Source organism: Marinococcus sp. LNHM4E3-1 (genome assembly GCF_056034405.1).
Map to the genome: position 1 here is coordinate 228,584 of NZ_JBQLID010000003.1, position 57,515 is coordinate 286,098.

Annotated in this window: 55 protein-coding genes and 1 pseudogene (2 of these 56 running past the window's edge); 35 read left to right on the forward strand and 21 right to left on the reverse strand. The window is 50.3% G+C overall.

The window, feature by feature from the left end:
- Window positions 1-479, reverse strand: partial view of an ABC transporter ATP-binding protein gene (locus tag ACTRXI_RS04845; RefSeq protein ID WP_474261332.1) — the 5' portion only. 295 nt of this gene lie to the left of the window's left edge; only the first 479 of its 774 coding nucleotides appear in the window; it begins with the start codon at window positions 477-479; its stop codon lies off the left edge, out of view.
- Between the two features lie 121 nt (window positions 480-600).
- On the opposite strand from ACTRXI_RS04845, the gene ACTRXI_RS04850 reads away from it, so the two are divergent.
- Both ACTRXI_RS04850 and ACTRXI_RS04855 read left to right on the forward strand, forming a co-directional pair.
- Complete coding sequence (locus ACTRXI_RS04850; RefSeq protein WP_474261333.1) at window positions 601-843, forward strand: hypothetical protein; 243 nt, start codon at window positions 601-603, stop codon at window positions 841-843.
- Between the two features lie 18 nt (window positions 844-861).
- On the forward strand, window positions 862-1,050 hold the full coding sequence (locus ACTRXI_RS04855; RefSeq protein ID WP_322525456.1) for a hypothetical protein: 189 nt from the start codon (window positions 862-864) through the stop codon (window positions 1,048-1,050).
- 33 nt (window positions 1,051-1,083) lie between these two features.
- Here the strand turns inward: ACTRXI_RS04855 and ACTRXI_RS04860 are convergent, their stop codons facing one another.
- Window positions 1,084-2,283, reverse strand: a complete 1,200-nt coding sequence (locus ACTRXI_RS04860) for a DUF418 domain-containing protein (RefSeq protein WP_474261334.1) — start codon at window positions 2,281-2,283, stop codon at window positions 1,084-1,086.
- A 228-nt stretch (window positions 2,284-2,511) separates the two neighbouring features.
- Between ACTRXI_RS04860 and ACTRXI_RS04865 the strand changes: the two genes are divergently transcribed.
- Together ACTRXI_RS04865 and ACTRXI_RS04870 are read left to right on the forward strand one after the other, a co-directional pair.
- The gene (locus ACTRXI_RS04865; protein WP_474261335.1) at window positions 2,512-2,841 is read left to right on the forward strand and encodes a hypothetical protein; all 330 of its coding nucleotides are present in this window, start codon (window positions 2,512-2,514) and stop codon (window positions 2,839-2,841) included.
- A gap of 469 nt (window positions 2,842-3,310) precedes the next feature.
- Window positions 3,311-4,030, forward strand: coding sequence for a Na-translocating system protein MpsC family protein (locus ACTRXI_RS04870; RefSeq protein ID WP_474261336.1), 720 nt, complete (start codon window positions 3,311-3,313; stop codon window positions 4,028-4,030).
- A gap of 260 nt (window positions 4,031-4,290) precedes the next feature.
- On the opposite strand, the gene ACTRXI_RS04875 is transcribed toward ACTRXI_RS04870, so the two are convergent.
- Together ACTRXI_RS04875 and ACTRXI_RS04880 are read right to left on the reverse strand one after the other, a co-directional pair.
- Complete coding sequence (locus ACTRXI_RS04875; RefSeq protein ID WP_474261337.1) at window positions 4,291-6,006, reverse strand: bifunctional metallophosphatase/5'-nucleotidase; 1,716 nt, start codon at window positions 6,004-6,006, stop codon at window positions 4,291-4,293.
- A 209-nt stretch (window positions 6,007-6,215) separates the two neighbouring features.
- On the reverse strand, window positions 6,216-7,424 hold the full coding sequence (locus ACTRXI_RS04880) for a multidrug effflux MFS transporter (RefSeq protein ID WP_474261338.1): 1,209 nt from the start codon (window positions 7,422-7,424) through the stop codon (window positions 6,216-6,218).
- Window positions 7,425-7,629: 205 nt separating this feature from the next.
- On the opposite strand from ACTRXI_RS04880, the gene ACTRXI_RS04885 reads away from it, so the two are divergent.
- Window positions 7,630-8,328 (forward strand): TVP38/TMEM64 family protein, encoded by a 699-nt coding sequence (locus ACTRXI_RS04885; protein WP_474261339.1) that lies wholly within the window; start codon window positions 7,630-7,632, stop codon window positions 8,326-8,328.
- Window positions 8,329-8,363: 35 nt separating this feature from the next.
- On the forward strand, window positions 8,364-9,155 hold the full coding sequence (locus ACTRXI_RS04890; RefSeq protein ID WP_474261340.1) for an SDR family oxidoreductase: 792 nt from the start codon (window positions 8,364-8,366) through the stop codon (window positions 9,153-9,155).
- 3 nt (window positions 9,156-9,158) lie between these two features.
- On the opposite strand, the gene ACTRXI_RS04895 is transcribed toward ACTRXI_RS04890, so the two are convergent.
- Complete coding sequence (locus tag ACTRXI_RS04895; protein ID WP_474261341.1) at window positions 9,159-10,388, reverse strand: NADH:flavin oxidoreductase/NADH oxidase family protein; 1,230 nt, start codon at window positions 10,386-10,388, stop codon at window positions 9,159-9,161.
- Window positions 10,389-10,466: 78 nt separating this feature from the next.
- A complete protein-coding gene (locus tag ACTRXI_RS04900) occupies window positions 10,467-11,486 on the reverse strand; it encodes a zinc-dependent alcohol dehydrogenase family protein (RefSeq protein WP_474261342.1) in 1,020 nt (339 codons plus the stop codon).
- 191 nt (window positions 11,487-11,677) lie between these two features.
- Here ACTRXI_RS04900 and ACTRXI_RS04905 point away from each other — a divergent pair, with 191 nt between their 5' ends.
- The gene (locus ACTRXI_RS04905; protein WP_474261343.1) at window positions 11,678-11,989 is read left to right on the forward strand and encodes a hypothetical protein; all 312 of its coding nucleotides are present in this window, start codon (window positions 11,678-11,680) and stop codon (window positions 11,987-11,989) included.
- Between the two features lie 18 nt (window positions 11,990-12,007).
- Window positions 12,008-12,823 carry a sugar-phosphatase gene (yidA, locus tag ACTRXI_RS04910; RefSeq protein WP_474261344.1) on the forward strand — a complete coding sequence of 272 codons (816 nt, stop codon included), beginning with the start codon at window positions 12,008-12,010 and terminating at the stop codon, window positions 12,821-12,823.
- A 62-nt stretch (window positions 12,824-12,885) separates the two neighbouring features.
- Here the strand turns inward: yidA and ACTRXI_RS04915 are convergent, their stop codons facing one another.
- Both ACTRXI_RS04915 and ACTRXI_RS04920 read right to left on the reverse strand, forming a co-directional pair.
- Entirely contained in the window at window positions 12,886-13,851 is a 966-nt protein-coding gene (locus tag ACTRXI_RS04915; protein WP_474261345.1) for a Gfo/Idh/MocA family protein, read from the reverse strand.
- A gap of 98 nt (window positions 13,852-13,949) precedes the next feature.
- Entirely contained in the window at window positions 13,950-14,987 is a 1,038-nt protein-coding gene (locus ACTRXI_RS04920; RefSeq protein ID WP_474261346.1) for a potassium channel family protein, read from the reverse strand.
- Window positions 14,988-15,131: 144 nt separating this feature from the next.
- Between ACTRXI_RS04920 and ACTRXI_RS04925 the strand changes: the two genes are divergently transcribed.
- Genes ACTRXI_RS04925 through ACTRXI_RS04935 form a run of 3 tightly spaced genes read left to right on the forward strand, consistent with a single transcriptional unit; the run spans window position 15,132 to window position 18,859 of the window.
- Window positions 15,132-16,310, forward strand: a complete 1,179-nt coding sequence (locus ACTRXI_RS04925; protein WP_474261347.1) for a galactokinase — start codon at window positions 15,132-15,134, stop codon at window positions 16,308-16,310.
- Window positions 16,311-16,327: 17 nt separating this feature from the next.
- On the forward strand, window positions 16,328-17,836 hold the full coding sequence (locus ACTRXI_RS04930; RefSeq protein WP_474261348.1) for a UDP-glucose--hexose-1-phosphate uridylyltransferase: 1,509 nt from the start codon (window positions 16,328-16,330) through the stop codon (window positions 17,834-17,836).
- Between the two features lie 15 nt (window positions 17,837-17,851).
- The gene (locus ACTRXI_RS04935; RefSeq protein WP_474261349.1) at window positions 17,852-18,859 is read left to right on the forward strand and encodes a LacI family DNA-binding transcriptional regulator; all 1,008 of its coding nucleotides are present in this window, start codon (window positions 17,852-17,854) and stop codon (window positions 18,857-18,859) included.
- 12 nt (window positions 18,860-18,871) lie between these two features.
- Here ACTRXI_RS04935 and ACTRXI_RS04940 read toward each other — a convergent pair whose 3' ends face one another.
- Entirely contained in the window at window positions 18,872-19,264 is a 393-nt protein-coding gene (locus tag ACTRXI_RS04940; RefSeq protein WP_474261350.1) for an ion channel, read from the reverse strand.
- A gap of 137 nt (window positions 19,265-19,401) precedes the next feature.
- On the opposite strand from ACTRXI_RS04940, the gene ACTRXI_RS04945 reads away from it, so the two are divergent.
- Window positions 19,402-19,971 (forward strand): DJ-1/PfpI family protein, encoded by a 570-nt coding sequence (locus tag ACTRXI_RS04945; RefSeq protein WP_322525474.1) that lies wholly within the window; start codon window positions 19,402-19,404, stop codon window positions 19,969-19,971.
- A 99-nt stretch (window positions 19,972-20,070) separates the two neighbouring features.
- Window positions 20,071-20,868, forward strand: coding sequence for a sulfite exporter TauE/SafE family protein (locus ACTRXI_RS04950; protein ID WP_474261351.1), 798 nt, complete (start codon window positions 20,071-20,073; stop codon window positions 20,866-20,868).
- Window positions 20,869-20,910: 42 nt separating this feature from the next.
- On the opposite strand, the gene ACTRXI_RS04955 is transcribed toward ACTRXI_RS04950, so the two are convergent.
- The 6 genes and pseudogenes from ACTRXI_RS04955 to ACTRXI_RS04980 form a co-directional block, all read right to left on the reverse strand.
- Window positions 20,911-22,917, reverse strand: a complete 2,007-nt coding sequence (locus ACTRXI_RS04955) for a methyl-accepting chemotaxis protein (RefSeq protein WP_474261352.1) — start codon at window positions 22,915-22,917, stop codon at window positions 20,911-20,913.
- A 136-nt stretch (window positions 22,918-23,053) separates the two neighbouring features.
- Entirely contained in the window at window positions 23,054-23,842 is a 789-nt protein-coding gene (locus ACTRXI_RS04960) for an ABC transporter permease (RefSeq protein WP_474261353.1), read from the reverse strand.
- A 4-nt stretch (window positions 23,843-23,846) separates the two neighbouring features.
- Window positions 23,847-24,557 (reverse strand): annotated as a pseudogene (locus tag ACTRXI_RS04965) (ABC transporter ATP-binding protein).
- Window positions 24,558-24,580: 23 nt separating this feature from the next.
- Complete coding sequence (locus ACTRXI_RS04970) at window positions 24,581-25,672, reverse strand: copper resistance D family protein (RefSeq protein ID WP_474261354.1); 1,092 nt, start codon at window positions 25,670-25,672, stop codon at window positions 24,581-24,583.
- Window positions 25,669-26,229 carry a copper resistance CopC family protein gene (locus tag ACTRXI_RS04975; protein ID WP_474261355.1) on the reverse strand — a complete coding sequence of 187 codons (561 nt, stop codon included), beginning with the start codon at window positions 26,227-26,229 and terminating at the stop codon, window positions 25,669-25,671. The genes ACTRXI_RS04970 and ACTRXI_RS04975 overlap by 4 nt, the downstream gene beginning before the upstream one ends.
- A 164-nt stretch (window positions 26,230-26,393) precedes the next feature.
- The gene (locus ACTRXI_RS04980) at window positions 26,394-28,325 is read right to left on the reverse strand and encodes a BglG family transcription antiterminator (protein ID WP_474261356.1); all 1,932 of its coding nucleotides are present in this window, start codon (window positions 28,323-28,325) and stop codon (window positions 26,394-26,396) included.
- A gap of 230 nt (window positions 28,326-28,555) precedes the next feature.
- Between ACTRXI_RS04980 and ACTRXI_RS04985 the strand changes: the two genes are divergently transcribed.
- The 8 genes from ACTRXI_RS04985 (at window position 28,556) to aroA (ending at window position 35,668) form a co-directional block, all read left to right on the forward strand.
- A complete protein-coding gene (locus ACTRXI_RS04985; protein ID WP_474261357.1) occupies window positions 28,556-28,867 on the forward strand; it encodes a lactose/cellobiose PTS transporter subunit IIB in 312 nt (103 codons plus the stop codon).
- A gap of 11 nt (window positions 28,868-28,878) precedes the next feature.
- Window positions 28,879-30,198 carry a PTS cellobiose transporter subunit IIC gene (gene celB, locus ACTRXI_RS04990; protein WP_474261358.1) on the forward strand — a complete coding sequence of 440 codons (1,320 nt, stop codon included), beginning with the start codon at window positions 28,879-28,881 and terminating at the stop codon, window positions 30,196-30,198.
- Between the two features lie 21 nt (window positions 30,199-30,219).
- A complete protein-coding gene (locus ACTRXI_RS04995) occupies window positions 30,220-30,525 on the forward strand; it encodes a PTS lactose/cellobiose transporter subunit IIA (RefSeq protein WP_079474600.1) in 306 nt (101 codons plus the stop codon).
- Between the two features lie 95 nt (window positions 30,526-30,620).
- On the forward strand, window positions 30,621-32,015 hold the full coding sequence (locus tag ACTRXI_RS05000; protein ID WP_474261359.1) for a glycoside hydrolase family 1 protein: 1,395 nt from the start codon (window positions 30,621-30,623) through the stop codon (window positions 32,013-32,015).
- A gap of 72 nt (window positions 32,016-32,087) precedes the next feature.
- Window positions 32,088-33,416, forward strand: a complete 1,329-nt coding sequence (locus ACTRXI_RS05005) for a 6-phospho-beta-glucosidase (protein WP_474261360.1) — start codon at window positions 32,088-32,090, stop codon at window positions 33,414-33,416.
- Between the two features lie 120 nt (window positions 33,417-33,536).
- On the forward strand, window positions 33,537-33,878 hold the full coding sequence (locus tag ACTRXI_RS05010) for a YolD-like family protein (protein ID WP_474261361.1): 342 nt from the start codon (window positions 33,537-33,539) through the stop codon (window positions 33,876-33,878).
- A 68-nt stretch (window positions 33,879-33,946) separates the two neighbouring features.
- Window positions 33,947-34,243, forward strand: coding sequence for a hypothetical protein (locus ACTRXI_RS05015; RefSeq protein WP_474261362.1), 297 nt, complete (start codon window positions 33,947-33,949; stop codon window positions 34,241-34,243).
- A 78-nt stretch (window positions 34,244-34,321) separates the two neighbouring features.
- On the forward strand, window positions 34,322-35,668 hold the full coding sequence (aroA, locus tag ACTRXI_RS05020) for a 3-phosphoshikimate 1-carboxyvinyltransferase (RefSeq protein ID WP_474261363.1): 1,347 nt from the start codon (window positions 34,322-34,324) through the stop codon (window positions 35,666-35,668).
- Window positions 35,669-35,713: 45 nt separating this feature from the next.
- On the opposite strand, the gene ACTRXI_RS05025 is transcribed toward aroA, so the two are convergent.
- Complete coding sequence (locus tag ACTRXI_RS05025; RefSeq protein ID WP_474261364.1) at window positions 35,714-36,043, reverse strand: four-helix bundle copper-binding protein; 330 nt, start codon at window positions 36,041-36,043, stop codon at window positions 35,714-35,716.
- 111 nt (window positions 36,044-36,154) lie between these two features.
- On the reverse strand, window positions 36,155-37,246 hold the full coding sequence (locus tag ACTRXI_RS05030) for a nitric oxide synthase oxygenase (protein ID WP_474261365.1): 1,092 nt from the start codon (window positions 37,244-37,246) through the stop codon (window positions 36,155-36,157).
- Between the two features lie 193 nt (window positions 37,247-37,439).
- On the opposite strand from ACTRXI_RS05030, the gene ACTRXI_RS05035 reads away from it, so the two are divergent.
- Entirely contained in the window at window positions 37,440-38,414 is a 975-nt protein-coding gene (locus ACTRXI_RS05035) for an NAD(P)H-quinone oxidoreductase (RefSeq protein ID WP_474261366.1), read from the forward strand.
- 37 nt (window positions 38,415-38,451) lie between these two features.
- Here ACTRXI_RS05035 and uvsE read toward each other — a convergent pair whose 3' ends face one another.
- Window positions 38,452-39,411 (reverse strand): UV DNA damage repair endonuclease UvsE, encoded by a 960-nt coding sequence (gene uvsE, locus ACTRXI_RS05040; RefSeq protein ID WP_474261397.1) that lies wholly within the window; start codon window positions 39,409-39,411, stop codon window positions 38,452-38,454.
- Window positions 39,412-39,580: 169 nt separating this feature from the next.
- Here uvsE and ACTRXI_RS05045 point away from each other — a divergent pair, with 169 nt between their 5' ends.
- From ACTRXI_RS05045 to allB, 10 genes are all read left to right on the forward strand, one after another.
- On the forward strand, window positions 39,581-40,480 hold the full coding sequence (locus ACTRXI_RS05045; protein WP_474261367.1) for an ABC transporter ATP-binding protein: 900 nt from the start codon (window positions 39,581-39,583) through the stop codon (window positions 40,478-40,480).
- On the forward strand, window positions 40,477-42,081 hold the full coding sequence (locus tag ACTRXI_RS05050) for an ABC transporter permease (protein ID WP_474261368.1): 1,605 nt from the start codon (window positions 40,477-40,479) through the stop codon (window positions 42,079-42,081). Before ACTRXI_RS05045 ends, ACTRXI_RS05050 begins: the two co-directional genes overlap by 4 nt.
- Window positions 42,082-42,108: 27 nt before the next feature.
- Window positions 42,109-42,717, forward strand: a complete 609-nt coding sequence (locus ACTRXI_RS05055; protein ID WP_474261369.1) for a TetR/AcrR family transcriptional regulator — start codon at window positions 42,109-42,111, stop codon at window positions 42,715-42,717.
- Between the two features lie 146 nt (window positions 42,718-42,863).
- Window positions 42,864-44,483, forward strand: a complete 1,620-nt coding sequence (locus ACTRXI_RS05060; protein WP_474261370.1) for a PucR family transcriptional regulator — start codon at window positions 42,864-42,866, stop codon at window positions 44,481-44,483.
- A 157-nt stretch (window positions 44,484-44,640) separates the two neighbouring features.
- Window positions 44,641-45,951, forward strand: coding sequence for a nucleobase:cation symporter-2 family protein (locus tag ACTRXI_RS05065; RefSeq protein WP_474261371.1), 1,311 nt, complete (start codon window positions 44,641-44,643; stop codon window positions 45,949-45,951).
- A gap of 14 nt (window positions 45,952-45,965) precedes the next feature.
- Entirely contained in the window at window positions 45,966-47,546 is a 1,581-nt protein-coding gene (gene pucL / locus ACTRXI_RS05070; protein ID WP_474261372.1) for a factor-independent urate hydroxylase, read from the forward strand.
- A complete protein-coding gene (gene uraH / locus ACTRXI_RS05075) occupies window positions 47,547-47,897 on the forward strand; it encodes a hydroxyisourate hydrolase (RefSeq protein ID WP_474261373.1) in 351 nt (116 codons plus the stop codon).
- A gap of 27 nt (window positions 47,898-47,924) precedes the next feature.
- A complete protein-coding gene (gene allC, locus ACTRXI_RS05080; RefSeq protein ID WP_474261374.1) occupies window positions 47,925-49,166 on the forward strand; it encodes an allantoate deiminase in 1,242 nt (413 codons plus the stop codon).
- A gap of 14 nt (window positions 49,167-49,180) precedes the next feature.
- Window positions 49,181-50,434, forward strand: a complete 1,254-nt coding sequence (locus ACTRXI_RS05085; RefSeq protein ID WP_474261375.1) for a pyridoxal-phosphate-dependent aminotransferase family protein — start codon at window positions 49,181-49,183, stop codon at window positions 50,432-50,434.
- A 14-nt stretch (window positions 50,435-50,448) separates the two neighbouring features.
- Window positions 50,449-51,783 (forward strand): allantoinase AllB, encoded by a 1,335-nt coding sequence (gene allB, locus ACTRXI_RS05090; RefSeq protein ID WP_474261376.1) that lies wholly within the window; start codon window positions 50,449-50,451, stop codon window positions 51,781-51,783.
- 20 nt (window positions 51,784-51,803) lie between these two features.
- On the opposite strand, the gene ACTRXI_RS05095 is transcribed toward allB, so the two are convergent.
- The 3 genes from ACTRXI_RS05095 to iolG form a co-directional block, all read right to left on the reverse strand.
- On the reverse strand, window positions 51,804-51,956 hold the full coding sequence (locus ACTRXI_RS05095; protein WP_474261377.1) for a hypothetical protein: 153 nt from the start codon (window positions 51,954-51,956) through the stop codon (window positions 51,804-51,806).
- Between the two features lie 107 nt (window positions 51,957-52,063).
- Window positions 52,064-52,861 (reverse strand): 5-deoxy-glucuronate isomerase, encoded by a 798-nt coding sequence (iolB, locus tag ACTRXI_RS05100; RefSeq protein ID WP_474261378.1) that lies wholly within the window; start codon window positions 52,859-52,861, stop codon window positions 52,064-52,066.
- Between the two features lie 15 nt (window positions 52,862-52,876).
- A complete protein-coding gene (iolG, locus tag ACTRXI_RS05105) occupies window positions 52,877-53,902 on the reverse strand; it encodes an inositol 2-dehydrogenase (RefSeq protein ID WP_474261380.1) in 1,026 nt (341 codons plus the stop codon).
- Between the two features lie 258 nt (window positions 53,903-54,160).
- On the opposite strand from iolG, the gene iolC reads away from it, so the two are divergent.
- From iolC to iolD, 3 genes are all read left to right on the forward strand, one after another.
- Window positions 54,161-55,162, forward strand: a complete 1,002-nt coding sequence (iolC, locus tag ACTRXI_RS05110) for a 5-dehydro-2-deoxygluconokinase (RefSeq protein WP_474261381.1) — start codon at window positions 54,161-54,163, stop codon at window positions 55,160-55,162.
- An 87-nt stretch (window positions 55,163-55,249) separates the two neighbouring features.
- Window positions 55,250-56,701: a CoA-acylating methylmalonate-semialdehyde dehydrogenase gene (locus ACTRXI_RS05115; protein ID WP_474261382.1), complete on the forward strand. Its 1,452-nt coding sequence runs from the start codon at window positions 55,250-55,252 to the stop codon at window positions 56,699-56,701.
- Window positions 56,702-56,817: 116 nt separating this feature from the next.
- Window positions 56,818-57,515, forward strand: partial view of a 3D-(3,5/4)-trihydroxycyclohexane-1,2-dione acylhydrolase (decyclizing) gene (gene iolD / locus ACTRXI_RS05120; RefSeq protein ID WP_474261383.1) — the start only. It continues 1,222 nt past the right edge of the window; the window shows 698 of its 1,920 coding nt (coding positions 1-698); it begins with the start codon at window positions 56,818-56,820; the stop codon falls past the right edge of the window.

The following is a 57,515-nucleotide window of genomic DNA, read 5'->3' on the forward strand; positions in this document are numbered from 1 at the left end:
AAAATAACAGACGGCTGATGAATCAGGGCTCCGGTTAAAGCTATTTTCTGCTTCATGCCATGTGAATATGTCTCCATTAACCTGCCGGCGCTTTCTGTTAAATCAAACCGGTGCAGGAGCCTCTCTGCATGTTCTATCCATATGTTTTTGTCGAGTTTAAATACAGAAGCAATAAACTGAAGAAATTCCCATCCTGTGAGCTTTGGATAGATATCTGGTTTATCGGGCAGATAAGCAAGCTGCTGCTTTGCTTCGAGCGCCTGACTTATAATCGATTTACCATGAATGTATCCATCCCCGCTGCTCGGTTCAAGCAGTCCGGCGAGCATCCGCATCGTCGTTGTTTTACCGGCCCCATTTGGTCCGAGAAAGCCGAATATTTCATGAGCGTGGACCTCGAAACTCAATGGGTGTACAGCAGTGGCCCCCTTAAATTGTTTTGTCAGCTGGCTTACTTCTACTGCGGGATAATCATGCATGTCGGGCCCTCCTTTGTATGATATGCTGTGGGAAAGATGAAAAGACATGTTCATCATAAATGATATAGAAAATAATGGAAATGATAAAAGAGCGTACCGTGTAAGGAGGCAGAGGGCTGAAATGACCTACGAAGAACTGGCGGATAGACTGGACCGCACGTCTGACGGTGAAATGATTGGTTTTTTGATGGTACCAAAAGCGCACCGGAAGCAACAGAAAAAAGTGAACAGCTATTTAAAGGAACGCTACGCTGCATCTGATTCCGCTTCCCTAAAAGATATCGTGGAGCAATTTTGTGAAGAAAACCTGGAACCGGGGGAAAGCCGGGAAATTGAATTTTATCCAACGGAAAAATTAACATAGCTAAACGGGGGAGAAACGTTGAAACCAAAAAAAGTGATGAATCTGGCCACGCTTATTAACGGCATCGGCGTATTTTTATTTATTTTAGCCAGTGTCCCGAACTGGATTCCCGCGATTTTATGCTTGTTTGGGTGCACGCTGCTCGTGTTTCGCAAACAGGCAGCAGACTGGTGGAATAAAAATATTACTAAAGAACCGGAGCAATGAAGGCAGCTGCGCTTGAGCGGCTGCCTTTTGGATTCACGCCGTACGAGCGTAGGTCCATTTGCGCCACAGATATTCCATTGGCCCCTGGGAAAATTTCTTCACATACCAATGGCTGCCGGCGAGCTGGAAAATATAAATGATTAACGCTGCAATAAACCCGCCAGTAACAGAAACCTCCCCGAACAGCCCCAGACCGTAGCCATGAAACAAGAGAACAGCAATAATAGTCTGCAGCAGGTAGTTTGTTAAAGCGAGTCTCCCCATGGAGGCGAATGGAAGCAGAAGCCGGCGCAGTCCTGGTTTTTTTACGGCCAGCACAAACGACGACACGTAAAACAGCATCATCACTGGTCCGGCGATATAATTCAAACCATCTCCGAGCCCGGTGCTGATACCGCCGGGAAGGGCTGTCCATTCCTGTTTAAGTGCTGTAACGGCGGCATTCAGGGCAAGGCCGAGCCACAGGCTGTGTACCCAGAGGCGCTTCCATGACTTTATATGAAACGCGGCTTCTGTAAACATGCTCCGGCGTCCAAAATAAAAGCCGAGGAGAAACAATCCAAGAATGAAGGGCACAGAAAACGGAAGCTGAAGCAGAACGAATACGACTTCATTGCTCAGCCGGTAGGATAAAATATCGACGTAGGAGCCGTTTCTCATTACAGAAATCCCCGAAGCAACTGACTGCTCGGCGGAGGCCCCGGGGTTCATTGAGGCAGTCCCCGCGGAGGCTGCAGTTAACAGGAGCGTCATAAAGACTCCCGCAGCAAGGATAAGCCCGAGAGCCCATGCTAAAACTGCTTTACTGCTTCTATAAATAAACATAAGCAGAAAGAAGCCAGTCGCCGCGTATAAGTGAAGAATATCGCCTGACCATAAAAATATGAGATGGATCATGCCGATAAACAGTAAAAAAAGAAGCCGGCGCTGAAAAATACGGTCAGCGGAAAGGTTTTTTTCTACCAGACGCTTGTGGAACATATAAAATCCGAGCCCGAATAAAAAAGAAAACAGGGGATAAAATTTTCCAATCACAAAAAAGTCCAGCAGCGTATTAATAGCTTGATCGGCTGCTGTAGTCTCCGTCAGACTGGTATTTATCATATCTGCGTACTGGCTGAAGCCTAGAGCTTTAAAGGCGGCCATATTTGCCAGTATAATGCCGAGCAGGGCAAAGCCTCTCAGCATGTCGATCGTATGTATACGTTCTTTTAGAGATACCGCCTGGGCCATCTGATTTCCTCCTTCTTAGAAACTGGATCCAGTATACCAAACCTACGTACAGAGAAAGAAAAGGTTGCGGTAATTCTTTAAAGAAAGATTACACGGGAAAAAATGAGGGTAGTAAAGAAGTATGGTAAATATGTTATTTCTCTACAGCTCTGTATAACGTTAAATGTACAGGGCTTTTTATTCATAAATAACTATCAATCAAAGTAAATACAGAAAAGGAGAGATACATTGAGAACAATAGAAATTAATATTCAGGAAGATGAAATGCACGGCACGATTGATGAAACACACAAGTTCACGTTCAGAAAAATGGAAAACCGGTCCAAAAAAACATTTCCCTTTGGTTTATTTAAAGGACACGCAAAGGAACATTCAAATGCCGCTTACCTTGAGATTTATCAGGAAGAAAACCGGATGCTTTACTGGGAGCTTGAAGATTTTCAGGATAAGGACTCTCTTGTTTTTACCCGGGAAGGGCTGCTTGAGGAAGGAGAATGGAAGCCGGAAGAACTTACGCTTGAAGGGCTTCGCGTAGAATTTTACGAACCGGAATTATAAAGCTTTGTACATAACAGGAAGCAGCTTCTAAAGCTATACCTCCGCGTTCTTGTTATAGTAGTGGTTTGATGCTTGGTTTTTTGGTTGGACTGCTGATCGGAGCTGTTTTTTCCGCCGTGATTTTTTTCATAAAACCCAGCCGGCTGCTCGCCAGTGAACGCTGGAGCCGTTTCGATGTACGAAGTATGAAATGAATACGGAAAAAGGACCGGTGCTTGAAAAAAGTGTCCGGTTTTTTATGTGGGTTTATTTAATAAAATTGCGGGTTAAACGCAGATTATCGAAATTAAATGATTGAATGAAGCGCATGGGCGGGAAAGAGATAATAGAATATCATTTATTAAGGTGGTATTTTGTAGGCACAATGGCCGGCCTTCCCGGGGAGGTAGGCCTTTATTTTGCAATTCATACATAGATCTTTTTTGAGATCTTTAAATTTAGCCGATATATATTAAGAGGAGGAGAGGGCATGGCGGAAAATTACTCAAGTGAAGACCTACAGGAGCAACAGAAGCAGTTGGGAAGCTACCTTGGAAAGTTATTAAGGGATCACTTTGGGAAGGGCCCTGAATCGGTCTACGTCAGCATTGATCCTCATTGCATCGTAATGCATATCCGTAAATTTCTGTCTCCGATGGAGCAGGTTATCATGGGGCAGAGAAACCAGGAAGCTGTCGAAGAGCTCCGGGAGACAATGATGGAGCAGATCCTTCCTGAAGTGAAGCATTACCTGTCAAGGATCGCAGATATAGACGGCTGGGAGTTTTATTTTGACTGGAATATCGAAAACCGGTCGGGCATGATTACTGCCTTGAATTCTCAGGAGTTAAAGATCGAAAAAGAAAAAAAGCGACCGGAATACGAAGAAGATATCAAAAGAAAAGTGAACGACGTCAGTGCCAAAACAGAAAAAATTCCCGATGATATTGCGATGTACCAGATCAATGAACGAACATTAATAGCTGCCAGGACAGGTATTCTAATTCTAATTGAAAAAGAATTAATTAATCTGGGTCATGGAGCAAATCTGAAAACGGCGAAGCGTCACCTGGAAAAACAGCTGTTAAATGAAATACGCTTTGATCGTCTGTTTGGGGCGAAGGTACATGATATTTTCGTGGACTGGGATTTTGATAACGACACAAGCGTTGTTGTATTTGTTACGGATCCTGTGTCGGAGGCGAAGTAACTGTATGGTATATGTAAAAGGCCATGCTGGAATAATCCGGCATGGCTTTTTTGTATATCTTCCGGTCTGGCCGGCACGTAGGACGCAGCAGAAGTACTACTCTCTTTTAGGAACGGAACTAAAGATACATAACTCATAATAATGCCCTCTCATCGGGGTGTATTAGCGTTTCCTGTTATGAAAAGGCATGATCAGAAGAAAAAGTAAACCAATGAAAAAATCAGGACCGGATTTCCCCGGCCCTGAAGAGTGTTACATTATTAATCTGCTTGAGCCTGATCTATGCATTCCTTTGCCGGCTCTGCTGCAGCAGGAACTTCCACATCTTTGCCGTTTTTATACTTTTGAAGTATAGAAATCAGCTGACCGCGGTTAAAGTCAGAGTCATTTTTGTTTGGATTGCCGTTTGGTACCAGTTCATGGACTTCATCGATAATACATTCTTTTGTGACGTTTTCAACGGGAGCTTCCGGTTCTTCAGCGGCCGGTGCCCCGGCTTCAAGGCTGATCCGCCCCTCTGTTTCATAATCCACAGCGCCTTCCGTTTCCATTAAGAATTCAGCATAGGTGATCATGCTGTTAGTCACAAGCCCGGCATCCGGCTGGATAATTTCCCCTTCGAAATTATAGCCGTCCCCGCCGTCCGCGAGGAAGTTTGGCAGCGCGACCGAGTAGGTTTCCGTGCTTTCGACTGGCTCTCCGTCAATAGTTAGTTCGGCTCCGTTAAATGCCCCGTCTTCGGTGGTATAAATGGTATAGTTCAGCCCGGACGTCTGAAGATCCACCTGCTCATTTCGGTTGTAGGACTGCTCGATTACATTTTCAAGAGCTTCTCCGGTCATATTCATTTCAACGATATTATTTCCAAATGGTTCAATGGAATAAATATCTCTTGCAGTAATATCTCCAGGGTCGATGCCAGCCCGCAGGCCTCCGTTGTTATAAACGGCAACGTCTGTATCTGTGGTGTAGCGCATGGAGTCGGTCCAGAAGTTACCAAGCGGGGCGTCTTCCTCATAGCGGCTGTCTCTCGACAGACCGGTATTTGTTTCCCCAATCACTTCTCCGAGCAGTTCATCCGCTTCTGCTATATAATCATCTGCTTTCGCCTGAACGTCTTCATTCACCGCTTCTATGTTCTCGATGTCATGCAGCTGTCCTTCAGTGTTTGTTACTTCTCCGGTTTCATCGTCAAGGGTAAAGGTCATTTCTCCGATAAAGTCGAGGCTGGAGCCTGCCTGGGCAATAGGTGTGCCATTCACAACTGCCGGCTCTTCAAGGACAGTATGCGTATGGCCGCCAATAATGGCATCAAAAAAATCTACGTCCTCTGCCAGCTGCTCATCTTCACTGTAGCCTATATGAGTAAGGCCGAGAAAAAGGTCTGCGTCTTCTCCAAGGCTTTCGTATGACTCCGCCACCCCTGCGTAATCATTGTCAAAGCTGAGGCCCTCGATGCCATCAGGCGCTGTGGCAGGCGGCGCCTGAGTCAGCCCAAGAAGAGCGATATCGACGCCGTTAACGTTAATTTCATCATACGCAGCGGGTTCTTCAATAGGAATCGAGCTGTCTTCGATTGATGTATTGGCACTAATCCACGTGAAATCACTTTCTTCCTCATTTTGGGCGAAGACTTCCTGGCCATAATCGAATTCGTGGTTGCCAATCGTCATAGCTTCAAGTCCGACATCATTCATTAAGTCGACCATGGGAGCCCCGTCCTGTAAATCGACTACCGGGTCTCCGCTGAAAATATCCCCGGGGCTGACAAAGACCAAGTGATCAGATTCTGTTTTTTTCTCATCAATGTAACCGGCAAGCTTTCCCATATCTTCAATGGAAGAATGAATGTCATTGGCATGAATGACTGTTACCTCTGTTTCCCCCTCTGCTGCACCGGCATGAACTGCGGGCAGTGCGAAAAAAGCGGCAGAAGCGCTGGCAGCAATCCCCCATCGTAAATATGAATGGTTCATGTAATTCCCCCTATATGTATAAAAGATCTTATTAAAATGTAAGAAAATTTTGATCTTTTGCCAATAAGCAGGAATTACTGCTTGTAAACAATGAGAAAAAGAGAGAGCATGTACCCATGGCGCTGACAGACTTATACGACAGTATTTGACAAAACTCATAACCATGCCCTCTATTTTTTTACATCCAAAGTCGTGATTCTTTTAGATTATTAAGCCGGCTTTTCTGTCGGTCCGCCTCGCTTAGCCATGAATACGTATGTTACGAGAGCCAGTGCACTCATCAAAAAGATGGTGAGCCCCATCGGAACGGCTGTCTCTTCACCGGCAATCCCGACCATAGGAGCCGTTACGGCACCGAGTACAAACGGCAGAAGACCTAAAAGCGCAGAAGCACTGCCGGCGATATGACTCTGGGTTTCCATCGCAAGGGAAAACGAAGAAGTAGCGACAAAGCCGATAGAAGTAACAAAAAACAGGATAGGCAGCACAATTCCCCAGAGCGGTCCTTCAAAAATAACGACTACAAGCAGGGCCAGTCCGGCCGCAAACGCCATTACAAGTCCAGTTTCAAGAAATGTTTTTTCAGGAATAACAGAAGCAAAACGGCCGACCATAAACGTTCCCAGCAGAAGGCCGAGTCCGTTTAAGCCAAACAGAATACTAAATACCTGTGGGGATACGCCGTATATATTTTGATAAATAAACGGAGTGCCGGCTACGTAAGCGAAAATCCCACCGATCATAAATCCCTGGGAGAGAGCGTATCCCGAAAATTGCCGGTCTTTAAGAAGAGAAATAAAATTGCTGAAGGTAGCACCGAGGTTGCTTGGCACCCGGTCGTCTACAGGCAGCGTTTCGCCTAACCGAAACGCTGTAATCAGCAGCAGAATAGTACCGAGTACAGAAAGTGTTAAAAAGATTCCGGGCCAGCTGGTGAAAAGGAGCACTCCGCTCCCAATAGAAGGAGCGAGCAGCGGCACGAGATTGTTGACGAGCATCAACAGGGCAAACAGCTTCGTAAGTTCAGCGCCGTTGCTGACATCGCGGACTATTGCCCGGGAAATAACGAGTCCGGCAGATGCGGCAAAGCCCTGAATAAAACGTCCTGCAATCAAAATGAAAACATTCGGTGCAAAAATACAGGCAGCTGAAGCAGCAATATAAACGATCAGGGCGACAATCAGCGGCCGGCGGCGTCCGTACACGTCACTGAGGGCTCCGGCGACGAGCTGGCCAACGCCGAGCCCGAGCAGACAGGCTGTTAAACTCAGCTGTACAATAGAGGCACTGGTTTCGTAGGAAGCGGTAATATCAGGAAGGGCGGGAAGGTACATATCAATAGTCAAAGGAATCAGTGCTGCAAGTGCTCCGAGCAGGATAACAAAACGGGCCCGCTTGAAGCCGGTTAATTGGTTCATATGTAGACCGCCTTTCTAAGCGAAAATATAAATAAAGGAAAAAGATTAAACCTGCTTCAGCTTACCTAAAAAAAGAAGAGATGGAAAGTTTTTTGCCCGTCCTCATCAAAAGAGGCCGATTCTATAAGCATAATTTTTTGGAAAATAAGGCGTATGAATCCGCTTCTCCGTTATAATAAAGATAGATATTGAGGAGGAAAGCGCCATGAAAACAAAATTAAAACACTACGCTCTGCGGCTGACAATTACGGTGGGTGCCGCTATTTTGATTTTGCTGCTTTCACGCTTTTATCTGCATCTCGATCCTGAAGATGTGAAAGGGTGGATGGAAAGCATTGGATTTTTAGGACCGGTCGTTCTGCTGCTGTTATTTGTGATCCGGCCGTACCTGCTGATTCCTCTCCCCGTGTTCGCCATAGCTTCCGGGTTTTTGTTTGGGCACTGGCTGGGCGCCCTCCTTATTTTTCTTGGGGCCGTTCTGGGTGCCTCCGTATCTTTTTTTACGAAAAGACGCAAGGCGGGAGATTTAAACTTAGACGATAAAAATATGGAGGAGCTCGATAAAATCAAGGAAGAGCTCGAGGAACACGGCTTCAAATTTTTATTAATGCTCCGGCTCATCCCGGTGCTTCATTATGATTTATTAACCTCCCTCAGCGCCCGCCTGGATGTAGGATGGCGGCAGTATCTGGGCGCCACTCTGATAGGTACTATACCGCGAGCTGTACTGCTCGGCTTTTTTGGTTCGAGTATTCTTTCCTTTGAGCCGATGAAAATGATTATCCTGGGAATCCTTGCAGTGGTGATAGCTGTGCTCGGCTATGTGCTTAAACGAAGGGTAGAGGACGAATTTAACACCGAAGAGCTAAAAGAAGAAACTAAACAGCTGCAGCCGCCGGTATGAATGCAGCCCGGATGCAGTAAAAAGGAGAGAAAAATATGGATCTGCAGCTTGCAGGAAAAACGGTGCTCGTACTGGCATCAAGCCGGGGCCTTGGAAAAGCATCGGCTGCCGCATTCGCGAAAGAAGGCGCCGACGTTATGATTACTGGCCGTTCGGAGGAAAGCCTGAGAGGAGCAGAAAAAGAGCTTTTGTCTCTCAGCGGTCGCGGCCGGGTTGGTTATTATGTGTGCGACATTACGAAAAAGGCGGAGATAAAAGCGCTCGTGGAATACACTGTGGAAGCATTCGGTCCGGTCGATGTGCTCGTTAATAACGCCGGCGGTCCTCCTGCCGGCACGTTTGATGATTTTGATGATGATGACTGGCAGCAGGCGTTTGATTTAAATCTGATGAGCTTTGTACGCGCGATACGCGCAGTGCTGCCTTCAATGAAGCAGAGCGGAGGCGGACGGATTGTCAATATTACCTCTTCTTCGATGAAACAGACGCTGGACAATTTAATTTTATCGAATACATTCCGGGCCGGCCTGATGGGTCTGGCCAAAAGTCTGTCCCAGGAGCTCGCTCCACACGGCATTCTCATTAATTCCCTGGGTCCTGGAAAAATAGCTACAGACCGGGTGGCAGAGATTGATGAAAAAAAAGCCGGACAGATGAATAAAGGCGCGGAGGAGGTGCGCAGGGACTCGGAAGCAGGCATTCCGCTCGGTCGATACGGGCAGCCGTCAGAGTTTGCTGCGCAGGTCGTTTTTTACGGATCCTTTGCCAACACCTATGTGACCGGCCAGACACTGCTCGTGGACGGAGGGCTGATAAAGGCGCTGTAAAGCTTATACTCTGCGCTGCCGGATAACATTTAAGCCATTTTTCATCAGAAGAAGTCCTAAAGAAAGAATGGGTGGGAAACCAGGGGCGGTTTTCCGGCCTTTACTAAGCCGGGCGAGCTGCTGGTTATACCAGGCAAGCTCCATAATCCCGAGGTTATCAATAAACGGAAGACCGGTTTTGACAGGAACAATCCGTGGGACCGGAGCTTTTGAAAGAAGCCTGGCCGGATAGTCCGGGCACGCAGCCATTGGTCTTGCCAGGCCGATGAAATCGGCTGCACCTGACTGGAGCGCGTTGTCCATCGCGGGACGGGTGCGGAAGCCTCCGGTTAAGATTACCGGCACCTCTGTGGTCTGCTTCAGGCTTTCGGCATATTCGAGGAAATAAGCTTCACGCCGAAGCGTAGAGGCAGAAGCATTTTTTCCGAATAACTCCGGACGTTCGTAAGTGCCTCCGGAGATTTCAATCATATCCACTCCAAGGCGTTCGAGCTCTTTAATTACATACCGGGATTCTTCCTCCGAGAAGCCGGCTTTCATAAAATCCGCACTGTTAATTTTTACTCCAACAGGAAATTCTGGTCCAGTAGCCTCACGGACAGCGTTAAAAATTTCGCGTAAAAAGCGGAAACGGTTGTTAATCGAACCGCCCCATTCGTCGGTCCGCTGATTATGACGGGGCGAGAGAAACTGGCTGATCAAGTAGCCATGGGCGGCGTGAATCTGAACGCCGGTAAAGCCGGCATGTTTGGCCAGGGAGGCGGTATGGGAAAACTGCCGGATGATTGTTTTTATTTCTGGATGCGTTAGAGCCCGGGCGTCGGGAAAGAAGCGCTGAATCCCTGAGTCAAACGGTACAGCCGAAGGGGCGACGGCTTCACGGGCCACGCCTTTTGGTACCTGTTTGCCCGGGTGATTAATCTGCATCCATAAATGGGTATCATTATGCGTGCCGGCACGGGCCCAGGCGCGGAACAGGCCAAGCTGCTTTTCGCTCTCAAGCACGACGTTTCCCGGCTCCCCAAGCGCCTGCTGATTTATCATCACGTTCCCGGTAATCAGTAAGCCTGCCCCTCCTTTAGCCCATGTGTGGTACAGCCGGAAGATGTCAGCATCCGGCAGGTGGGCTCTTGTAGCGAGGCCTTCGCTCATGGCTGATTTAACGAACCGGTTTTTAAATGTCACATTTTTATTATGTAATGTAAACGGGGAAGCGGCGGTAACGTCTGTCAACGAGATCCTCTCCTTACTATTCGAATGGGTTGGGAAAAATTAAGCGGAGCGCGTCACAGATGCGCTCCGCTTGTTTTATTACTGCTCGTGGGAAATAACAATTTTGCCGAAAAAGTTTTGGCTCTTCATATGGCGGTAGGCCTCCTGGGCCTGTTCAAATGGATAGACCGTATCAATGACCGGTGTCAGCTGATGGGCAGCGATTGCACGGTTCATGGATTCAAACATGTCCCGGCTGCCGACACCGATCGTTCTTGTGGAAGCTTTTCCGAACAGGTCGAAGTAATCAATTTTCTCCCCGGTTCTTGTGAGCACGCCGATTAAAGAGAGTTCCTCGCCGGGGGCGACTGCTTCAATGGACTGATGGAATGAAGCGGGACCAACCACTTCGACGACCCGATTGACGCCGCCGTTGGAAAGCTCTTTCGCACGCTTTCCCCAGTCCGGGGTATCGTTGTAGTTGATGATGTTGTTAGAGCCGAGTTCCTCGAGCTTTTCCTCTTTCCAGCTGCTCGAGGTGGTGGAGATAACGCGCAGGCCGAGGATTTTCGCCAGCTGAACGGCGAAGACGGAAACGCCACCGGTGCCAAGCGTCAGAACGGTATCTCCGGGACCGGTTGGAGATGGTCCGTGAAGGGCGTTCCAGGCAGTGACGGCCGCGCATGGAAGCGTTGCTCCCTGCTCGTACGTAAGATGATCAGGCAGACGCACAAGCTCTTCCGGATTGATGACTTTATAATCCGTCAGCCAGCCGTCACTGTGTGTGCCATACGGCTCCATATAGGAAGGACGCTTTCCTCCGAACCATTCCCGTGTGAAATTACCGGCTACCCGATCTCCAACGCGGAAGCGGCGAACGTCTTCGCCTGCTTCGACAATTTCACCGGCCCCGTCCGACAGCTGTACGAGATTATCCCGCAGCTCGCCCGGATAGTTGCCTTCGATCATCGCGAGGTCGCGGTAGTTTAAGGAAGTAGCTTTTACCCGGACAAGCACTTCTCCCCGCTGCACCTGCGGCATGGATTCTTCTGTCATCTCCAGATTTTCTATGCTTCTCGACTCCCGAAGCCGAAAAGCCCGGTTTTGTGCTGATGCCATTGTATAGCCTCCTTGGATGTTTGGACTCCTTACTGTTCATTCCCCGGGGAATGATTTTTTAAAAGAGGCGGGCGTGATTTTCAGCAAAAAGTTATACTAAAAGCATGACCGGATATTTTTCTGTGAAAAACAGAGATATTATTACGTTTAATAAAGAAGAAGTCAGTCCCCTATAAAAAAGGAGGTCCGGGGTGCGGAAAAACACAGCTATGACCGAAGTAGAAAATGTGATTGTACACAAGGCAGCAGAGTTCCAGGGGTATACTGTTTTATTTTCGATCCACGGCCAGCGCTTTCAGTTTTTAATAGCCGATGGAAAGCCGCTATTTCCGTTAAATGTCCTTCATACGTTTGCTGAAAAGGATGTATGCGGCCAGTGTGGAAAAAAGGTGCTGCAGGTGCCGGTAGGCCAACAGGTATGCAGAGCTCTTCAGCACCGAAAAAAAGAACTGCTCGCCTATATGGAGGAGCATTTTCTGTGGGGACCGGCAGGACATATTTAAATACGCAGGAGGGTTAGTATGTACAAACTAATAGCCGTAGATATGGATGGGACTATGCTGAATGATCAGCACGAACTGACGCCGGAGGTGATTCAGGCGGTCCGGAAAGCGAAAGCAGCCGGCATCAAAATCGTCCTGTGTACCGGACGGCCGCTCCCGGGTGTCCAGCGTTATGTCGATCAGCTGTCACTTCGGGAAGAGGGGGACTATATTGCTGTATTTAACGGCGCGCTTGTCCAGGAGACATTCGCAAGCCGGGTCGTCAGTCAGCTCGATATGCTGTATGAAGACGTTATGGAGCTTGAGCATCTGAGCCGGGAGCTGCCCATAGCTATGCAGTACTTTAGTGAAAAGCATATTTACACGCCGCAAAAGGATATTGATAAATACACGGTGCTTGACGCTTACTTAAATAATATACCTTTACGCGTGCGCATGCTTGAAGAGGTCGGACCATCTGTGGCACTGCCGAAGGTGATGTTTGTCGGGGATAAAGAAGACATTGACCAAACAGAGCTTTTACTGCCGGAGAAAATTAAAGCGAGAAATGAAATCATGCGCAGCACCCCGCATTTTTTGGAATTTCTCCATCCAAAAGCAAGTAAGGGTAACGCAGTGATGGATCTGGCGGCCCGGCTCGGCATCGCCCGGGAGGAGGTAATGTGTATCGGAGATAACGGCAACGATTTATCTATGATAGAGGCAGCAGGGTGCGGGGTGGCGATGGGAAATGCCATTCCAGAAATCAAGGCAGCAGCTGATATTATTACACTGACAAACAATGAAAATGGGGTGGCAGAGGCCATTAATAATGTGCTGCTGGAGTCCCGTTAAGTAAAAAAGCCTTTATTCCGCGCGGAATAAAGGCTTTACTTGTATTTCCCGGGAAATCGGGATTATTCGAATGGATAGCTAAAATTCCACTGCCGCCGGGATTCGTCCATAAGTGCCATCACATCAGAGGAGTACTGCAGAATAGAGGCATAGTCCCGGCTGGAGACGGACCGTTCCATTTCCCGGATTTCATAATGCAGGGCTTTTGACGTCTCGCCCTGAGTAACGCGCTCGCTTTCTCCGCTTGTATACTCGATGACTCCCTCGTCGGCCCGCGGAAAGTTGTCGACAGTAATTGAGCCCTTATCGCCGGCAATAATCCCTCTCTTGGGAAGCCTGGAGCTGAAGGAAAGCTGGACTGTTGCCATCTGGCCCCGGCTGTTTTTTAAAACGATGCCTGACTGGTCATCGACGCCGCTTCCGGCCATTTCTCCAATGGTAGTTACCTCCTGCGGCTGCTCCTGCAGGAAAAAACGGGCAAAAGACAGGGCGTAAACGCCGATATCAAGCATTGCGCCCCCGGCAAGATCCGGGTTAAAGAAGCGGTTGGTGGTGTCGTACTCTTTAATAGTACCAAACGTGACGTTAATAGAGCGCACGCTGCCGATTACCCCGTCTGCGATTTTTTGCTGCAGCTTACGGTGAAGCGGATGATAATACAGCGTCATCGCTTCAAGCAGCACCAGGTCCCGGTCTGAAGCAAGTGCCGCCAGTTCATCGAGCTGCTGCTTGTTAACAGTAATGGCCTTCTCGCAAAACACATGCTTCCCGTTTTCAAGGCACTGCCTGGCAATCTCGTAGTGATTCGTGTGGGGAGTGGCGATATAGACGATATCAAGCGCTTCGTCTTCTATGAATGTCTCCAGCGAATCAAACGGATGCCCAATGTTAAAATCATCTGCAAAGCCTTTGGCTTTATCCATGGTGCGGGAGCAGACGGAATGAATGCTGCCGTGTTCCTCGTTCAATGCTTCCGCAAATTTTCCGGCAATATTGCCGGTGCCAATGATGCCCCAGTTAAAGCTCATATGCGTCACACCTTTTCGTTTAGTTATTTTACCCGGCTATTATAACGCAGCCGAAGGATGATAAGGAGGTAATTTCCAGTTAAACAGGGGAGAATAATTTATTTTGCCTGTTTTCCGCTAATTTTATGGTACGTATCTTCGTGGCAGATGACGAAAAGCTGGGCGTCCTCCGGAATACGTTCGTCGAGCTTATGATTGATATTTAAATCATCGTGGTCTGAAACGAGAGTGGCTCCTTCTTCGAGCAGATCCATGTAGGCTTCGCGGTATGTCCCCCACGAGGGGCGTTTAGGTATTTCATACAAATCCTCTCCGTGCTTCTTTGACAAAAGCTGTGACACGATCCTTGAGGTGCCCCGGCTGAAAGCGGAACGGACGGCCAGCTGGGAGATCATTTCTGAGCTGACGATAAATTCATCCACGTCCACATGGGTGAAGTTGTGAATATTATTTCGCTCCTTGACCTCTACGATGGTATAAATACCTTTAAAGTGACGCTGGATATTGGTGGCAATTAATAATGATTTGCCGTCGATATAGGAAGGATCATGAATATATTCTCCGCTGATGGTGATTTCATTGGGGAAAATAAATACCGCCCGGGCTTCACTGATATTTGCCTGCTCGAGTACTTCTTTTTCGGCCGGATTGCCGCGGACGTAAAACAGGCGGTCATGGTGATACGGTGTTTCTTCGTACTGATCGATAAGTACGATCTCAATATTTTTTTCCGTATTTAAAATTTCCTGGATCGCGATTTTCGCATGCTTGCTCCAGTCCGCAATGACGATATGATTTTTGCCGTTGTAATCCAATTTTCCCCGCTCCTTTCTGCGGTTGTACACGTATATAAAATCAATAGTTTTGCTGATAACGATAGAAATCAGGCCGATGCCGATCATATACAGAAAAATGCCGTACATTTTTCCAGGCACAGTCTCCGGCACGTAATCCCCGAACCCGACGGTAGTGACGGAGGTCATTACCCACCAGAAGCCGTTGAACGGGCTGCCGAATTCTTCTGGTTCTATGTAATAAATGGCAAAAGAGCTGCCGCCGATCACCAAAGCAGTGATCATAAAAATAACCGCTGTGTTCACATTAACCAGACGTTCAAACAGTTTATTAAAAAACACCCGGACCCCTCCTCTCTGCTAGAAGTACTATTACCCCTATTGAAGCTGCGAAAATCTAAAACTTTACAGTAAAAATTTTAGTAAAATATTTATTTCGACTTAGCTTTCCGCTATACTGATAAAAAGAATGAAGGAGGCTATTTCATGGATGCATCGGTATTGAAAGAATTTGAACAACAGTTTTCCCGCCTGGCGGAACGGCTGTTTTTTGCTCCCGGCCGTATTAATGTCATTGGTGAACATACAGATTATAACGGGGGATATGTGTTCCCGTGTGCGATTACAAACGGCACATATGCAGCAGCGGCCGGCCGGAGTGACCGAAAGCTGCGGCTTGTGAGCGGCAATTTTTTAAGCGACGGAATGGTAACGCTCTCATTGGATGAGCTTTCGTTTCAGGAGGAACACGGCTGGGCGAATTATCCGAAAGGGATGTTTGCCATTCTGGCAGCGGAAGGCTATCAAGTCGAAACCGGCTATGATATTTATTTTTCCGGTAATATTCCAAACGGGGCCGGCCTATCATCGTCGGCGTCAATTGAGCTGGTTACAGCCGTACTGCTGAATGAGTGGGAGGGCTGGGGACTTCCCGTTAAAACCCTTGTGCAGTACGCCCAGCAGGTGGAAAACGAGTATATCGGCGTTCAGACCGGTATTATGGATCAGTTTGCGATCGGATTTGGCAAAGAAGGGCATGCCATGCTGCTTGACTGTGGAACGCTTGAATATGAATACGCTCCGCTTCCGACAGATAAATATACTATTTTGATTATGAACACGAACAAGTCCCGGGAGCTTGCAGGATCAGCCTATAATGAGCGGCGGGCGGAATGTGAAGAAGCACTGGCAGAAATGCAGCAGCACCGGGACATTACGAGCCTTTGTGAGTTATCGGTAGAGGATTGGAATCAGCTCAGTCGGGAGGTAAAAAATGAAACAGTCCGAAAAAGAGCCCGGCACGTTATTCATGAGCACGACCGCACGAAGCAGGCAGCAGCAATGCTGAAGGCGGAAAATTATGAAGCATTTGGCCGGCTGCTTAATGAGTCACACCGCTCGTTAAAGGAGGATTATGAGGTGACCGGTCCCGAACTCGACGCGTTGGCTGAGACCGCCCAAAAGCAGCCCGGCGTGATTGGTGCCCGGATGACCGGAGCGGGATTTGGCGGATGCGCGATCGCTTTTGTGGAACATAGCCAGGCCGAAGAGGCAGAGAAAAGTATTGCAGAAGCCTATGAAAAAGAGATAGGCTTCAAACCTTCGTTCTATAAAGCTACTGCCGGCGGGGGAGCACGGGAGCTGGCACGTGCCGGGCAAAAGTAAGCGAAAGGAGAGGTTTTATGGCTATACAGGTGGATTCAGCTGTCATGTCGCTCGTCGACTGGGCAGAGGAAAATAAATTAATTCATGCAGAGGATAAGGTGTATGCACGCAATCAACTGCTGCGGGAGCTTCACCTCGAAGCGATTGATGAAAATGCAGCTGGCGGGCCAAAGCCGTTTGAGGAACTGCTCGGACAGCTCACCTCCTACATGGTGGAGGCAGGGATTGTGGAGGATTTGCTCGACAGGCGGGAACAGGCCAAAGCAGACATCATGAATGTTTTCCTTCCCCGGCCTTCTGACGTCCAGCGCACCTTTGAAGAAAAGCACCGCCGGGACCCGGTCGAGGCCACCGATTATTTTTACTGGCTGAGCCGGTCCTCCAACTACATTCAGATGGACCGGGTAGCCAAAAACGTTCATTTCCCATATGCATCTTCCTATGGGACGGTCGATATTACGATCAATCTCTCCAAGCCGGAAAAAGATCCGCGTGATATTGAAGCGGAAAAGCAGAAAAGTGCGCCGGTGTCGTACCCGAAGTGCGTTCTGTGTAAAGAAAATGAAGGATATCCGGGACGGCTCGGCCATCCGGCCCGGTCGAACCACCGGTTAGTCCGGACAGAGCTTGAAGGGGAAACATGGTACCTTCAGTATTCCCCGTATATTTATTACCCGGAGCATTCCATTCTTCTCAGCGAATATCACCGGGATATGAAAATCAACCGGGAAACATTTACCAGACTTCTTAGGTTTGTTGAGCAGTTTCCGCATTATTTTATGGGTTCAAATGCAGACCTTCCAGTAGTGGGCGGCTCGATTTTATCCCACGATCACTACCAGGGCGGAAGGTACACCTTTGCTTTGGAAAAAGCAGAGCCGGAAACCGTTTTTGAATCAACGAAATATCCGGATTTAATCGTGGAAATTGTTCACTGGCCGATGAGTGTGCTACGGCTGCGCTCAGAGGAGCAGAAAAGCGTGGTTGAGGCTGCGGAGGCTGTCCGGAAAACATGGCAGGACTATACTGACGCGGAGCTTGAGATAGAAGCCTACTCCAACGGAGAACCGCACAATACAGTAACACCGATTGCACGGAAAAACGGTACGGCCTGGGAAATGGATATAGTGCTGCGCAACAACCGGAAGACAGAGCAGCATCCGTACGGCCTGTTCCATCCCCACGAGGAAGTGCATCATATTAAAAAAGAAAACATCGGACTGATTGAAGTTATGGGACTGGCTGTTCTCCCGGCCAGACTCCTCGGTGAACTCGATCAGATCACTGAATTTGCCGCCGGGCTTGGAGAGCGTGTGCCCGAACAGCACGAAACGTGGGCTGAAGAGCTGCGTGATAAGCTACAGGGCCAACCGGAAGCTGAAGTACGGCTGGGAGTAGAACAGGCCGTAGGTGAAAAATTTATGGAGGTGCTGCACCATGCCGGCGTTTTCAAGCAGGATGCTTTTGGACGCCGCGGTTTCCTCCAGTTTTTGTACACGCTCCCCTTAAAGCTCAAAGAAAAATAAAAGGAAGCTGATGACATGGCAACGATAAAGGATATCGCAAAAGAAGCCGGCGTATCGATAGCCACGGTCTCCCGGGTGTTGAACTATGATGACACACTGTCAGTAGCGGAAAGCACGAAGCAGCGTATTTTCCAGACCGCCGAAGCGCTGAACTATACAAAGCACGCAAAACGCAAACAGGCCGTTCAGTCCCTTACTATCGTTTACTGGTACACCGAACAGGAAGAGCTTGAAGACCTGTATTACCTGTCGATCCGCCTGGGCATTGAAAAGCGCTGCGATGAGCTGGGTATCCGGGCACGGCGCCTGCTGCTTGAAGAATTTTTGGAGCAGGAAACGGCTGAAAGTGAACCGGTCATCGCTGTTGGCAAATTCAGCCCGGAGCAGGCGGCACGCCTGCAGCATGTGAGCACGCAGCTCGTCTTTGTGGATTCTGCTCCTGACGATGAGACGTTTGACGCCGTTATTGCCGATTTTCAGCGTGTAACGGAAAAAGTTCTTTCTTATCTTCAGGAGCTGGGGCACAAGCGTATCGGCTATCTGGGCGGGCGGGAGTCCTACCCGTCAGAAACCGCAACGATTCCGGATCCGCGGGAAGAGACCTTCCGCCGGCTGATGACCGAAAAAGACCGCCATACGGTGCCCTGGATACGAACGGGACGCTTCACGGTTCAGGATGGCTATGATTTAACAAAAAACGAACTGGCCGCTGAGGCCGCAGAAACGAGACCGACAGCTCTGTTTGTGGCTAATGACACGATGGCAGTAGGATGCCTGCGCGCGCTTCATGAAGCGCAGATCAGAGTGCCGGAAGACATCAGTGTGGCCAGTGTCAATGATGTCAGTGTCGCTAAATTTGTTTATCCGCCGCTTACGTCCGTGAAGGTTTACACAGAGGTGATGGGGGAGACGGCGGTGGATCTTCTGCTTGAAAGGCTCGATGGACGAAGAACGGTTCCCAAAACGGTGCTTGTAGCCACCGAGCTGCAGAAAAGAGAAAGCTGCGGAAGGCATTTGTCATGAAGATTCTTCATTTTACGAGGAGCCGAATGCTTTCATAAAATAAGCGGTGGGGAGAAGAAGACCCAGAGCTGCCTGCAGAAGAGCAAAAGCTCTGGCAGTGCCGATGGGCACAAGGTCGCCGTAGCCAACAGACAAAATAGTGACGCCGCTGAAATACAAACAGTTTAAAAAAGTGGATTCAGCGGTAGTGTCGGTAGGATCATTGATCTTAAAGACAGTTTCATAAAAAGAAAGAAAATAGTACAGCAAAGCAAAAGCAAACGTCAGGCTCAACATGATTACAAACAGCTTGTAAAACATAGCCGGACTGAATGCTGTCTGTTTGTATGTTTTATTCGTGAAAAAGTAATATAGATTGATCAATACAAAAATAATTGTGAGGCCGAGTAAAAGACCGGGCAGCATATGGTTTTCCTCCTCTTATGGAACAAAGCTAAGTTTCCTTACCCTTTTTATTTGTTTCAGAAAACATATTTCTATTACATCAAAAGGGGTATAAAATAAAAGTAAGCTTTCCATCAATCAAAAAAGGAGCGTGTACGATGAGTGCGAAAAGAGTATTGATCGTGGCCGGTGATGCCGTGGAAGCGCTGGAGGTGTATTACCCTTATTTTCGGTGCATGGAGGAAGGATTTCATGTGGATCTGGCAGCTGCCAGTGTCAAAAAGCTGCATACGGTAATTCACGACTTTGAAGACTGGGAAACGTATACGGAAAAACCGGGGTACGGCATCGAAGCGAATATCGCTTTTGAAGACGTAAATGTCTCTGATTACGATGCGCTGATCATCCCGGGAGGAAGAGCACCGGAGCACATCCGGATGAACAAGGACCTGCTCGAAATTGTGAAACATTTCTTTGAAAAGGATAAGCCAATTGCGATTATGTGCCATGGAAGCCTTGTGCTGACACCAATCGCAGAGGTGGCAAAAGGAAGAAAATTGACCGCTTACCAGGCGTGCAAGCCGGAAGTGGAAAGCATGGGCGCAGAGTATATCAATGAAATGGATTATGTGGATAAAAACCTGGTTTCCGGACACGCATGGCCGGATCTGCCTGCCATTATGCGGGAGTTTGTGAAACAGGTAAACGATGCCCCGGTAACAACGTAGGACGGGGTTCGGGCGGGCCGGCTGGATAAGCCGGCTTTTTTTAATGGCTATTCATGCTAAAATGGAGCTGAATTACATAGAAGAAAAGAGGACAAGGAAATGATGGAAGCTGTTTTACTGCTGCTCACAGGCATATTTGCCGCTGCCTGCGGTTCGCTGGTCGGACTCGGCGGAGCGTTTATTATTGTACCGATACTTGCACTGTTCTTTCCGATGCCCGCCTCGGATATTGCCGGCACCTCGATGGCAGTTCTTTTGTTTACTGCCATTTCAAGCACTTGGACGTATTCGAAGCAAAAAAGGATTGATTATAAAAGCGGTGTCTATTTTGCGCTTGCCATGATGCCGGGAGCAGTCTTTGGCGCGTGGCTGACCCAGTTTTTTGATACAGATACGTTTTATACTGCGTTTGGCATCTTTTTGTTCTGTGTGGCCCTGTTTTTGCTGTTCCGTCCGAAAAACAAACAGCGGAGCGCCGGCAGGCCGACGACAAGCCGGACGTTTACAGACCTTACCGGACATACATATGAATACTCATACAATCGATGGATTGGTCTGTCGATTGCGCTGGCTGTCGGCGTTATTTCAACGTCGTTTGGTGTCGGGGGAGGCTCTGTTATGGTGCCTACCATGGTGATGCTTCTAGCTTTTCCGCCCCATATTGCGACGGCGACCTCGATGTTTTTGATGGTGCTTTCGGCGGCAGTAGGAACGGCGGCGCATGCCTGGTTCGGCCACGTGCAGTGGGAGAGTGTGCTCTGGCTGGCGATTGGGGCTGTAGTCGGCGGCCAGATTGGTTCTGCGCTTGCGGCAAAGCTGCCGGGGGCTATTATTCTGCGCGTGCTGGCCATCAGTCTCATCTTTGTTTCGTTAAGGCTGATTTTCGGAAGCTCATAAAAAAAGATCCCCGCTCGCATCGAGCCGGGATCTTTTTAGCGTTTAGTCGTTTTCCGTTTGGAAATGGGAAACGATGGTATTTAATTCTTTGGACATCATATTCAGTGCTTCCGCGAGAGCGTCGATCTCTTCTACCGCCTGAAGCTGCGTTTCCGAGGCTGAGGCCACGCTTTGGGAAGTACCGGCATTGTGTTCAGAAATTGCCGAGATTTCGTCAAAGGAAGCGGTTATTTCCTGAGAGCTTGCCGCCATTTGCTCCGAAGTGGCTGCCACACTTTCAAGGCGCACGCTGACTTCGTTCGTATAATCCGAAATTTCCTGAAAAGCCGCCTTTGCCTGTTCGGTCATCTGCAGACCATCCTGAACCTCGCCGGTGACCTGCTCCATGGAGACGGCGGAATCCTGGATTTCCGTTTGAATCGTTGAAATAATCGAAGCAATCTGGGAGGAAGAGTCCCGGGACTGCTCGGCGAGCTTTCGTACCTCTTCGGCGACGACGGCAAACCCTTTGCCGTGCTCTCCGGCCCTGGCTGCTTCAATAGCAGCGTTTAAGGCAAGCAGGTTAGTCTGCTCTGAAATGGCAGTGATGACATTTAAAATGTTTTCAATTTCCCGGGAGCGGGCACTCAGCGTCTGGTTTACTTCATTGGAACGTTCGACAGAGGCATGAATGGAGCGCATTTTTTCCAGGGCGTCGCTCACCGTAACGAGGCCGCCGTTCGCTTTTTCTGTCGTCGAAGCCGCATGCTCGGAAATGGAGGTCGTGCTGCCCGCTACCTCCTGGACACCCTTGGAGACTTCCTCCATGGCCCCGGCGCTTTCTTTAATACTTACAGACTGCTGCTCCGAGCCTGAGGCTACCTGCTGCAGGGAGGCATTGACTTCGGTAATGGCCTGGCTGGATTTGCTGGAATTTGACAAAAGCTGTTCTGATGAGTCCTGAAGAAGACGGGAGCTCATATCAAACTGTCCAATCAGCTCCTTCAGCCTGGTGCTCATGCGGTTAAAATGCATGGCAAGCTGGCCGATTTCATCCCGCTGGTTCAGCTCAATATCATCACCGGTTAAATCATCATCGGCTACCTGCTTCACCCGATCGGTAATTAAACGGATCGGCTTTGTAATACGGCCGGCGATCAGAACGGCAGCACCAATAATGAGCAGAGCTGCCACGCCGATAATCGTAAGCACTGTCCACTTGAGGGCGTTTGTGGCTGCGAGGATCTCCTCCATTGGCGTCAGAAAGAAAATTTTATAGCCTGCTTCCTGAACCGGGGCAGCGGATACGAGTAATTGTTCATTGCCGTTTTCTATTGTCGTGGAGGATGCTTCCTCCTGATCCTGGGCAAGCAGCGACTGCCATTCACCGCTGATATCAGCCTGGCCGACCGGCTGGCCGATAAGGTCTTCCTGCGGATGAAGCTGAATGACGTTTTGATTATCCACGAGAATAGGCATAGCGCTGTTTTCCTTTTCGCTGCCTGTATAACGCTCCATTAAAGCATCAAAATTAACAGAGGCAGACATGACGCCGGCAATCTCCCCATTAGAGGCGGTTACCGGTGAAGCCACAACCACAATGCGGTTTCCGGTGGCATTGGAGTTAAGGACGTCGGAGATCGTAGTCTCCCCGTTCATTCCATTCTTAAAGTAGTCCCTGTCGCCGAGATCGAGCTCCCCTATGTTTTCTTCAGTAGTATGCGCCTCTACGATTCCACTTTTACCGGTAAATACGACCGTTTCAAACGTTTCATCGCGGTCAATGATCTGATTCATCAGGCTGAGGCGGGTATCGGTATCACCGCTGCTCATATCCTGCGTTCCTGCAGCGAGTACAATTTCATCAAGCCGTTTGACGAGCCAGCGGTCCATCTCCTCTGCTGCGGCTTCAGAAGTCATGGTCAGTTTTTCTTCTTCTTCAGCCACTACGACACTGCTGCTTTCCTGAAAGACAAAAAAAGCGACAGCCGCAGCCGGAAGCAGGCCGATCACTAAAAACCATACGAGTAATTTTTTTCGAAGATTCGGCTGTAATAATTTTTCCTTCACGTTCATCCACTCCCCCAATATGTAAACAAATACCTTCTCTTACTTCATATCGGGCAAATGGAAAAAAAGTGAAGCTTTTCTGAAAAGCAGTCAAAAGAATATATGTCTTCGGCGTACAGCTGAAGCAAGCGCTATACTACTTCTTCAGCTGCATACGGTCGTTAAAATACGTCTTGTAGCCGAGCTGGGTAAATAAAATAACGCTGAGAGCGACAGCCCCGGTAATACCCAGAAGGATAGCGATCTGGTAGCCGATCGCTGTCACGGGGTTGACGCCGGAAATAATCTGTCCGGTCATCATCCCCGGCAGAAATACAATTCCTGCGCCGACCATATTATTAATCGTTGGGAGAATGGCCGCGTCAAAGGATTGATTTACAATTTTACGGGTGGCCTGGTTTGGTGTTGCTCCGAGCATAAGTGCTGCCTCCACCCGTGAGCGCTGGCTGTGCAGGTGCTCTGTCAGCGTCTGGACCCCAAGAGTAATACCAGTCATGGAATTGCCGATAATCATGCCTGCAATTGGAATGAAATAGCGGGGGTTAAACCACGGAGCAAATTGAATGACTACGAAGTTGAAATACAGCAGGCTCAGGATGGTGCCGATGCTCATAGATACAGCAATTGCCCGCTTCATTTCCCGGGTTAAGGGGCTGCGGACGCGCTGAAAGATATTCCAGATCGCAAAGCCGAGCATCAAAAGGACAATCAGCGACGTAAGCCAGGGGCTCGGATTTTCAAATAAAAACATAAGCACGTAGCCCATTAACAGCAGCTGAAACGTCATGCGGAGCGAAGAAATGAGTATTTCTTTTTCCCGTGGGATTTTCCGCCAGCGCACAATGGCGAGAAGAAGAACGATAAACACGTAGGCGGCAAGGATCTGCCAGAACGACAGCTCGATAATAGAGGTGTTTTCTGTCATAGTGTCACTCCTCTCCCCGGGCAAATGAATCTGACTGAATAATGTGGTCGGCAAAGTGATCGGCCATCGCCGTCGCATGGCTGATAAAAATAATTCCTTTGGCAGAACGGCGTGCCTCAGCCAGGAATCGCTCCATAACGTTCCATTCCATATCTTCATCGAGCGCTGACGTCGGCTCGTCGAGTAAGTAAACATCGGGACCGGCAAGAAGCAGGCGGGCAAGAGAGAGACGCTGTTGTTCTCCGCCGGACAGATTTTCGGCAGGGTCACTAAGTTTTTTATCAAGCATGCACTGCTGTGCTGCTGCGGTAAGCTCTTCCTCAGAAGCTTCTTCCCTGTCGCTGAACAGTCTTCCGGCCTGAAGGTTTTCAGCAACCGTTTCTCCAAACAGCACCGGCTACTGGGGAAGCATCATCACCTGCCTGCGCAGTTCTATGGGCTCCCAGTCGGAGAACGCCTTCCCTTGATAGGAAACGGTGCCGCGTTCCGGAGTGATCAAATAATTAAGAAGACGCAGAAGAGTTGATTTTCCGGAGCCGCTCGGACCAGTAACGGCAGTGATAGTATCTGTCGGTATGGTCAGCTTTTTTGTGTTAATAATATTTTTGTATTTTACGTCGTTCAATTGAAACATAAAACAGCTCCTTTCATTAACATTAATTATTACCCGGAAATAATCGGTGTGCAAATAAAAAAGCACCCATGAACATTCCATGAGCACTTGGACAGCATGCCTGTTCAGGCAAAATCCAGAATATATACGAGACCGGTATAGGCACTCAGCACGAACATACAGCCGAGAATGAAAACGCTGAACGGCGAGCGTCCGCGATGAAAGCTCTGCACCATCAGGTATAAAAATCCAATGGATAACAGCACGCTTAAAATGGTGATGGGATGCAGCTGCAGCTGAAAGGAAGGATTGTCCGTTATAGAAGCAGGGTAGAGCACGTGAAACAAAAAGGCCGGGTTTTCATAATGCAGACTGCCGCCTGGTTCCTGCTCGGTCATAAAAGCTGTAATCACAAAGATGAGCATGGCGGTCAGGCTTTCTGCCCGAAGCCACTGCCGTGGATTGTAATCCTTGACCTGCTGCAGACGTTTGCGGATAAATATGCCGTTAAAAAGAGCAAAAATGAGAATAACAATATAAAACAAATGCTTCCATATGAGCGCTTCGCCGTATGGAAGAGCCCACGAACCGATAAAAGGGTCTGTCAAAAGCTGTCCCATGATTACGCCGGTAAAGGCGATAATAATGACACACATGACAGCGATCAGCGTGAACCATTCCAGAAAAGAAGCCCACTGTTTATAGGAAACGGCAAACCAGCTGACCATCAAAAGCGTGCCGATCCACAGACTCACGGCAAGCAGATGGAAAAAGTGAAGCGTTCCGCCGATGAGTGGGATTGCGTTGGCAGCGTGACCGGATGCTCCCAAAGCGCCAATCATTCCCATAATAAGAACGAGCCCGACCACAGCAGCAGCACGGGGCATGCCGGTGGAATGAAAGAAAAGAATAAATATCCCGAGCAGAAAAAAGCTCAGCACAAACAGTACTACCCAGCTCTGGCCTACTTCGTACTGGAACAATATGCGCTCAAGGGCTCCGAAAAAAGGCATGTCCCTGCCCGCAGCTACCGTGCGGGTGAGCTGGGCGATGGGGACGAAGGAAACGACAGGCAGCAGGGCTGCAGCTGCTGCCGGAACGAAAAACGGAATAGAAAGAGCTGGCCGGTGCGTAGAAGGAATAAGCTGAAGCAAAAGCGTACCGGCGAGTACAGCGAAAAACAAATACTGCAGAGCGTTGCCTGCTGCAAGAATCATGTCCGGCGTTTCAGGCGGAAGAGAAACAGTGCAACGATGGCGGCGACGAGACCGAGGCCGATGAGGCCGATGGTTATGCCGAATCCGGAGCCGGCTTCTTCTTCATTAATGGCGCTTTCGGTTTCGCCTTCGGCGTTTTCTTCCGCTCCTTCCGCGTTGTTTTCAGAGGAGGAGTTGTCACCGGAGGCAGCCGCCTCTTCTTCGGATGCTTCTTCTACGGTGAACGAAGAGCTGTCCTCCATAATGTGGCCGTCTTCACTGACAATATCAAAAGAGGCTTCATATTCTCCTGCGTCAAGTGGCTCTTCCATGGTTACATTCAATTGGTCCTCTGGTTCGATGGAAACGTCGGCGGTCTCCACGTCGTTTCCTTCGGCATCTTTGACCGTGACCCCGTTGTAGTCTTCGATAGGGCCGTCAAAATAAAACGTGATGTCTTCCGGTGCCTCTACCGTGGCTCCGTCTTCAGGGTCGGAGCTTTCGAGGTGTGTATGTGCTTCAGCCACTGCGGGCGAAAGCAGGAAGCCTGCAGCTAAGCAGGCGATTAAACGGCGCATAGGTTTTTCCTCCTTTTATATGAACGAGAACGTGATTATAAACTTCTTCTTCCTTTATAACAAAGAATACGTTCAGAAAGGAGGAGAGGATGTGAATAATTTACGAAAATCGTTTTTGAAAAAGGAAAAAGGCAGAGAAAGATTATTTTCTCTGCCAGATCGACTTATGAGGAGGCGAGGAGCTGGAGAAACCCTTCAGCAGTTTCTGCTTTTAACAGCCTTTGAATTAATTTCGGCTGTTCAATCACCCGGCCGAGCAGCTCATACATCTCCTGAAGGTCTTCGGTGCTGTCTTTTTTAACATTTAACAGGCAGACAAGCTGCACAGGCCGCTCACCCCAGCGTACAGGTTTATCAAGCGTGCAGAAGGCCAAGAAGGTCTCCTCGGTCTTCGGCGTGACCGGATGAGGAATGGCGACAAGGTTGCCGAAGGCAGTTGAGGCCACATGCTCCCGTTCGAGGACAGAATCGAGAAAACCATCATCAATTAAGCGCCGGGAGGAAAGCTCCCGCTCGAAAAACTCGAGCACTTGCTTTGAGTCAGAAAGAGGCTGGTGTAAAAAGACCAGCGAGTCCCGTAAATACGTGCGGACGGCAGGCTCCTGGGAAACAAAGCTTTCAATCGTACGCAGGTCGGTTTCGCCGAGAATTGTATTTACCTGAAGGACTGGTACAGGAAGCTCATCATAAATAGGGACGGAGCTGATGATCACGTCTATGTGGTCAAAATTCATCTCCCGCAGGCGGTAGTATTCTGTCGTCCCCATGATGTGGAGGCGTTTTCCGAATTTTGACTGGAGCCGGTAGTAGAGCAGCTGGGCGCTTCCGCGTCCGGAGGCGCAGACGATCAGGCAGCGGGCAGGCGTCGTTTCCATTTTACTGCGCTCAAGAGCAGCACCGATATGGAGAGCCAGATACCCAATTTCATTTTCATCAATGCGAATATCGTAATGCTCTTCGAGAGCGATACCGGCGACTACCCCGGCTTCAAAGGCGAGCGGGTAGTTGGCCTTAATATCGGCAAGCATCGGATTACGAACGTTCATATTGTAACGGAACCGGCTGATGGCGGGCTGCAGATGAAGCGCAAGGGCGATGATAAGCTCCTGATCGTGCTGGAGCTTCAGGTGCAGCTCGTTGTCGATATGAGCGAGCAGAAAAGCGACCATGTCATACGTATCAGTATCCAGGGAGTTTTTAACCGCCTCAGCAGTGCCTTCTTCGTTGTCAAACAGACGGGTGCCGAGCAGATGAAGCGTAATATAGGCAATCTCTTCTGCCGGGAAGGACACCTGCCAGGTCTGGTTGATTTCTTCAACGATGTTTTTGGCTACCTGATATTCACGCTTTTGCGTCAGTTCATCAAATTCTGCGTGATACATCGATACGTAATGCTCGTCCTGAATACGCTGGTAGGCAATAAGAATATGGTTGAATAAATTGTGAAGCGCAATGTCGGATAAAGAAATGTGCTGCATTTTAATCTGCTCTAAAATAATGCTCCAGATGCTTTTTCTTTCTTCTTCGGAAAGGTGAAGAAAAGGCAGCGACTGATCGTGGCGCGGCTGCTCGTTCTGCCGGTCGAAAATATATTCAGCGATGCAAAAGCGCATGCGCATCTCGCTTCCCTGAAGATGCAGGCCGTCATTAGCCGTCCGCTCAAGAGCGATATTATACTCCTTTAAAATCTCCCTTACCTTTTTCAGGTCGTTCTGTACCGTGGAACGGCTTACAAACATCTCATCGGCAAGCTCATCCAGCTTGATATAGGAACTGGCAAGAAGCAGCCGCTGAATCAGATACGCGACCCGTTCTTCGGGCAGATTGGGGAGAGCCTGTGAATCAGGGGATGCCGGCTGCAGGTACTCCTTTACATATGCCCGGAACTTATCATTGTCGATGATCTTCAGCTGGTATCCCCTTCCTTTAATGGCTTCAATTTCTGCTCCGTGCGACTGAAGTGTTGCCTGAAGCCCTTTGATGTCCTCCCGGACGGTCCGGCTCGACACCTGTTGCAGAGATGCGAGATAGCTGCCGGTCACAGGGACGCCGCTTGCAACCAATTCTCTTAAAATGCTGTTGCTCCTTGTAGTCATGTCTCTTTAACCCCCTTAAAAGGTAAACATGTATGTAAGCGCTACAGAAAAATTTCATGCTCTGCAGTGCGCAATTAGGGATACTATAAAAGTAGCACAAAAGAAACAGGAAGGAAGTGCAAATCATTTCCGCTTCCTAACGGAAGAACATTCTCTATCTGTGAAAGCGCTATTTTATTATATTGAATATATCAACCGCACATCATTTTATTTTAATTGGAGGAATATCAATGAATATTTTATTAGCATGCTCCGCCGGAATGTCGACAAGTCTTCTCGTTTCAAAAATGAAGGAAGCAGCCGAAGAGCAGGGGGTCCAGGCAGAAATATGGGCAGCAGCCCAGGACAAAGCACCGGAAGAAATCAAAAAGGCGGATGTCCTTTTGATCGGCCCGCAGATGCGTTTTATGAAGAAAAAATTTGGCAAGGTTGCCGATGAACAGGGGATTCCGCTTGATATTATTGATTCCGTCGCTTACGGACGGGTAGACGGAAAAGCTGTACTTGATCACGCCATGAAGCTGTTAAGCGAGCAAAAATAGGGGGGAGACACATGAATCGTTTTATGGAGGTATTGGAAAACATTCTAATGCCAATCGCAGAAAAGTTAAATAATAACCGTCATCTGACGGCCTTGCGCGACGGGTTTTTGATTGCCCTGCCGTTAATCATTTTTGGCTCCATTTTAGTTGTTCTCGCCAATTTTCCTTTTCTTGACCAGTTGATCGGGGAAGACGCCTATGCAGCCTATCAGGCAGCGCTTGGTCCGGCTTCGGCATCCACGCTAAGTATTATGGGACTTTTTGTTATCATCGGTATAGGGTATAAATTAACAGCCTCTTACGGCGTGGAAGCACTCTACGGCGGGGTTGTTGCTCTGGCTGGTTTTATCATATTAACACCGCAGACCTTCGAAGACGTTGAGGGAGTTATACCTACTTCCACTCTCGGGGCGGAAGGCATGTTCGTCGGTATACTGACCGCGTTTCTCGCAGCCGAGCTGTACCGCTACTTTGTACAGAAAAACCTGACGATCAAAATGCCGGCCGGAGTTCCGGAGGCTGTCTCCAGATCGTTCAGCGCCTTAATCCCAGTGTCATTGACCTTATCAGTATTTCTCGCTATCCGTATTTTGTTCAGTCTTACCCCGTTTGAGTCTGCCCAGAACTTTATTTACACCGTGTTACAGGAACCGTTAACCGCGCTTGGCAGCGGGCTGCCGGCTACGATCATAGCTGTTCTTATGATTCAGGTATTCTGGTTTTTCGGCCTGCACGGACAGATTCTGGTTAACTCCGTGTTCGACCCGATCTGGTACGCGCTGAACGAGCAGAATCTGAGCGCATTCCAGGCTGGAGAAGAGCTTCCAAACGTTGTAACAAAGCAATTTATTGATACATTTATTGTAGGAATGGGCGGCTCCGGCATGACCCTTGCGATTGTGCTCTGGCTGTTCATGCTCGCACGCAGCAAACAGGCAAAACAGCTCGGTAAAGTCGGTGGGCCTCCAGGATTCTTTAACGTTAACGAACCGATTATTTTCGGTCTGCCGATCATTATGAACCCACTGGTATTAATTCCGTGGCTGGTGGCTCCGGTCGTGATCGCAGTCATCACATATGTAACGATGTCGATCGGTCTCGTGCCAAAGCCGGCAGGAATTATCGTTCCGTGGACCACCCCGATTTTCTTAAGCGGATTTCTGGCTACTGGGAATGCCTGGCAGGGGGCTGTCCTGCAGCTGTTTAACCTGGCTGTGGTGTTTATCATCTGGTTCCCGTTCCTGCGTATTCTGGACCGTCAGTATTTCCGGAACGAAGTAGAGGCAGAAAAAGAAATGACAAATGCAGACAACAAGCAAAAAAGCGGTTAAATCAGGATAGGAGTGGAGAATATGGAAGCGTTAACAGAAACGGCGTTTCAGATTATATTATACGCCGGCAACGGCAAAGCAAACGCCATGGAAGCGATCCAGGAAGCGAAGGCGGGAAATTTCGACCGTGCAGAAGAACTGATTAAGGAAGCAGGGGAAGAACTTGGAAAAGCACATTCCTATCAGACTAACCTGCTCACGAAAGAAGCAAGCGGCGAAGATTTTTCCGTTAATGTCATGCTGATTCATTCGCAGGATCATTTGATGACCTCCATGACGGTCAGAGATCTGGCGGAGGAGATCGTGGAAGTGTACCGCACTCGTTAACTATGAAAAAGGAGCCTGGCAAAAAGAAAAAGAGGGCCGGGCTCCTGCTTATTATAAAACATATTCAGGCCCAACCATTTTAGGAGGTACCATCTATGGCAGAACAGTTCACGTTTCCAGAAGGATTCTGGTGGGGGGCGGCCACATCCGCCACTCAGATTGAAGGCGCCGCGAAGGAAGGCGGTAAAGGGAAAAATATTTGGGATCAATGGTTTGAAGAAGAGCCGAATCGTTTTTTTAACGGGGTCGGCCCCGGCACCACGTCCGACTTTTACCATCAGTACAAGGACGACATCGCCCGGATGAAGGACATTAATTTTAACTCCTTTCGCCTGTCGATCTCCTGGTCCCGGCTGATACCAGACGGCTCCGGGGAAGTGAATCCGGAAGCCGTTGATTTTTACAACAACGTTATCAACGAAATGATTGCGCAGGACGTGGAGCCATTTGTCTGTTTATATCATTTTGATATGCCGATGGCGATGCAGGAGATTGGCGGCTGGGAAAACAGGGAGACGGCGGAATACTTTGGCCGTTATGCTGGCATCTGCTTTGATCTGTTTGGCGACCGGGTAAAAAAATGGTTCACGCACAATGAGCCGATTGTTCCAGTGGAGGGCGGCTACATGTATGACTTTCACTATCCCAACGTCGTCGACATGAAGCGGGCGGCCCAGGTAGGCTATCATACGCTTCTTTCCCACGTATTTGCGGTGAAGGCTTTTCGTGAAAAGGACCGCGCTGGCGGGGAAATCGGCATCATTTTAAACCTGACGCCCTCGTACCCACGAAGCAGCCATCCGGCAGATCTGAAGGCTTCCCGGATTGCAGATTTATTTTTCAACCGGAGCTTTCTTGATCCAACGGTGCTCGGGGAGTATCCGCAGGAGCTGATTGACCTGCTCGGGGAGCACGGGGTGCTTCCGGAAACCGAGAGCGGGGACAAGGAGCTGATTCAGGAAGGGAAAGTCGACCTGCTGGGGGTCAACTACTATCAGCCTCGCCGGGTTAAAGCGAAGGAAAATCTCCCGAACCCAGGTGCTCCGATACTGCCGGAATGGTTTTTCGACCACTACGAAATGCCCGGCCGGAAGATGAACCCGTACCGCGGATGGGAGATTTATCCGAAAGGTGTCTATGACATCATGATGAATCTCCGGGATAACTACGGGAATATTCCGTCGTTCATTTCTGAAAACGGCATGGGGGTACAGGATGAAGCCCGATTTATGGAAGATGGGATGATTCAGGATGATTACCGAATTGAGTTTATTCAGGATCATCTCGAATGGCTGCACCGGGCCATCGAAGAAGGAGCTAACGCCAAAGGCTATCATCTCTGGTCGTTTATCGATAACTGGTCCTGGATGAATGCATATAAAAACCGCTACGGTTATTTTTCCGTCAATATTGATACAAAGGAGCGCATGCCGAAAAAGAGTGCCTACTGGATCACGGCCGTTCACAAAAATAATGGATTTGAAAAATAACATTACGGGGCCGTCTGTCTACACGCAGGCGGCCCGGTCTATATAAATATATGCATAAAAAGGAGTGGGACGATGAAGGAAGGTATTAAGATTGTAACGATCGGCGGGGGCTCGAGCTACACGCCGGAGCTTGTGGAGGGATTTATTAAAAGACACAGCGAACTGCCGGTGAAGGAACTGTGGCTCGTTGATATTCCGGAAGGAAAAGAAAAATTGGAGATCGTAGGAAGGCTCGCCCAGCGCATGACAGCCGAAGCAGGTATTGATATGACAGTACATCTTTCCTACAGCCGGGAGGAGGCGCTTCCGGGAGCTGATTTTGTCACCACCCAGTTCCGGGTCGGCATGCTTGAAGCACGGGCGAAGGATGAGCGGATACCGCTTTCCTATGGCGTGATTGGCCAGGAGACAAACGGGCCGGGGGGTCTGTTTAAAGGACTGCGGACGATTCCGGTTATTATTGACATTGTGCACGACATCGAGCGGCTGTGCCCGGACGCGTGGCTCGTCAACTTTACAAATCCAGCCGGCATGGTAACAGAAGCGGTGCTGCGCTATACAAACCATGAACGCATTGTCGGCCTCTGCAATGTGCCGGTGGGAATGCAGATGGGGGTGGCCGAAGCGCTTGGAGTAGAGGGCAGCCGCATACAGATTGATTTTGCCGGGCTGAACCATATGGTGTACGGGCTGAATATTCACCTTGATGGCGAAGATATAAAGCAGCAGGCGCTCGAAGCAGTGGCAGACCCGGCGAATGCCTCCACAATGAAAAATATCGCAGCGCTTGGCTGGGAGCCCGAATTTATACGGGCTCTGCAGGTGCTCCCCTGCCCTTATCACCGGTATTACTATAAAACAGAAGAAATGCTGGCTGAAGAACAGGAGGCTGCCAAAGAAACCGGCACCCGGGCCGAAGTTGTCCAGGGAGTGGAGGAGGAGCTTTTCACCCTCTATGCCGATAAAACGCTCCGGACGAAGCCCGAGCAGCTTGAGCAGCGCGGCGGGGCATATTACAGCGAAGCGGCCTGCAGCCTGATTAATTCGATATATAATGACACCCGGGACATTCAGCCGGTTAATACGAAAAATCGCGGTGCGATTGCAGGGATTCCAGCGGAGTCGGCGGTGGAAATCAGCTCCGTCATTACGAAGGACGGTCCGAGGCCGATTGCTGCCGGAGAGCTGCCGGTGGCAGTCCGGGGGCTCGTGCAGCAGATCAAGTCGTTTGAACGGGTCGCTGCTGAAGCGGCGGTAACAGGAAACTACCAGACGGCTCTTCTGGCGATGACGATTAATCCACTCGTCCCGTCCGATACGAAAGCAAAACAAATTCTTGATGACATGCTCGAAGCCCATAGAGAGCATTTGCCGCAGTTCTTCCAAACAGAAAAGGCTTGAAATGATTAAGGTCTCCTAATGCAGGAGGCCTTTTTTATCAGAAAAAATTTCCACATTTTGAAGATAAACCACAAAAAGAACAAACGTTCGTGTATACTAAAGCGAAAGGGGGCGTTACGGATGAAAGAAAACAAATTAACCCCGGGGTCGAATATGCGCTGGGAATCCAGCCGGATGATTCTACCGGAGCACCGGGAAATGTGGCTGCGTCATCAAAAAGAGGACCGGATGAAGTTCAGGCCGCTCTGGGATGAGCAGCAGCTTGAGGAATTTTCCCATCGTCTTCAGGAAGCTCTGGCGGCCGGGTCGGAAGTGACGCTTCACGTATTTGATCCTTATGCAGAAATAAAAATGACCGGAAAAATTCTGCATCTGGATGCGCTGAACAAAACAATTAAGATAGAGGCAGGTGGAGACGTCCGGCATGTGAGCGTGGAGGATATTATGGATCTGGAAGCGTAAACGCACGTTTTTGAAATACGCGTAAGGGAAAGGAAGACAAGAAAAGAACTCAAAAGGGAGAGGATGAAATGAAGGATAAAAAATTCAGCAGAATTTCTTTAACGTCTTCTCTGGGAGGTCTCGGACTGATTGCTGTATCGATTATTGTTTCAGCGGTATTTTCCCTTCCCGACAACAGTCCCTTTGTACCGTTATTCGGTTCGCTGCTGACGATCGGCATTCTGCTGCTTGCGCTCAGTGCATTTATGAGCATGATTGCTTTTTCGCGCCGTGAGCCGGGATGGATGAAGCTGAGCGGCTGGATTGTTATGGCGGTGCTTCTGCTCTGGTTTATGGTCAGTCCGGCACTTACCGGGGTGGTATAAGCCTTCGGAAAAACGCTGGTTGCGCGCAGTACTGGTTCATGGTGTAATGTAGAAAAAGATGCAGAGGACGGATGTTTTATGAGTACACCAGATTTTCGGGCCCGCTCGCCGTGGGCCTCATTAACGGATGTAGACAAAGTACACGTTTCCCCGGTTTCGCCAGGGTCGATCCAGACCTCTTTAACAGTGCCTGGGAGTAAAAGCTTTACGAATCGGGCACTGATCATGGCCGCGCTGGCAGAAGGCACGTCCACCCTTTCAGGCATTTTAAAAAGCGATGATTCGTACTGGTGTCTTGGTGCGCTCCGGGCGCTTGGCGTGAAGTCCGAAGTGGAGGGCGATACGGTTACGATTCATGGATGCGGAGGCCGGTGGCCGGAGGAGGACGCAGAGCTTTACATAGGCGCTGCCGGTACTACGGCCCGTTTCCTCCCGGGCCCGCTTGCAGCAGCGGGGAGCGGGGTTTACAAGGTGGAAGCGAGCAAACGAATGAGTGAACGTCCGGTGGAGCCGTTAATGGAAGCCCTGGAAACGCTCGGGGCCGACGTTCATTACATAGATAAAAAGGGGTTTTATCCGCTTGAAATTCATGCGGGCGGGCTCCCTGGGAAAGAAGTGACCATTTCCGGCAAATTATCGAGCCAGTTTATCAGCGGCCTGCTGCTCACGGGTGCCTATACAGAGGAAGGCCTGCGTATCCGGATTCCGGATTACATTGTGCAGCACGCCTATGTACACATTACGCTTGATTTAATGAATCAGTTCGGGGTACCGGTCACGTACAACGAGGATTTAACCGATATGCAGGTGCCGGCAAAAAGCTTTCAGGGCCGGAGCATGGCGCTTGAAGCAGATGCGTCGACGGCCAGTTACTTTATGGCCCTTGCGGCACTAACGGCCGGAACGGTCCGCATTAATAATTTAACAATGGACACCAACCAGCCGGATATAGGAATGGTGGATGTGTTTGAAAAAATGGGCTGCCGTGTGGAAAAAGGTGACACCTACATTGAAGTCACAGGTCCCGAACAGCTTTCGGGAGGATTTGAGCTCAGTATGAAGGAAATGTCCGATCAGACGCTGACCGTTGCTGCCCTGGCCCCGTTTGCCGATGCACCGATTACGATCCGGGACGTAGAGCATATTCGTCATCACGAATCAGACCGCATTCACGCAGCGTGTACAGAGCTCCAGAAAATGGGCATCCGGGTGGATGAATACTCGGACGGGCTGAAAGTATATCCGGGGACGCCGATCGGCGTGTCGCTTCACTCATACGATGATCACCGGGTGGCTATGGCCCTTTCGCTGATTGGAGCAAAGGTGCCCGGAATTCATATTGAAGACCCGGGGTGCGTGTCGAAAACGTGTCCGACCTTCTACGATTTGTTTGAAGCAGCCGGTGTACCGGTGAAATTTTCATAAAAAAGAAGCCCTCTCCATTTTTAGGAGGGGGCTTTTGTGCAGAAATTATGATGCGGCAAGCTCCCGGCATGCTTTTTCACAGCGGTAGCAGGCATCTGCGCAATCTTTGCAGTGCTGATGGTCATGCTTGGCACATTCATCTCCGCATGCTTTGCAGGCCTCTGCACACAGCTGAGCGGTCTCTTTCATCAATGGACTGTTGGACTGTATTGCTTTAGCTGTCAGAGCACAAATGTCTGCGCATTCACGGTCGAGACGTATACATTCGGCCATCATTTTCACGTCGTCTTCCTGGAGGCAGTCGTTAAAGCACTGATTGCACTGCTTCATACATTCGATGCATGCTTCGAGGCATTCCTTCTGTGTAGCGTTCATATTTATCACCCTTTCTAATATTAGATACTGGTATAGGGGTTCCCGGAAGGGGTATTTATTCAAACGTAAAATATGGGGAAGCCTGCCTGCTTCCCCTGCTGCTTTGCATCATTATTTATAGGGGTGCTGCTGGTAAAAGAAATTCGGCGTGTGCATGATATTGCGGTAGGAGCTGTGGAAAATATGAGTAGCGGCCGGCGATACCGGCGGGATTAGCCACGTCCAGTCTCCGGTTACTTCCCGGCCTGCTTTTTGTTCCTGCTGCTCAAACCGTCTGAACTGCGAGGCGGCCGTGTGATGATCCACCATGCTGACGCCTGCTTTTTTATATGAATGAAGCACGGCGCGGTTCAGCTCCACAAGCGCCCGGTCCTTCCATAAGCTTCCCGCGTACGTCCGGTCGATGCCGAGTACGTCTGCAACCCGTGGCAGCATATCGTAGCGGTCCCCGTCTGCGAGGTTACGGGCACCGATTTCCGTTTCCATGTACCAGCCGTTAAACGGCGCGGCCGTATACGTGATGCCGCCGATCTCCATTTTCATGTCCGAAACAATTGGGACAGCATACCATTTTAAACCGAGAGTAGAGAAAGCATCGCTATCCGGATGGCTAATCGGAACCTCGAGTACTTCTTCGGCTCGGAGCGGAAACCACTGGGGGTCGCCTTCGTTTACCTGAACAACCAGAGGAAGAAGATCAAACGATGTTTCTTCGCCTTTCCATCCCAATGATTCACAGTATTTTGTAAAGGGTACAGACTGCGGGTCGCCAATGATTGTCCCGTCCCGCTCGTAGCCGGCGTAGCGGATCAGCTGGTAGTTCCATATGCGCATCCGCTCCTGCCCGTTTTTGACCGAAGGAAACACGGAGATAGTCGGAATGATTTTCCCGCCATTTTCTGCGTAACGGATATGGTGGCGGAGCGCTTCGGCTGCCTGCTCTTCGGTGCGCACGTACCGGCAGTCGAGAACCTGGAGGCTCTTCCAGAAAAATCTTCCGATGCAGCGGTTGCTGTTTCGCCAGGAGACCTTCGCTCCGAAGGATAGCTCCTCAAACGTGTGCTCGTAATGCCCGGAAGCTTCAATTTCCTGCTCTACATTATCCCAGCGGGCCTGAAAAATTTCTGATGACTGATCTGTTTCCCGGTAATATTGCTCTATAAATGTGTAAGCGTCCTGTTTTAATGCTTGTATATTAGTCATTATTTGTCTGCACCTCAGCTTTTGCCTTTTTTCCAGTATAAAGGTATTAGCTGCTATTATCGAAAAATCAATCCTGCAAAAGCTATTTCCCGGGAAATAAATAGATACAGCAGTAGATAAACGCACAAGTTGACACGGTCTTTAAGGAAGCGAATACTGGAAACGAAAGATTAAAGGAAGTGAGTTGATAGCAATGAAAGCAGTAATTACTACAGAAACCGGCGGGCCGGAGGTCCTGCAGATTCAGGATCGGCCTGCTCCCAAACCGGAGATGGATGAGGTGCTGATCAGGGTAAAAGCAGCAGCCGTGAACCGGACCGACATTTTAAACCGGGAGGGCAAGGCCGGGTATATCGAAAACCCGGTGCTCGGAATTGAAGTGGCAGGTGTAGTGGAAGAAGCAGGTACTGAGAACCCATTTTCCCCGGGCGACCGGGTGATGGGGCTTGTGAATGGCGGCGGCTACGCAGAATATGCCGTCATGCGGGCCGACCGGGTGATGCGGATACCCGAGGCGTTCACGTATGCCCAGGCAGCAGCCGTGCCGGAGGTATTCTTAACGGCCTACCAGACGCTTTACTGGATCGGGCACCTGAACCAGCATGAATCCGTCCTGATTCATGCCGGGGGGAGCGGTGTAGGCACGGCAGCCATTCAGCTCGCAAGCCAGCTTTCGTCGGCCCGTGTACTTACTACCGCCGGATCAGAAGAAAAACTGGAATTTATTCAAAAGCTCGGCGCAGAAGTACGCATCAACTATAAAGAGCAGAATTTTGAGGAAGAGGTGCTTGCGGCTACCGGTGATAAAGGTGTAAATGTGATTTTGGATTTTGTCGGGGCCTCCTACTGGGAACAGAACCTGAAAAGCATTCAAACCGATGGACGCTGGGTTTTAATTGGCGTGCTTGGCGGGGCGAATGTGCCGAATGTGAACCTGATGAAGCTGCTGATGAAGCGCGTGCAGCTGACCGGGACGCTGCTTACGCCGCGGAGCGACGAGTATAAAGCCGAGCTGAGCAGGGATTTTGTGAAGCACGCAATGCCGTATCTTGAAGACGGCTCCATCCGTCCTATCGTGGACACGGTGTTTTCATTTGAACAGATTGCAGATGCGCACCGCCACATGCAGGACAATAAAAACATCGGAAAAATCATATTGGAATGGTAGAAAAGAGCCTGGGTTCAGGCTCTTTTTTTATGGCTGCTCATTTCCACTGGAGCTCTGCCCCGCCGGTCCGGGTCACGTTCCGCCGCGAAGCGAGATCTTCGACGAGCTGCAGAAGCGCGTAGTCCTTCTGCTTTGCTTCAATCATGCCATCAATGGGCTCGCCGATCTGCTTTAAGGCCTGAAGAAAAGGAAGATTGAACTCCGGATCCACGTAGTCGGCATGGCTGCGGAAAGCCTCGGGTGATTTCGGCGAGGAAAGATGGATTTTTGGCCGGCTGCCGGTGTGGGCCCACGTATCGATAAACCGGGGCAGCAGCTCCTCCAAACGTTCCTCCTCAAAATGGTTGGCCTCGAAGTGATGATAATCAAACATCATTGGAATTTTTTCCTGTTCACAGACAGCGAGCACGTCGCCTGCTGTGTACGTTTTATCATCATTTTCCAGTGTCATCCGTGCCTTGATTTTTTCGGGCAACTGCTGAAGGTTTTTATGAAACCGTGCTACCGCCGCTTTTTTATCCCCGTAGGCTCCTCCGACATGCAGGTTGATCCATGCCCATTGTTCAAGTCCCATGGCTTCAAGCATATGGTAATGGTACTCCATGTCCTGCACGGCATTGGCGGTGACATTCGGCTTGTCGCTTGTAAATAACGTGAACTGGTTCGGATGAAAGCTCGGGCGGATATTGTGCTCCCGCACGAGTCTGCCGATTTCCCTGTATAAATCCGCAAAAGGCGTTATGTAATCCCAGGCGGCGTCGTCATGAGTGGCAAGCGGCGCAAGCGAGGAAGAAAAACGGTACAAAGGAATGTCGTGGGCGATATTGTAATGAAGCATGCGGATCGTGTGCTCCAGGTTCAAACGGGTGACCTCGTGCAGCTTATCCTCGCGGCTGCTCCGGTCCATTTTCCGCCAGCGCGTCAGTGTCATTGTTTTGCCCGGAGAAGCGTTCCAGAGAGCAAGAGCCTGGGATACGTATCCGAGTCGTAAAGTCATCATACATACTGCCTCCAATTTCAGATCTTTGTTATACATACCCAAAAAGCTGCGAACGTAGTCTTCAAGGGAAGTGGCAAAGAAAATAAAGCGTGACTTAATTGAACGAAAGTTGTAAAATAGTTTAAACGATAATAATAAAAAAGTTCAATTTAAGGGGGGTGCAGATGTGAATGAACTGGTGAAATTAGAGGGTGTATCAAAATATTTTGGAAAGCATGCGGCGCTTGAGCATGTGGATTTGATGATCCGTCAGGGAGAAACGGTAGGGTTTCTCGGTCCGAATGGCTCCGGGAAGTCTACTACGATCCGGGTGATGCTTGGTCTGCTGAAAAAAAGCGGCGGTGAAGTGAAGCTGTTTGGCAAAGATGCGTGGACTGAGGCTGTAGATATTCATAAACGGGTGGCTTATGTACCGGGTGATGTGAACGTCTGGCCGAATTTAACCGGCGGCCAGGTGATTGATGTTCTTGGGAAGCTGCACGGTGATTTTAATGAAGAGAAACGCCAGCAGTTGATTGAACGCTTTCAGCTCGATCCGCGGAAAAAAAGTAAAACGTATTCGAAGGGAAACCGGCAGAAGCTGGCACTCATTACGGCCTTCGCCTCGGAGGCGGATCTGTATATTTTTGACGAACCGACTTCGGGTCTGGATCCGTTAATGGCTTCTATTTTCCGGGAATGCGTGCGGGAGCTGCAGCAGGAAGGAAAGGCGGTACTTCTTTCGAGCCACATACTGGCAGAGGTGGAAGAACTGTGTGACCGGGTGAGCATCATCAAAGAAGGAAAAATTATTGAATCCGGAACGCTTGAGGAGCTTCGGCATTTAACCCGTATTTCCATTACGGCAGAAACGAAGCAGACGGTCGCTTCTTTAGCGGAACGAAGCGACGTCCACCAGTGGAAGGCAGACGAATCGAAGGTGCACTTTTATGTGGATGCAAAAGGACTGGCGCCGGTCATGCAGGAGCTTGCAGCAGCGGAGGTAGTTTCACTGGAATCCAGGCCGCCGACGCTCGAAGAAATTTTTCTTCGCCATTATGAATCGAAGGCAGGGGAAGCAGGATGAACACGTCCATGTTCACAGGAACGGGCAGGCTGTTTTGGGTAATGCTCCGGAAAGAAAAAGTGCGGCTGCCCATTTGGGTCGTTTCGATTTCGGTGCTGTTTCTGCTCAGTATTCTCAGCTTTCCGGAAACGTATCCGACGCAGGAAGACCGCCAGGGCCGCGCCCTGCTGCTGGAAAGTCCGGCACTCCGGGCAATGGCGGGTCCTGGGTACGGGCTTGAAAACTACACGTTCGGCGCGATGATTACGAATGAGATGTTTTTATACGTGGCGGTCGCTGCTGCGTTTATGAGTATCTTTATGATCGTCCGCAATACAAGGGCCGAAGAGGAAAGCGGATTATCGGAGCTTGTGAAAGCACGGGTTGTCGGCCGGGTTAGTATATCCACGGCTGCTTTTTTGCTGATGGTGCTCGCGAATCTTTTCGTTGCCATCATTATTATTGTCGGCATGCCTTATACGATAGAGGGGCTCAGCTGGGCAGGGGCCTTGGTCTTTGGACTCGGGGTCGCCGGTGTCGGGATCATGTTTGGCGCCATCAGCCTGTTTATGGCTCAGATGAGCGAAAGCGCCGGAGCGGCATCCGGCATCAGCTCTGCGCTGCTTGGCCTGGCATTTTTATTCCGGGCCGTCGGCGATGTGGCTGCTGTGGATGTGTGGCGGTGGCTGTCGCCGATTGGATGGGGCCAGGCGATGCGCGCCTTTGTGGATGAGCGCTGGTGGCCGCTCGGTCTGTTTGCCGGGAGTATTATACTACTTGCAGTGGCAGCCATTTATGTAGACTACCGCCGGGACGACGGGGCCGGGATGCTGCGGGTTCAGGGCGGGAAAGCCCGGGCTGGCAGCGGTTTGACTCACCTGCTTGGGCTGCAGAGCTTTTTATTTCGCTGGGTTTTTCTGAGCTGGGCAGCAGGCGCGGCCCTGTACGGTGTGGCGATGGGAGCCATCAGTGAAGAAGCTGCTGACTTTTTTGCGGATAATCCCATTGGTGAAGATTTTCTCGTACAGGCCGAAGGAGCCACGCTTGCAGAATCGTTATTTGCCACCTATATGGCGTTTCTGGCCATGCTGGCGGCTGGCTATGCGCTGCAGGTGATGACCAAAATGATCCGGGAGGAAAAGAGCGGCCGGGGAGAGATTCTGCTGGTTCAGTCTGTACCGCGTCCGCGGTGGATGCTTGATTATCTCCTGATTTCCTGCGTGGGAAGCTTCATGCTGCTTGTGATCAGCGGCATCGGCGCAGGGGCGCTTTACGGCTACTATACGGACAGCTCAGAGGGGGCCTGGAAGGTGTTTTTCTCTGCCATCGCACAGACGCCGGCTGTCTGGATATTTATTGGACTGGCTGCTTTATTAATGGGCCTGTGGCCCAGGGCGCTGTCACTCGTCTGGCTTGTGTATACAGCATTTACACTGATCGGGCTTATTGGGCCGCTGCTTCAGCTGCCGGACTGGGTAAGTGATATTTCACCATATGCGCAGATCCCGGGCGTGCCTGCAGAGGAATGGACAGGCTGGTCTACAGTCATTCTTCTGGCCGTATTTGCCGTTTTCGCCGCAGTCGGAATGTATACGATCAGAAAAAGAGACTTAATTCTTTAAAGTAAGGATAGAAATGGGGAAGCAGCAGTGGCGCACAATAAAAAACGGCGAACAACAAGAAAAAAGAAAGATCTGGTCGACACCGCGCACCGCCTGTTTCTGCAGGAAGGGATAAAAGCGGTCACCATCGAGCAGCTGTGCGCGGAAGCAAGCGCGAGCAAGGCCACATTTTATAAATACTTTACAGACAAAGAAGGCATTTTAAGCGAAATGCTCGACGGCGTGATGCAGGAGTCCAAAGACAAAATGGAAGAACTGATCGGGCAAAGCAGAAAGCATGGGATGACCGAAGAGATGCTTTTGAAGATATTTGATATGAAGGAATACGAATCCTTTTTTCAATCAAGCTTTCTCACGGAATTAATGCAGGATTATCCGCATGTACTGGCCGATTACAGCAGCCGTGGCGAAAAGATAGTCATGCCGGTGTTTCGGGAGCTGGTGGAGCTGGCAAAAGAGCAGGGGATTCTCCGGGAAAATATTAATATTGATTTTTTCATGTCGTATGCCATCTCGCTCCGGCAGATGGTGGCCTTCCGGATTCAGCAGGGGGAGGACGTCCCGGGGAGCATGACGCTTGAAGAATACCAGACGCATTTTTATGATTTGTTTTTGTACGGTATCGTTAAAAGATAAGCAGAAGGGCTGCCGGTTGCCGGCGGCTTTTTTGCGGCAGCTGGAATTTCCACTGGTAGGAGCATTACTTTTTCTGCTACAGTAAAAGTTAAAATAACCAGTTGTTTCAGAAATGATTGGATATGTATCACAAGGGGGCAGAAACGGTGAACATAGGAGAAACGCTGCAGCGACCGGTTTGGAAGGATGCGAGACTGCTTGCCGGAAAAGACGGGGACATCCGGGAGATCCGGCAGGTGAACATGATGGATGCGCCGGATATTGTTGATTATCTGCAGGAGGATGATTTGCTGATAACGACTGGCTATCATTATAAAGATCGTCCTGAGGAATTGAGTATACTCATCGAGCGGATGGACGCTGTAGGATGCGCCGGCATTGGGCTGAAAATCGAGCGTTTTCTCCAGGAGCTGCCGGAGAGCGTCATCGAAAAAGCAGACGAGCTGCAGTTTCCTATTATTGCCCTCCCGGAAGATATCGGTCTTGGAGCAATGGTCAATGATATGCTCAACGACATGCTTTCGGTACGGACAAGAGAGCTGCGCGAAGCGTTAAACATCCACCAGCGGCTGACCGATCATGTAATGCATGGAAAAGGCCTGACAGCACTCCTTGAAGAAGTATGCGAATACATCGGATTTCCGGTTCTGCTGCTGGATGCCTACGACCGTCCGATCTATGCAGGCAAAGGAATGGAAACAGCGCAGAGAGTAATTGAAGCGCACCGCAGGGCAAAACGGGATTTATTTTTAAGCGGAAGTACATACAGCAGCTTCTGCGTGTGGGAAACAGCGCAGACGTACACACTGTTTCCAGTACGGACGCATGAAACACGCAGCGGATGTCTTGTGATCGGCGGAGAAATTCCGATTTATGATAACGGACTTGTGCTGATTATCGACCAGGCTGTGAATGTTATCGGGTTCGAACGAATGAAACAGAGTGCCATCGCTCAATATGAACGGAGAGCCCGTGACGAATTTTTTCAAAATTACATTAACGGAGGCTATTCGTCCGATGAAGAAGCGCGAAACCGGGCGGAGGAAATGGGACTGCCAAACAACCGTAATTATGGCTGTGCCGTCGGTATGCTTGACCCCGAGCCCCGGCTTCCGGTCACCTATACCCAGCAGCAGCGGGAAATGGACCACATGTATGAATACATTGAAGGGGAATTGGGCAAATGGCGCTCCCCGGCCTGGTTTTTCAAAAAAGAGCGGCAGTGTATTATTTTGTGGGAGGAGGAGCAGCTGCATGCAGACACTGATGAAGCTTCAGTGGAAGCACTGCGGCAGCTGCAGGAGGGGATTCAACTGTTTTTTGACCGCTCGATATCCTTTGGCATCGGAAATGCGGCGAGGACGTTTCTTGACATCCCGGCGTCCTACAAAGAGGCGGAAAACACCTTGTACAACAGCCAGCTTACCGGAGAGCGCGGTTTTATACGCTCCTACTATACAAAGGACATCGCCCAGCTTCTCCGGCTGCTGCCCACCGAAGAGCTGGCCTCGTTCAGCCACTCGGTCCTGCAGGAATTAACGGAGGGGGGCCAGGAGGACCAGGGGCTTGTGCAGACGTTATCTGTCTACCTGGAGTCGCACTGCCATGTGGCTGATACGGCCAAACGGCTTTACATTCACCGCAATACGGTGCTCTACCGCCTGGAAAAATGTGAGGAGCGCTTAGGGGTTTCCCTGAAAAATCCCGAAACGACGATGCGGCTGCGCCTGGCACTGCGGGTGCAGAACGTCCTTTCCTCGGAATAATGTAAGATAATCTGCACAAAGCCATTCATTTCCTTAGCGATTATAGATACATTGACTAAAATATTTTGATAATTTTATATAGAACGTCTAATGAAACGAGTCCGGGCCTCCTATAAGATGGATAGTAAGGTAACAATAAAAGGAGGAACACCTAATCATGGCTAACGGAACCAACGGGCTTCGGACTTTTTCATTGGGACTTCAGCATGTACTTGCAATGTACGCCGGAGCGATACTCGTTCCGCTTATCGTAGGACGCGCACTGGAGCTTTCAGCAGAACAGCTGGCATACTTAGTGGCAATTGACCTGCTTTCCTGCGGCGTGGCAACCCTGCTGCAGCTGTGGAGAGGAAAACATATCGGCATCGGACTGCCTGTCATGCTCGGCGTATCATTTGTAGCAGTGACCCCGATGATCAGTATTGGCACCAATTACGGCATAACAGCTATTTACGGATCGATTCTTGTGGCTGGACTGTTTGTCGTTATCTTCGCCAGATTTTTTGGAAAATTACAAAAGGTGTTCCCGCCGATCGTGCGCGGCATTGTCGTAACGATTATCGGGCTTTCGCTTATTCCTACCGGTATCAGAAACATGGCGGGCGGAGAAGGAAGCGAAAACTTCGGCTCCCTTTTTAATCTGCTTTTATCAGTCAGCGTACTCGCCGTGATCATTCTTTTATTCCGGATGTTTACAGGGTTTATGAGATCGCTTGCTGTCTTAATCGGTATTGCCGGCGGCACGATAGCCGCAGCAGTGATGGGACAGGTCTCCTTTGGAGAAGTGATGGAAGCCTCATGGTTCCATTTTCCTCAGCCGCTGTACTTCGGGATGCCGACATTTGAAATTGGACCGATTATCACGATGATTATTGTGTGCAGTGTGATTGTCGTTGAAACGACCGGTGCCTACTACGCAGTCGCCCGTATTACGGAGCGTGAGCTAAACGAGGATGACCTGGTCCGGGGCTACCGTTCCGAAGGGCTTGCAGTCATTATCGGCGGCTTGTTCAACGCTTTTCCCTACAGTACATTTGCCCAGAATGTAGGTCTGCTGGAGCTTTCAAAGGTAAAAACGAGAAACGTTATTTTCTCTGCGGCTATGACACTGGTCGTCCTGGGGCTGATTCCAAAAGTTGCCGCCCTTGTGGTCATCATTCCAACGCCGGTGCTTGGCGGGGCGACGGTCGTCATGTTTGGAATGGTTGTCGTTGCAGGCCTGCAGATGCTCCGTGAGGTCGATTTTAATGATCAGTCGAACCAGCTGGTGGTTGCCTGCTCCGTGTCGCTTGCACTGGGCGCGACAGTAGTGCCCGAGCTGTTTTCAAGCCTTCCGGAAGGGCTTGCCATCATCTTTGGGGATGGCATTATCACTGGTAGTTTAGCCGCAATTTTCATCAATCTCCTATTTAATATACGGTGGAAGGGGGAACATGTATATAATGAAGAAAAACAAAGTAAAGCTTGAAGGAGGAGTAGTGTATGCTGACCATTGAACAAGTAAACCAATTATCCCGCAGGGAATTTATCGACACTTTCGGAGGGGTGTATGAAAATTCTCCGTGGGTGGCAGAGGCAGTTGAACCGGTGAGACCAATGGAATCTGTTGAAGACCTGCATCAGCGGATGGCAGGTGTAGTTATGACATCCGGGGAAGAGAACCGGCGCGCATTGATCCAGGCGCATCCTTCTCTCGGAGAAAAGAAACCGATGAGCGGGGCATCCACTGCCGAGCAGGAAGGCGCTGGCTTAACGGAAATGGAAGAGGAGCAGCAGGAAGAGCTGCGGATATGGAACGAGCGTTACCAGGACAAGTTTGGCATGCCGTTTATTATGGCTGTGAGAGGAAAGACGGCAGAGGATATTTTACAGGCAGTACAAACACGTATGGACCATACCCAGGAGGAGGAAGAACGCCAGGCTCTCCGGGAAATTCACCGCATAGCTTTTCTGCGGCTTGAGGCCATCATTGAAGAGGAGCAGACGGAAACGGTGACTGCATCAAACGAAAGTGTGGACAACACGGGCAGCAGTGCCCCGGCCGAAGAGCATGAATCTTCTGCAGCACTTGCGGCAGAGCCGGCCCGCATGTCGCAGACAGTGACAAGAACAGGCAGTAAAAAGCGGAGAACGATGAGCTACGGCAAAGGTGATGTGTTCGCCTACCGGACGTTTTCGATTCCGTTTACAGATATCACGCCCATACCGGAATCTCCGTATGAAGGCACAAATAACACAATTTTCGGTTTGAATGTCTCCGTTAACATTACCGGGGAAGCCTTTCTTCCGAGCTTTACAGAGGGCGACAACAGTATGGTGGTGGCGACGGACTCCATGAAAAACTTTATTCAGCGTCATCTTGGCAGCTATGAAGGCGCAACGGTGGAAGGGTTCCTCGCTTATGTCGGGGAAGCGTTTCTCGAAAAATATGATCATGTTGAAACCGTAGAAGTATACGCTGACCATCTTCCTTTTGAAAAAGTAAATGTAGACGATACGGGGTACAAAAGCGGTGTAGTGTTTAAAAAATCTCATAACGAAAAACCTGCAGCGATGGTTAAAGTAGGACGGACCTCGTTCGGGGCTCCGGAGATTATTGAGCAGGAGAGCTACGTAAAGGACGTCCAGCTCGTGAAAGTAGTGGACAATTCATTTGTCGGCTTTATCCGGGATGAATATACGACGCTGCCGGAGGACTCCAACCGCCCGCTGTTTATTTATTTAAATATCGGCTGGACATATGAAACGCCGCAGACTGCCTTCGGACAGAACGGGGAAGGCTACGTAGCTGCAGAGCAGGTGAAGGACATTGCAGCTGCTGTTTTCCATGAAACACAGACGGCCTCGATTCAGCAGCTGATCTATTATATCGGCCGCCGGGTGCTTGAGCGGTTCCCGCAGCTCCAGGAGGTCTCTTTCGAGTCGCAGAACCATACGTGGGATACTGTGGTCGAAGATATTCCGGGAAGCGACGGCAAAGTATACACAGAGCCGCGCCGTCCGTACGGCTTCCAGCGCTTTGCGGTACACCGCGAAGATCTGGATGATGAAGGGGAAGTATAAATGGGACTCACAACACATGTGCTTGATCTGGCTTCCGGCCATCCAGGCGAAGGTATAGCTTTAACGCTGTACCGTCTGGAGGGGAGCCGGAAAATTAAAGAAACAGAACGGATCACCAATGCAGATGGGCGGGTGGATGAACCGCTGCTGCAGGCAGATGATATTCAAACAGCTGCGTACGAGGTGGAATTTCAAACAGGGGAATATCTCCGGGAGAAGGGATGGGCAAAGGAGAAGCCGCATTTTCTGGAAACGGTGGCTCTCCGCGTCACGCTTTCGGCGGAAGAAACGTCCTATCACCTCCCGCTGCTGTTGTCCCCCTATGGCTATCAAACGTACCGGGGAAGCTGACTAAAAGCCAGGCAAAGGAGGGACCGTATGGCTGTTCATTCTTCAAACATAATTCAGGATCAAATTGATCAGCTGCTGGAGTGGCTAGCCGGCTTTGGAAAAACAGAAGACGGCGGTGTGACGAGGCTTTTATACGATGAATCGTGGCAGCAGGCCCAGGAAGCAGTAAAGGTGAAAATGGGGGCAATGGGTCTTGAAGCCCGGTATGATGCCGTCGGAAATGTATTCGGATGCCTTGAAGGGACAGAAAAAACAGATAAGGTCGTTATGACCGGCTCCCACATTGATTCCGTCGTAAACGGCGGCATATATGACGGCGCGTACGGCGTGGCTGCTGCAATGCTTGCCGTAGAAAGGCTGAAGCAGACTTACGGGCGGCCGAAGCAGAGCATTGAAATCGTATCGTTCTGTGAGGAGGAAGGAAGTCGTTTTCCAGTCACGTTCTGGGGCTCGGGCCATATTACCGGAAGGCTGTCTGAGGGTGAAACAGAGACCCTGAAGGATACAGAGGGTATCTCTATTGGCCAGGCAATGCGGGCATGTGAATTTGAAGCTGCGGCATCGCTTCCGCTCAGGCGTGAAGACATTGACTCCTTCATTGAGCTTCATGTAGAGCAGGGAGGCACACTGAAAAAAACGAATGCTTCTGTTGGAGTGGTTTCAGATATTGTCGGACAGCGCAGATATCACATTACGGTGGAGGGAGAAAGCAATCACGCCGGAACCACTCCCATGCCGGAGCGTAGGGATGCGGTGGTATTAGCCAGTGAACTGATTACAAATATTACCGCGATGGCGAGGCGGAAGGACGAAAGCATGGTGGCTACGGTGGGCAAAATGGAAATTACGCCAAACGTACCGAACGTCATCGCGTCTAAGGTTGTTTTCAGCCTGGATGTCCGTCATCACAGCAAAGCACTGCTCGAAGAATTCGAGCAGGAGCTCGAAAATCTGTACGCTGCGCAGGCTGAACAGTGCGACATGAGCGTTTCTTCAAATTGCTGGATGGAAGTAGAGCCGGTGCCAATGAGCAGAGACGTATATGAAACGATGTACAAAGCTGCTGAAAGCCTGCATATTTCATCGCAGCTGATGATCAGCGGAGCCGGGCACGACGCCCAGGTCATGGGCAGCTATTATCCGACTGCACTGTTGTTTGTGCCAAGCGAAGCCGGTGTGAGCCATTCCCCGAAGGAATATACCAAATCCAGCGATTTAGAGCAGGGAGTAAAAGTGCTTGAAGAAACACTGTTTCGTTTAGCGTATTAGAAAGGAGAGTAAATATGGGCTATCACCAGGAAATCCAGCCGCCGCTCCGCACGATCATGACACCGGGTCCGGTGGAGGCGGATCCCCGGGTGCTCCGTGCCATGAGCACGCCGGTAGTCGGACAGTTTGACCCAGCCTTTACGAGTATTATGAATGAAACGATGGAGCTTCTTCGCCGCATCTTTCAAACTGAAAATGAATGGGCCTTTCCGGTGGACGGTACCTCCCGTTCGGGTATTGAAGCGGTGCTTGCGAGTGCGATTCACCCGGGAGACCGGGTACTCGTGCCGATTTACGGTCGGTTTGGGTATCTTTTAACTGAGATCGCCGAACGGTACGGCGCAGAGATCCACACGCTCGAAAAGGAATGGGGCTCGGTCTTTTCCCCAGAAGAAGTCATCGAGGAAATGGACCGTGTGAAGCCGGATATTGTTGCGATGGTGCACGGCGAAACGTCGACCGGCTGCATTCAGCCGCTTAAAGAAATCGGACGCGCCTGCCGGGCACGCGGGATCTACATTGTAGTGGATGCGGTGGCTACAATTGGCGGTGTCCCGGTCAAAACAGATGAATGGTGTCTGGATGCGGTCATTGGCGGGACGCAGAAATGCTTCAGCGTTCCGTCCGGAATGGCTCCGCTTACGTACAATGAACGCCTCGAGCGCCGCTTTCAGGCGCGGAAAAAAGTGGAACGGGGGATTGCGACAGAGGCAGATAAGCAGCCGGAGGCACCGATGATTCGGAGTAATTACTTTGATCTCAGCCAGCTGCAGGACTACTGGGGCCCGCGGCGCCTGAATCATCATACCGAAGCGACGTCGATGGTTTATGCGCTTCATGAAGGCTCGAGACTGATCGTCAACGAAGGGCTCGAATCCCGCTTTGCCCGGCACCGCTACCACGAAGAAGCGCTGAAAGCCGGTTTAAAGGCAATGGGCCTGTCGCTGTTTGTTGAAGGCGAACAGAAGCTGCCGGTCGTCACCTGCATTAATGTCCCGGAGGGCATTGACGCAGATGAAGTCCGCAAAATGCTGCTTGAACAGTTCGGGATTGAAATCGCGTCGTCCTTCGGACCACTGCACAGCAAAATCTGGCGCATTGGCTCCATGGGCTACAGCTGCCGGAAGGAAAACGTGCTGGCTGTGCTCGGAGCGCTCGAATCAGTGCTTTTATACGCCGGGGCCCAGGTGAATCCCGGCACTGCCCAGCAGGCAGCCCTGTCCTTTTATATGCAGAAAAAAGATACAAAAGCTACGGCTGAAGTATAGGAGGACACATAAAAATGTATGATCTGCTGATTAAAAATGGAACCGTTGTCCGCCCAGCCGGTACAGAAGTAACTACGGTGGCAGTCTCAGACGGAAAAATAGCAGCCTTTGGCGTTTCTGATGAAACCAAAGCGCAAAGCGTAGTAGACGCTGATGGAATGCTCGTCATGCCGGGAGCGGTAGATGTTCACGTTCATTTCAGCGAGCCCGGCCGGGACTGGGAAGGCTTCGAAACAGGCTCCCGGATGCTTGCAGCGGGCGGCATCACTACATATATGGATATGCCGTTAAACGGTATTCCTTCTACGATCACGACGGAAAATGCCGAAGAAAAAGCAGCGCTTGGCCGGCAGAAATCCGTCCTGGACTTTGGGCTTTGGGGTGGCCTCGTGCCCGGGGGAGTAGAACATATTCCGGCTATGGCGGCGCGGGGCATACGTGTGTTCAAAGCCTTTATGTCGCCGAGCGGCAACCCGGAATTTGAACGGGCGGATGATGAAACGCTGTTCCGGGGGATGCAGGCAATTGCCGAACACGGAGGAATGCTCGGTCTTCATGCAGAAAGCGCACCGGTAGTGAATACGCTCAGCCGGCAGCTCGAGGAGCAGGGGCGCACGGAAGCGGATGATTATTTGGCTTCCAGGCCGGTGGAAGCAGAGCTCGAAGCGGTGCAGCGCGCCCTCGTTTTTGCGAAGCAGACAGGCTGTCCGCTGCACTTTGTACATATCAGCTCTGCTGAGGCGGTCCAGGTGATTCAGCGCGCAAAAGCAGCCGGACAGGATGTTACGCTCGAAACCTGCGCCCATTATCTGATGTTTGACCACGAAGCACTGCGAATGCGCGGAGCTGAAGCAAAATGCGCGCCGCCATTACGGGAGGCCCCGGTACAGCAGGAGCTTGTATCCAGATGGAAGCAGGGGGATATAGATATGGTGACCTCCGATCATTCACCGTGTCCGGAAGAGTTGAAAGAAGGCGGGCTGTGGCAGGCGTGGGGAGGTATTTCGAGCGGTCCATACACGCTGTTGAGTGTACTCGAGCTCACAGCGAAGCACGGCCTGCCATGGGAAAAAGCAGCAGCTTGCACTGCAGAGCATCCGGCGTACCGTTTTGGGCTGCATCAAAAGGGGAGCCTGGAAGAAGGGAAGGATGCAGACATCGTGCTGATCGACATCCACGAAGAAACGACAGTGACGCGCGAAACGATGCACATGCGTCATAAGCACAGTTTGTTTGAAGGGCATCGTTTTCCACACCGGATTCATTCAGTCTGGCAGCGGGGCACAGAAATTTATAACGGAAAAACTGATACATTTACAAATAGACAAGGAAGGTGGCTGCAGGAATAATGATCCGGCAGCCACTTTTTTCAGCGCAGAAGGCGGTTAATGAATTTACGTGCTGTACGGTTGGCAGAGCGGCGCGCGAGGCGTTTACCCAGAGATCCGTTTTTGGCTGCCTTTACATCACCAGTCACACGGTTCGCCTTTAAAATCGTACGTGCGATCTTTTGAAAAGCCATATGGACACTCCTTTCCGTGAACTTCTTGTTGTATAGTATATATCCTTATTTTCACAAAAATAAGCCTCCAAATGAATTTCATTTGAAGGCCTGGAGGCGTAAAAGGTTTATTTCAGCAGCCATTCGTGATCCGGATCATTATGGAACTTCCACTGGCGTACCGGCCCGGCCATGACATTTAAATAATAAGCCTGGTAGCCTGCAGGAGCTGCCACCGGATGGTAGCCTTTAGGTACCATCACGACATCGTTGCTGTTTACGACCATCGTTTCATCAAGATCTCTCGGATCGTCGTAAACGCGGTGAATCAAAAATCCGCCTTTCTCCGGATCCACTTTATGAAAGTACGTTTCTTCAAGGTAGGACTCGTGCGGAAGATTTTCGGTATCGTGCTTGTGCGGCGGATAGCTCGACCAGTTTCCTTCCGGTGTATACACCTCCACTACGAGCACGCTCTCGGCTTCTTCAGAATCCGGGAGGATATTATGCACTCTCCGGGACATGGAGCCGGAGCCGCGGTCTTCTGTTCCTACATCATCCGGACCGATCAGGCGGGCGTTGTACTTTCCGGTTGCCGGTGCCTTACAGACGGCGAGTTCAATATCTGTAGTCGCCTTGACCTCGAAGCGGTCTTTGGCCGGAACGTATACTGAATACGGCGGAATTTTTTCGAAAACACTCATGCGTTTGCCGAGGTTTTCAAAGGATTCATTGCTGGTCTGTATGTCTGCTTTGCCGCTTAACAGCACGAGGCATGCTTCGTTATCTTCGGTGTCAGCCTGAATGCTTTCGCCCTCCTGCACACGGTACACCTGGAAGCCGACATAACTCCATCCGGCGCTTTCCGGGGTAACATCGTGAATTTTTTGTGCGTTAATGTCTGGTTTTACAACTAAGTTTGGCATACATAAACATCCTTTCTAAGAGGTTTCAATTGTTTCGGATTCCACATCAGCAACATATACGGTTTTCTTCTCTTTCCATGCTTTTGCTGCAGCCAGTGCAGCCGTCTGGGCGGCAATGCCGTCATCACCGGTGCAGACAGCCGGGGTGTTGGACTGCACGGATTCAGCGAACATTGCAATTTCGCGCTGAAACGCTGTTTGATAACGTTCGAGGAAGAAATGCACCGGCTTTTCCGATTTAATAAAATCGTCCTGCCACCACTCCACCTGATGGATTGGCTGGTTCGGCACTGTGGCTGCCCCGTTGGAGCCAAACAGCTCGAGACGCTGATCGTAGCCGTAGACCGCCCGCCGGCTGTTTTCAATCACACCGACCGCCCCGCTTTCGAATGTTAAAGAAATAACAGCCGTGTCAATGTCGTCGTAATCGTTGAACCGCTTATCGGTCAGCGCACCGCCGTGCACAGAAATCGCTGCGATATTTTCTCCCATAATATAGCGGGCCATATCAAAGTCGTGAATGGTCATGTCCACGAACAGTCCTCCGGATTTCGCCACGTATTCCATGGGAGGGGGGGAAGGATCGCGTGAGACGATCTGAAGCATCTCGGGGGTGCCGATCTGGCCGTTAATCCGCATCTTCCGCACCTGCTGAAAGGAAGGATCAAAGCGGCGGTTGAAGCCGAGCTGAAAAACAAGGCCCGCTTCCTTAGCCGACTTGACGATCCGGCGGGATTCTTCAATATCAAAGCTGATCGGCTTTTCACAGAAAATATGTTTCTTGTTTTGAATGGCCTTATCAATGAGAGAGATATGCTCCGAGGTGGCAGCGCAGATGAAGACGGCATCAATTTCGGGATCGTGAAGAATATCTTCAGCGTTAGACGTAACATACTGCGGAGAAAAGGCCTGCTCGATTGTTTCAAGAGCAGAGGTGTTTATATCTGCGACAGCCCGGAGAGCAGTGGCCGGAAGATAATGAAGGTTTTCTATATGCAGCCGGCCGATGCGCCCGGCGCCGATAACACCTATATTAACCATATGCAGAACCTCCATAAAATGTATTTTGAAGAAAGCGCTTAACTTTAATGTGAATTATACATTAATGAATCGCTTACATCAATCAAAGAATGAGATTTTTCAGAAAACATGCAGCAGCGTTCACCATTAATATAGAAATTAAAGAAAAATCAAAAAAATACTTTACATCTGAATGCGCTTTCTTTAGAATCAAACGTATAGAAGAGGAAAGCGCTTAACCATAAATCGATTAAAATAACGAAGGGTGGTTATGTTTTAATGGAATTTCCAAAAAACCGTTCAAGGGATCTGGTTGGCATGGGCCGGCTGACGATTGACATGAACGCGAATGAAATCAACCGTCCGATGGAAGAAACGCGGACGTTTACGAAATATGTGGGAGGTTCTCCGGCAAATATTACGATTGGGGCATCGAGACTCGGTCTCAGCACCGGCTTTATCGGCAAGATAGCAGATGACCAGATGGGTAATTTTATCCGCGGCTACTTTGAAGAAAATAATATCAATACGGAAAATATAAAAACAGACGATACGGGGGCGGTGACTGGTCTTGCCTTTACGGAAATTATCAGTCCGGAAGACTGCAGTATACTTCTGTACAGAGACAACGTAGCGGATTTGAAAATCAGTCCGCTCGAAATTTCCGAGGAATACATTAAAAATACATCCGCGGTAATGTTTTCGGGCACGGCGCTTGCTGCGAGCCCTTCCCGGGAAGCGGTCTTTCTGGCGGCAGAATATGCGCATAAACACGGAACGAAGGTGCTCTTTGATATTGACTTTCGTCCGGCGACGTGGAAATCAAAAGAAGAAACCGCCACGTACTACAACCTGCTGGCTGAAAAAAGCCATCTGATTATTGGAACAAGAGACGAATTCAATATGATGGAAAACATGGAGTCAGAAATGGATGGAAGCGATGATAAGACTGCTGCGAAGTGGTTTAATCACTCGGCGGAGATTGTGCTGATTAAGCACGGAGCCGAAGGCTCGTTTGCCTACACAAAGGACGGGGACTATTTCACCGGGAAAACCTTTGAAACTGAAGTGCTGAAAACATTCGGGGCAGGAGACGCCTACGCTTCCTCCTTTGTTTACGGTCTGATGCAGGGGTGGGAAGTCGACCGGGCAATGGATTTTGGCGGTGCGTCTGCAGCCATTGTCATTTCCCGGCACAGCTGCTCCGAAGCGATGCCGAATGCGGAAGAAGTACAGGAATTCATTGATGAAAGTGTGAGAAAAGGTACCATAAAGTCCTAAGAAGACAGAATGCTCCGGTATAATCATGTGAAAGTACTTCAAAAAGCAATTCTATAATTTGTTTATATAGAAAGGACGATGAAGAATATGCAGGAACAAGCAGTAACCACACTGAAAAATTTTATCGGCGGCGAATGGGTGGAGTCCCGGTCGGCGACCGACAAGGTGTACAATCCGGCCACCAGTGAGGTGATCGCCCACGTGCCGCTCTCCTCGAAGGAGGAAGTGGACGAAGCTGTGAAGGCGTCCAAAGCCGCCTACCGGGACTGGTCGAAAAAGCCGGTCCCGCAGCGGGCCCGTATCCTGTTTGCCTACCAGCAGCAACTCATCGAACACTGGGACGAGCTCGCCGAGATCATTACGCTCGAAAACGGCAAAAATCTGAAGGAAGCCAAGGGTGAAGTGCAGCGCGGCATTGAGTGCGTGGAATTCGCCGCCGGGGCGCCGACACTCATGATGGGCGACCAGCTGCCGGACATTGCCACCAACATTGAGTCCGGCATGTACCGCTATCCGATCGGCGTGGTCGGCGGGATCACCCCGTTCAACTTCCCGATGATGGTGCCGTGCTGGATGTTCCCGCTTGCGATCGCCTGCGGCAACACGTTCGTGATGAAGCCGTCCGAGCGGACGCCGATGCTGGCAAACCGGCTCGCCGAGCTGTTCGAGGAAGCCGGGCTTCCGAAGGGCGTGCTTTCGGTGGTCCACGGCGCGCATGACGTCGTGAACGGCCTGCTCGAGCACGACGACGTGCCGGCGATTTCCTTTGTCGGCTCGCAGCCGGTGGCCGAATACGTGTATAAAAACGGCACCGCCCACGGCAAACGCGTGCAGGCGCTCGCCGGTGCCAAAAACCACACCCTTGTCATGGAGGACGCGGACCTCGATAACGCCGCCTGGCAGATTCTGAACGCCGCCTTCGGCTCCGCCGGGGAACGGTGCATGGCCGCCTCCGTGGTCGCGGTGCAGGAAAGCGTCGCCGACCAGCTGGTCGAAAAGATCCAGGCGTACGCGGACGACGTGACCATCGGCAACGGCCGTGAAAAAGACGTGTTCCTCGGACCGGTGATCCGCGAAGGGCACCTCGAGAAAACGAAGGCCTATATCGACAAAGGCGTCGAAGAAGGCGCGACGCTCGTGCGCGACGGCCGCCAGGATGAGGTCGCGAAGGAGGGCTACTTTATCGGCCCGACGATCTTTGACCACGTACAGCAGACGATGACGATCTGGCAGGATGAAATTTTTGCGCCGGTGCTGTCCATCGTGCGCGTGCCGGACCTGACCGCCGGCATCGAATGGGCGAACGAGTCCCGCTTCGCGAACGGGGCGTGCCTGTTCACGAGCTCCGGCCACAGCGTCCGGGAATTCCGGGAGAACATCGACTCCGGGATGCTCGGGATCAACGTGGGCGTGCCGGCGCCGATGGCGTTCTTCCCGTTTTCCGGCTGGAAGGATTCCTTCTACGGCGACCTGCATGCGAACGGCAAGGACGGCGTCGAGTTCTACACCCGCAAGAAAATGGTCACCGCCCGCTGGTAAACGTATAGCTTCAGCCCAATAGCACAACACCCGGACTGTCTTCTCTTTCCTTTCTATTCTGAGAGAGGAGAAGGCAGTTTTTTCTTCTATAAAACGACAACAGGAAGGGGATTTTTATGCCCGTATTAACGACAGCACAGGCAATCGTACGTTTTTTGGAGCAGCAGTATATTGAATGGGACGGCGAGGAAATCCCGTTTGTAGATGGAATGTTTACGATTTTCGGCCACGGTAACGTTCTTGGCCTCGGCCAGGCTCTTTCTGAAGCGAAGCGGCTCCGGGTGTACCAGGGAAAAAACGAGCAGGGGATGGGGCATGCGGCTATATCGTATGCTAAACAGAACAATCGCAAACGCATCATCGCCTGCACGTCTTCAGTCGGACCTGGCTCTGCCAATATGGTGACAGCGGCAAGCGTGGCGACAGTAAACAACGTGCCGCTGCTTCTTTTTCCGGGAGACATCTTCGCAAGCCGCCAGCCGGACCCGGTGCTGCAGCAGGTGGAGCAGCCTCACGACTTAACGCTTTCCACTAACGATGCGTTCCGTCCGGTAAGTAAGTTCTGGGACCGTATAACAAGGCCCGAACAGCTGATGAGCTCCTTAATCCAGGCGATGCGTGTATTAACAAATCCGGCAGAAACCGGCGCTGTTACCGTGTCCGTGCCACAGGACGTCCAGGGGGAAGCGTACGATTTTCCGGAATCGTTTTTCCAGAAACGTGTTCACCGTGTTTCGAGAAAAGTGCCGGATGAACGTTCGGTGAAGGAAGCAGCAGCTTTAATCCGGAGCAAAAAGCGTCCGTTTATTATTTG

Bases quoted from the DNA above. Each gene is read 5' to 3' on its own strand.
- ACTRXI_RS04850 (WP_474261333.1), top strand. From the start codon at position 601: ATGACCTACGAAGAACTGGCGGATAGACTGGACCGCACGTCTGACGGT.
- ACTRXI_RS04860 (WP_474261334.1), bottom strand. From the start codon at position 2,283: ATGGCCCAGGCGGTATCTCTAAAAGAACGTATACATACGATCGACATG.
- ACTRXI_RS04870 (WP_474261336.1), top strand. From the start codon at position 3,311: ATGGCGGAAAATTACTCAAGTGAAGACCTACAGGAGCAACAGAAGCAG.
- ACTRXI_RS04875 (WP_474261337.1), bottom strand. From the start codon at position 6,006: ATGAACCATTCATATTTACGATGGGGGATTGCTGCCAGCGCTTCTGCC.
- ACTRXI_RS04880 (WP_474261338.1), bottom strand. From the start codon at position 7,424: ATGAACCAATTAACCGGCTTCAAGCGGGCCCGTTTTGTTATCCTGCTC.
- ACTRXI_RS04885 (WP_474261339.1), top strand. From the start codon at position 7,630: ATGAAAACAAAATTAAAACACTACGCTCTGCGGCTGACAATTACGGTG.
- ACTRXI_RS04890 (WP_474261340.1), top strand. From the start codon at position 8,364: ATGGATCTGCAGCTTGCAGGAAAAACGGTGCTCGTACTGGCATCAAGC.
- ACTRXI_RS04900 (WP_474261342.1), bottom strand. From the start codon at position 11,486: ATGGCATCAGCACAAAACCGGGCTTTTCGGCTTCGGGAGTCGAGAAGC.
- yidA (WP_474261344.1), top strand. From the start codon at position 12,008: ATGTACAAACTAATAGCCGTAGATATGGATGGGACTATGCTGAATGAT.
- ACTRXI_RS04915 (WP_474261345.1), bottom strand. From the start codon at position 13,851: ATGAGCTTTAACTGGGGCATCATTGGCACCGGCAATATTGCCGGAAAA.
- ACTRXI_RS04925 (WP_474261347.1), top strand. From the start codon at position 15,132: ATGGATGCATCGGTATTGAAAGAATTTGAACAACAGTTTTCCCGCCTG.
- ACTRXI_RS04930 (WP_474261348.1), top strand. From the start codon at position 16,328: ATGGCTATACAGGTGGATTCAGCTGTCATGTCGCTCGTCGACTGGGCA.
- ACTRXI_RS04935 (WP_474261349.1), top strand. From the start codon at position 17,852: ATGGCAACGATAAAGGATATCGCAAAAGAAGCCGGCGTATCGATAGCC.
- ACTRXI_RS04940 (WP_474261350.1), bottom strand. From the start codon at position 19,264: ATGCTGCCCGGTCTTTTACTCGGCCTCACAATTATTTTTGTATTGATC.
- ACTRXI_RS04945 (WP_322525474.1), top strand. From the start codon at position 19,402: ATGAGTGCGAAAAGAGTATTGATCGTGGCCGGTGATGCCGTGGAAGCG.
- ACTRXI_RS04950 (WP_474261351.1), top strand. From the start codon at position 20,071: ATGATGGAAGCTGTTTTACTGCTGCTCACAGGCATATTTGCCGCTGCC.
- ACTRXI_RS04960 (WP_474261353.1), bottom strand. From the start codon at position 23,842: ATGACAGAAAACACCTCTATTATCGAGCTGTCGTTCTGGCAGATCCTT.
- ACTRXI_RS04970 (WP_474261354.1), bottom strand. From the start codon at position 25,672: ATGATTCTTGCAGCAGGCAACGCTCTGCAGTATTTGTTTTTCGCTGTA.
- ACTRXI_RS04975 (WP_474261355.1), bottom strand. From the start codon at position 26,229: ATGCGCCGTTTAATCGCCTGCTTAGCTGCAGGCTTCCTGCTTTCGCCC.
- ACTRXI_RS04980 (WP_474261356.1), bottom strand. From the start codon at position 28,325: ATGACTACAAGGAGCAACAGCATTTTAAGAGAATTGGTTGCAAGCGGC.
- ACTRXI_RS04985 (WP_474261357.1), top strand. From the start codon at position 28,556: ATGAATATTTTATTAGCATGCTCCGCCGGAATGTCGACAAGTCTTCTC.
- celB (WP_474261358.1), top strand. From the start codon at position 28,879: ATGAATCGTTTTATGGAGGTATTGGAAAACATTCTAATGCCAATCGCA.
- ACTRXI_RS04995 (WP_079474600.1), top strand. From the start codon at position 30,220: ATGGAAGCGTTAACAGAAACGGCGTTTCAGATTATATTATACGCCGGC.
- ACTRXI_RS05000 (WP_474261359.1), top strand. From the start codon at position 30,621: ATGGCAGAACAGTTCACGTTTCCAGAAGGATTCTGGTGGGGGGCGGCC.
- ACTRXI_RS05005 (WP_474261360.1), top strand. From the start codon at position 32,088: ATGAAGGAAGGTATTAAGATTGTAACGATCGGCGGGGGCTCGAGCTAC.
- ACTRXI_RS05010 (WP_474261361.1), top strand. From the start codon at position 33,537: ATGAAAGAAAACAAATTAACCCCGGGGTCGAATATGCGCTGGGAATCC.
- ACTRXI_RS05015 (WP_474261362.1), top strand. From the start codon at position 33,947: ATGAAGGATAAAAAATTCAGCAGAATTTCTTTAACGTCTTCTCTGGGA.
- aroA (WP_474261363.1), top strand. From the start codon at position 34,322: ATGAGTACACCAGATTTTCGGGCCCGCTCGCCGTGGGCCTCATTAACG.
- ACTRXI_RS05025 (WP_474261364.1), bottom strand. From the start codon at position 36,043: ATGAACGCTACACAGAAGGAATGCCTCGAAGCATGCATCGAATGTATG.
- ACTRXI_RS05030 (WP_474261365.1), bottom strand. From the start codon at position 37,246: ATGACTAATATACAAGCATTAAAACAGGACGCTTACACATTTATAGAG.
- ACTRXI_RS05035 (WP_474261366.1), top strand. From the start codon at position 37,440: ATGAAAGCAGTAATTACTACAGAAACCGGCGGGCCGGAGGTCCTGCAG.
- uvsE (WP_474261397.1), bottom strand. From the start codon at position 39,411: ATGACTTTACGACTCGGATACGTATCCCAGGCTCTTGCTCTCTGGAAC.
- ACTRXI_RS05050 (WP_474261368.1), top strand. From the start codon at position 40,477: ATGAACACGTCCATGTTCACAGGAACGGGCAGGCTGTTTTGGGTAATG.
- ACTRXI_RS05065 (WP_474261371.1), top strand. From the start codon at position 44,641: ATGGCTAACGGAACCAACGGGCTTCGGACTTTTTCATTGGGACTTCAG.
- pucL (WP_474261372.1), top strand. From the start codon at position 45,966: ATGCTGACCATTGAACAAGTAAACCAATTATCCCGCAGGGAATTTATC.
- uraH (WP_474261373.1), top strand. From the start codon at position 47,547: ATGGGACTCACAACACATGTGCTTGATCTGGCTTCCGGCCATCCAGGC.
- allC (WP_474261374.1), top strand. From the start codon at position 47,925: ATGGCTGTTCATTCTTCAAACATAATTCAGGATCAAATTGATCAGCTG.
- ACTRXI_RS05085 (WP_474261375.1), top strand. From the start codon at position 49,181: ATGGGCTATCACCAGGAAATCCAGCCGCCGCTCCGCACGATCATGACA.
- allB (WP_474261376.1), top strand. From the start codon at position 50,449: ATGTATGATCTGCTGATTAAAAATGGAACCGTTGTCCGCCCAGCCGGT.
- ACTRXI_RS05095 (WP_474261377.1), bottom strand. From the start codon at position 51,956: ATGGCTTTTCAAAAGATCGCACGTACGATTTTAAAGGCGAACCGTGTG.
- iolB (WP_474261378.1), bottom strand. From the start codon at position 52,861: ATGCCAAACTTAGTTGTAAAACCAGACATTAACGCACAAAAAATTCAC.
- iolG (WP_474261380.1), bottom strand. From the start codon at position 53,902: ATGGTTAATATAGGTGTTATCGGCGCCGGGCGCATCGGCCGGCTGCAT.
- iolC (WP_474261381.1), top strand. From the start codon at position 54,161: ATGGAATTTCCAAAAAACCGTTCAAGGGATCTGGTTGGCATGGGCCGG.
- ACTRXI_RS05115 (WP_474261382.1), top strand. From the start codon at position 55,250: ATGCAGGAACAAGCAGTAACCACACTGAAAAATTTTATCGGCGGCGAA.